Raw genomic sequence first — 56,118 nt, 5'->3', positions numbered from 1 at the left:
TATGGACTATGATCAGACCAAAAAAATGGTTGTTGATATATTAAAAACTGACGATGGAAAGAAAGCAATTAAGGAATTATTAAACGATGATACGATGAATGAAGCGCTGGTGATTGACCAAGATGCGATTAAAGGAACAATAGAAAAAACACTTACCTCTAAAAAAGGTGAAGAATTTTGGAAAAACATCTTTGAAGACACTGATTTTGCTGAAGGCTTTGCCAAAACTCTTCAGACAGAGCATGAAAAAGTAATTAAAAAACTGATGAAGGATCCGGATTACCAGAAGATGCTGATGAGCGTTATGCAGGATCCGGGCATGAATAAAAAGTACAGCGAACTGGCAAAAAGCCAAGAATTCCGCAGTTATTTAGAAGAGGTTATTAACGAAACACTTTCTAGTCCGCTTTACAAAAAACAGTTCGAAGATGAGCTGAAAAAAGCAGCAAAAGACACTGCCAAAGAAAGTGAATAAAGGGAAAGCCGGGATCTAGAATCCCGGTTCACCTTTTTTATACTTGAACTGACATTTTAGAAACTATTTTTTTTGCAATGTCCTGATATATTTCTCCGATTGGATGATTTTCATCATAAACAGACGGCGCAAATTGGTCCTTATCCCAATCAGGCTGTTTCAACGGGATTCTGCCGAGCAAAGGCACGTTTAGTTCCTCAGCTAGTTTATCTCCCCCGCCTTTTCCAAAGACATATTCTCTTTCCCCCGTCTTTGCACTTTCATAATAAGCCATGTTCTCTATGACACCAACGACCTCATGATCGGTTTTAATCGCCATAGAACCCGCTCTCGCTGCGACAAAAGCAGCTGTTGGATGCGGCGTCGATACGATGATTTCTTTACAACTAGGAAGCATAGTATGTACATCGAGAGCAACGTCCCCTGTTCCAGGTGGTAGATCAAGAACGATATAGTCTACTTCTCCCCACTCTACTTCGTGGAAAAAGTTGTTCAGCATTTTGCCAAGCATTGGCCCTCTCCATACGACCGGAGCATTTTCTTCTACGAAGAAGCCCATTGACATCACCTTTACCCCAAAGCGTTCAACAGGAAGCAGTTTCTCTCCTTCAATAGTAGGACGCACAGTGATACCCATCATATCCGGTACACTGAAGCCATAAATATCCGCATCAATTAAACCAACCTTTTTCCCGAGACGAGCCAGAGAAATAGCAAGGTTTACTGACACAGTTGATTTGCCTACACCGCCTTTTCCGCTTGCTACAGCAAGAAAGACTGGAGGGTTATCCATATTTAACAATGTTTTTTTCTCAGCTGACGGCGCCCGGAATTTTGCAACCGTTTCTTCAGGCAGCTCTTCAAATCGAAGGCCGACCGTTTCAGCACCTGCCCCTTTTAATGCGTTTACGATCGCTTGCTGAATCTGCATTTGTTCTGCAGTTCCGGTTTTTGCAAGAGCGATTTTTACACTGACATGCCGTTTTTCAGGCTTTATTTTAATTTCCTTAACGGCATCCAATTCTCCCAGAGGTCTTTGAAGAAAAGGTTCGCGCATTTCACCGACTAGTTTTCTTACTTCATCTTCTCTTATCATCGAACCTCACCCTTTTGTGTATTCGTTTACAAGCGTTATTATAACATACATAAATGGCGGGTGTCTTATGCTTAGAACCATAAGAAAACCCTCCTTTACTCTGGAGGGTCTCCTTTTTCTGTAAAATACCGCAGGATACCTTTATATATGGAAGATGCCACCTTGTCCTGATATTTCGACTTCCCGAGTAGCCTAGCTTCATTTGGGTTGGATAAAAATCCGACTTCTACAAGCGCCCCCGGTTTGGTGACGTTTTGCATTAAGTAGATACCATGAATCCGCTTTGCTTTCCGGGTTGTGTTTTCCAGGTTCCTTCTCAACTCATCCTGAATGTATTTCGCTACTTTCTCATTTTCCGCATATTTTCCGTAGTAAAAGCTTTGGGCTCCGCTCCATTTCTGTGACGGAATTGCATTGAGATGAATGCTGATATAGAGTTCAGCCTCTGAATGGTTTATTAATTTAACTCGCTGTCTTAAATCTTCAGCTTTTCGTCTGCTGTAGCCCTTCGTTCCTTCTGGAGCGAGATCAGTATCACTTTCCCTGGTCATGATGACTAGCGCTCCTTGTTCCTGAAGGTAATCCCTGACTCTAAAGGCCACTTCCAGGGTTACATCCTTCTCTAACAGTTTTCCGCCGACTGCTCCGCCATCGGGCCCGCCATGACCTGGATCCAGATAAATAATTTTCCCGCTCAAGGGCATACTCCACGGCTTCCAAGAATCGTTATTGCTGAACTGATACTTGAATAGAAATAGTAATACGATGAAGCCTAGCAAAAAACTGAGCCATTTAAGCTTTTTCCTCATCCCTTCCCCTCCCGCTTGTCCGTTACTACATAACTATGGGACAGGGCCGGGAAATATGATTAACGCATGCGAAGCTTACACTGTTTTTCTCTTTGGACAAACCCCTCTGTCCACCAGTCTTTAATGAACTGGCGTGCTGCTTCATAAACCGTGTTTTTATCAAAAGTTGCATATTGCTCGTGTGTCCAATTATAGAGATAATCAAAAAACTCCATACGAAGCTCTTCTTCTTCTCTTGCAGAGCGGGCACTGATGCTCTGCATCGATTCTCCGTAATAGCCGAATATCCCAAAACGCCCGCCTAACAAATAAGCTTCTATAGCAAAATCAATACATCCTTCGGTAATAATATCTCTTTCATCATGAAAAAATGGGAATAATGGTTCCAAACAGCTCTTAACAGACTGGATAATTTGTCTCAGAGAGAGTTCTTTGAGCAAGTTCTTTTCTAATTCAAAATCCTTTTGGCGTTTCACATCCATAAAAGACAGTACTTCTGCCATACAAATTCACTCTCCTTTTACCGGTTATTTTGAGGATTGGATGGTGAAACAATGCCAGAATTCGATTGGAAATTCGCCCAAATGAAGGTGCAGGATCGATAAAAAGAAGAGGGTGTAGCACTTTCTGCAGGGTGCAGGAACAAGCGTTCTATAAGTGATTATTAAAAAAGCAGCCCCTTTAATAGGTCGCTGCTTTTCATACTTTCACGCTTCTTGTTGCAGAATATGTATGAATATATTGGTCCAATACAAACCCGCCTTTATCTTCATAAAATCCAGTGACGATAAAACCGGCATCAATCTGGCCCTTGATTTGGTCTTCTAATGAATGGCCGAATTCCAGAGCCTCATTTTTTTCAATCAGTTTTTTCACTTTATGTTTTGGAAGATCTTCTGAGTCGGCATATGGAATGGAGTGTTTTACTTTTAAAATCCCTTGCTGTTCTAATTCAACATCGAACAGAAATACGACTGGATTTACAAAGCCGGAGATTAGAACCCCGTTTCTTTTCAGCACACGGTGCGCTTCCTTCCAGACTGGGAGGACATTCTCAACAAAAACATTGGCAACAGGATGTACAATGACATCAAATGATTCATCCTTAAATTGACTGAGGTCGTCCATGCTCCCTTTGACAGTATGTATCTTGAGATCATCGCGCTCAGCAACCATTCTATCCTGATCCAGCTGTTTTTCCGAGTTATCTAATACAGTGACATCCGCTCCTGCAGCTGCCAAAATCGGGCCTTGCTGGCCTCCACCTGATGCTAAACAGAGCACTTTCAGCCCGTTGACAGGGGGAAACCAATCCCTCGGTACATCTTTCATTGGTGTTACCCTTATATCCCAATTGCCTGTTTTCGCTTGTTCGATGACGTGCTGCTCTGCAGCAACAGTCCATTCATTGCCTGTTTCTACTTTTTGATCCCAGGCTTTGCTATTATGGTCTACTAACGCATTCATGAATCGTTCTCCTTACTTTAATGTATAGAGTATAACAAATATTTCTAGGTTGTTATCGCTTTCCCTTTGTATATTTAGAAAAAAGTTCATAAAAACGCAAAAAAACCACAAAGGAGATATGTGATTTACGTCATCAAATTTACACTTATTTCGTCAAATGGTGTCATTAGCAAAGAGCTATGAAACAGATGAAGAATCAGCAGGGAGATGTAACAAATGGATGAACTGGACTGACGACATAACCTTTAAAAAACTTTGATCAGCTTTCCAAACGAATTAACTGGAGTGACACGAAAGCTATCATGATTATTACAGTGAGACTGTTTATAGGCAAGATTTTTGCTTAGCTCCAACAAGCGTTTATTTAGTTATTTTTATGCGGAGGTACCAAGATATTGTATATGAGCGTTTTATTAAAATAAAAAAGCTCCCAACACAAGGTCGAGAGCTTTGAAAACGTAAAATTAACGTTTTGAGAACTGAGGTGCACGACGAGCGCCTTTAAGACCGTATTTCTTACGTTCCTTCATACGAGCGTCACGAGTCAGAAGACCTGCACGTTTAAGTGTTGCACGGTATTCTGGATCTGCTTCAAGCAAAGCACGAGCGATACCATGACGGATTGCTCCAGCTTGACCAGATAAGCCGCCTCCATGTACGTTTACTAAAACATCATAAGTACCAGCTGTTTCAGTCAAAGTTAATGGTTGTTTGATATCTTCGATTAGAGCTGGAGATGGGATGTGCTCGCTGATTTCACGATTATTAACGACGATACGACCTTCTCCTGGAACTAAGCGCACACGCGCTACAGAACTTTTACGACGGCCAGTACCGTAATATTGAACCTGTGCCAAATTGGTAACCTCCTTTTTAATTAACCGCGAAGTTCGTAAACTTCAGGTTTTTGTGCTTCATGTGGATGCTCAGAACCACGGTATACGTTCAATTTTTTGAACATTTGACGACCTAGAGAACCTTTTGGAAGCATGCCTTTGATAGCAAGCTCAAGCATTTTCTCAGGGTAGTTTGTACGCATTTCAAGAGCAGTTCTTGATTTTAATCCGCCTGGATGTTGAGTGTGACGGTAGTAGATTTTGTCAGTTAACTTTTTACCAGTTAACTCGATTTTTTCCGCGTTGATGATGATCACATGATCTCCTGTATCAACGTGCGGTGTATAAGTTGGTTTGTGTTTTCCGCGAAGGATAGCTGCAACTTCTGAAGAAAGACGACCTAAAGTCTTCCCAGCAGCATCAACAACTAACCACTTGCGTTCAATAGTACTTGCGTTAGCCATAGGTGTTGTACGCATTGAATTTCCCTCCTAAATGATCTGTCATTTTCAATAAACTTCGATTACGTTCTATTTCACAACACAATAAGTTCCGGGGCTTATCGTGGGGTTGAAATACATACCATATGATATCTTATAACTTTATGCAGACTCTGTCAAGAAAATATTATACACCTGGTTTAGTTGTCATAGTAAACGTTCCATAAATATAGCCCATGCCCCGGTGCTGTGCGCCCTGCCGCTTCACGATCCTTCGCTTCCAGCATGGATTTCACATCAGCGGGAGAAATTTTACCAATACCTGCATCAAGCAAAGTACCAACAATAATTCTGACCATATTATATAAGAAACCGCTGCCTGTGATCCGCATTTGCAGACCGTCATCCGTCTCAGTCCAATAAAGTTCGTAGATCGTTCTTACCTTGTCCTGTACTTCTGTTTTAGTCGCGCAAAAGCTCGTAAAATCATGTGTCCCTATAAGATGCTTTGCGGCTTCTCTCATGTTCTGCACATTAAGGTGATATGAAAAATGGTAAGCGTAATGCCGTTTAAATACGTCCGGGTATTTCTCCGTGTATACAAAGTAGCGATATTCCTTTTTGACTGCGCTAAATCGTGCATGGAACCCATCATCCGCAATTTCTGCCTGTTTGACTGCGATATCGTCCGGAAGCAGTGCATTTAAGGCATACGGCCATCTCTCCGCCGGGATAGACAGCGAAGTATCAAAATGAATCACCTGTCCGGCTGCGTGAACCCCGCTGTCTGTTCTTCCTGACGAAACGACCGGAATTCTGTCTTTCGACTTATGCAGGACAGCCAAAGCTTTCTCAAGTTCATCCTGAACCGTTCTTTTGCCCGGCTGTACCTGATATCCATTGAACAAATGTCCGTCATAAGAAATCGTGCACTTCAGTCTCATACAGCACCTCTAAGTCCTTAAGAAAAATAACAAAGCAGCCAAAATCATCAAGCTGACAATGACAGAAGTATCTTTTCCTGTCCATACAAGCTTTCTGTATTTCGTACGTCCCTCTCCGCCTTGATAGCCCCTGGCTTCCATTGCAACAGCAAGCTCTTCAGCGCGTTTGAATGCACTGACGAAGAGAGGGACAAGAAGCGGGACAATAGCCTTCACCCTGTCTTTGACAGGTCCGCTTGTAAAATCAACGCCTCGCGCCATCTGAGCCTTCATGATCTTATCTGTCTCCTCCATCAATGTCGGAATAAACCGCAAAGAAATTGACATCATAAGAGCAAGCTCGTGAACAGGAAGCTTTATTTTTTTCAATGGATTCAGCAGCTGCTCCATTCCATCGGTAATCTCAATCGGTGTTGTCGTTAGCGTTAATAGGGTTGTGATTAAAATAAGATAAACGAATCTAAGAGAAATGAATATCCCTTGAACCAAACCGCCCTCATAGATTTTGAAAACGCCTAATTGAAAAATAACCGGTCCTTCATGTGTCATTAAAATGTGAAGAAGGAACGTAAAGAGGACAATCCAGATGATAGGCTTTAGCCCTTTCATCAAAAAAGAGAAAGGAACTCTTGTTAACGAAACAACGCCCACTGTAAATAATCCAAGCAGCGCATATGTCTGCACATTATTGGCTAGGAATACGATACAGACAAATAAAAAGATCGTGATAAGTTTTGTTCTGGGGTCAAGCCGGTGTACAAGTGAAGCGCCCGGTACATACTTGCCGATAATCATGCTGTCCATCATAAGGTCTTCTCCCCCTGAAAAAGAGCACGAATTTCAGCAGCGGCATCTTCAATTGTGAGCATAGGCTCTTTAAATTTGACACCTAGTTTATCTTCCAGCTGTCTTTGGAATTTGATCGTTTCCGGAAGATCCAGCCCCCAGCCAGCCATCTCTTCACCTTTTAAAAATAAATCACGCGGACTGCCTGATGCTTGGATCGTGCCTCTATGCATAACAATCATTTCATCAGCGTATGCGGCTGCATCCTCCATACTGTGTGTCACAAGGATTGTCGTCAGGTTTCCTCGTTGATGAAGCTCATAAAACATGTCCATTATCTCTTTTCGCCCTCTTGGATCCAATCCTGCAGTCGGTTCATCTAAAACAAGCACTTCAGGATTCATTGCAAGTACGCCGGCAATTGCAACTCTGCGCATTTGCCCCCCGCTTAATTCAAAAGGCGATCTGTCCAAAAGTTCTTCTGATAAACCTACAAGCTTCAGCATCTCTCTCGCTTTTTGTTCAGCATCTTCTTTTTTCACACCAAAGTTCATTGGTCCGAATGAAATATCTTTGAGAACTGTTTCTTCGAATAATTGATGCTCAGGAAATTGGAAAACGATTCCGACTTTTTTACGGAGGGTTTTCAGCTCTTTATTCTTTTTCCCTGCCTGAATGACAGTACTGCCTAGTGATATCTGTCCCTTTGTCGGCTTCAGGAGACCATTCAAGTGCTGAAGAAGAGTGGACTTGCCAGAGCCTGTATGTCCAATAACTGCTACGTAGCTGCCTTCTTTAATCGATGCATTGATATCATACAGTGCAAGGCGCTCAAACGGCGTCTTTATCTGATAACGATGCTCTACATCTTTGATTGTAATGTCCATAGCTCTTTCACCAGCCCTTCCTGAGTCAAATGATTTTCTTCCAAAGCCAGTCCATTTTCTCTTAAAAGCTGGCTAAGCTGGAATGAGAAGGGTAAATCAAGCCCAATTCGAACAAGTTCTTTATTCAATTTAAAAATCTCTTCAGGCAGCCCCTCGGCATATTTCTTACCGCCATTCATCACAATGATCCTGTCTGCTTTTGCTGCCTCATCCAGATCATGTGTGATGGAAATGACAGTCGCCATGCCCTGCTCCTTTAAATGTCTTACCGTATCAAGCACTTCTTCTCGCCCGATCGGGTCAAGCATGGATGTTGCTTCATCTAAGATAATAATATCAGGACGTGCGGCAATAACTCCCGCAATCGCAACTCTCTGCTTTTGGCCTCCGGAGAGATGGTGCGGCTCTTGATCGAGAAAATCTTGCATGTTCACCTGTTTTACAGCCCAGTCTACTCTCTCAATCATCTCTTCCCGCGGTACACCATTGTTTTCTAAACCAAAAGCCACATCATCGCGAACAGTCGTTCCGACAAATTGGTTATCCGGATTTTGAAAGACCATACCTATCTTCTTACGCACTTCCCAAACCGATTCCTCTGTCAATTGAATCCCGGCAACCTCGATGTCGCCTGATTCAGGAAGGATTAAACCATTCAATGCTCGGGCCAGTGTTGATTTCCCTGAACCGTTATGACCTACAATCGCAAGCCATTCACCCTCATACACCTGCAGGGAGACGCCGTCTAGTGCCCGTCTTTCTGCGTCTTTCCGATATCGAAATACGATATCCTCTACCGATATCAACTGATTTTGATTCATGGAAAACCGGCCTCCTCTCAGCTAACGCTCTGCTATTCTCTCTATATAAAAAGTTGCAGTATCTAAAAAAAGGGCATAGATCCAGTTAGAAACTGTCCCGCCCTTCTTTAGACACACAAAAATATGTGATATTAAACCAATTCGATAATTGCCATTGGTGCTCCGTCACCACGGCGAGGACCAAGCTTCATAATACGTGTGTATCCACCTTGGCGCTCCTCGTAACGAGTTGCAATGTCAGAGAATAATTTTTGAAGTGCATCTTGGTTATTTTCTTCGTTAGCAACCTCGTTGCGGATGTATGCAGCAGCTTGACGGCGAGCGTGAAGATCACCGCGTTTGCCAAGCGTGATCATTTTTTCAACTACAGAGCGAAGTTCTTTCGCACGTGTTTCAGTTGTTTCGATTCTTTCGTTGATGATCAAATCAGTTGTAAGATCACGAAGCATAGCTTTACGCTGTGCACTCGTACGTCCTAGTTTTCTGTATGACATGTGATGTCCCCTCCTTTATTGGAATGCTGTATCTGAATAATAAACACACGAAAATCCTAGTTCACAAGGGAAACTAGTCAATCGTCTTTGCGAAGTCCGAGTCCAAGTTCTTCTAGTTTCGCTTTCACTTCTTCAAGTGATTTGCGTCCTAGATTACGAACTTTCATCATATCTTCTTCCGTCTTGTTCGCAAGCTCTTGAACCGTGTTAATACCCGCACGCTTTAAGCAGTTGTAAGAGCGAACAGAAAGATCCAATTCTTCAATTGTCATTTCAAGAACTTTCTCTTTTTGATCTTCTTCTTTTTCAACCATGATTTCAGCATGCTGAGCTTCGTCAGTTAAACCAACGAATATATTAAGGTGTTCAGTTAAAATCTTTGAACCAAGCGCAATGGCTTCTTTCGGTCCAGTGCTTCCATCAGTCCAAACATCAAGTGTAAGTTTATCATAGTTTGCAACTTGGCCTACACGAGTGTTCTCTACCTGATAAGATACACGAGAAACTGGCGTATAGATAGAATCGATCGGAATCACGCCGATTGGCTGATCGTCTCTCTTGTTTGCGTCAGCAGGCGTATACCCACGTCCTCTTTGAGCAGTAAGGCGAACTCGGAAACTCGCATTCTCACCAAGAGTCGCGATATGAAGATCAGGATTTAAGATCTCTACATCACTATCGTGTGTAATATCAGCTGCCGTTACAGTTCCTTCACCCTGTACATCAATTTCTAGCGTCTTCTCTTCATCAGAGTAGATTTTCAATGCAAGCTTTTTAATGTGTAAGATAATCGTTGTAACATCTTCCACAACGCCTTCAATTGTCGAGAATTCGTGCAGTACACCATCTATCTGGATTGATGTTACAGCGGCACCAGGGAGTGAGGATAAGAGGATACGACGTAAGGAGTTACCCAGAGTTGTACCATATCCACGCTCAAGTGGCTCTACGACAAACTTACCAAATTTGGCATCGTCGCTGATTTCAACCGTTTCGATTTTTGGTTTTTCAATCTCGATCATTACTTAAAACCCTCCTTCAAAACGTCGAAACCTCGAATAGAATCATATGAGATTCCATCCGAAATTCCCCATTGTTTAGTCCCGTATGTGCTCAGGCAACGAGTCGGTGCATTCGTTTCATAAATAACTGTATCATAACCCATTATTGACAGGGACACAAAATCTATACAAACAAATTACACGCGGCGACGTTTTGGTGGACGGCATCCGTTATGAGGAACAGGAGTTACGTCTCTGATAGCAGTGACTTCTAGTCCAGCAGCTTGAAGTGCACGGATTGCAGCTTCACGGCCTGAACCAGGGCCTTTAACAGTAACCTCAAGAGTTTTAAGACCATGTTCGATTGAACCTTTAGCAGCTGTTTCTGCAGCCATTTGCGCAGCAAAAGGAGTAGATTTACGAGAACCTCTGAATCCTAGAGCTCCGGCACTAGACCAAGAAAGAGCATTACCATGAGTGTCAGTGATCGTAACGATCGTGTTATTGAAAGTTGAACGAATATGAGCAATTCCAGACTCAACATTCTTTTTTACGCGACGTTTACGCGTGTTAGATTTACGAGCAGCAGCCATTGTTTAGGTACCTCCCTTACTTATTTTTTCTTATTAGCTACAGTACGACGCGGACCTTTACGAGTACGCGCGTTGTTTTTAGAGTTTTGTCCGCGAACAGGTAATCCTCTGCGATGACGGATTCCGCGGTAGCTTCCGATTTCGATCAGACGCTTAATGTTAAGAGAAACTTCACGGCGAAGGTCACCTTCTACTTTCAGTTTATCAATAACATCACGGATTTTACCAAGTTCTTCTTCAGTAAGATCACGCACACGAGTATCTTCTGAAACACCAGCCTCTTTCAAGACTTGCTGAGCCGTTGTGCGGCCAATTCCGAAGACATATGTTAAAGAAATAACAACACGTTTGTCACGTGGGATATCTACACCAGCAATACGAGCCATTCTCTGGGCACCTCCTTATAAATTATCCTTGTTTTTGTTTATGCTTTGGATTTTCACAGATCACCATTACTTTTCCTTTTCTGCGAATAACTTTACATTTTTCGCAGATTGGTTTAACTGATGGTCTCACTTTCATGTGTTTCCAACCTCCTTCAGTTTCCGGAGTGCTTTATTTGTAACGGTACGTAATCCTGCCACGAGTTAAGTCATATGGAGATAATTCTACCGTAACTTTGTCTCCAGGTAAAATGCGAATGAAGTGCATGCGGATTTTACCAGATACGTGAGCCAAAACAGTGTGGCCATTTTCAAGTTCAACTTTGAACATCGCGTTTGGCAGTGTTTCGACTATCGTACCTTCCACTTCAATTACATCGTCTTTCGCCATTCAAGTGTTCTCCCTTCTTCAAATCAGTAACTTGCTTTCTGACAAATTTCAAAAGAAGTTTGTCACACGCCCTGTTTCGTTTATACTGTTCTGAACTTCCGGAGATACGCAATCATAAAGGGTTAAATGATTGATATTCTTTTTCTTAGGAGAATGTAAAGTACGCTTTTCTCCGTCTGCTGTTAGTACATTGATGATGGTCAACAATCCCAATGACAACGACAAGATGAATTCGGTCCTGCCAATGTTGATCCAAACTTTCTGCCCTATCAAGCCGGAAAAACATCTGTCTTCGGAATTATTATCATCACCTAGACTCTCGTCAGTATATCAAAACCCGTTTCCGTAATCGCAATCGTATGTTCAAAATGAGCACACTTTTTCCCATCTACCGTTACAACCGTCCAGTTATCAGCCAATGTTTTCACGTAGCGGCTGCCAGCGTTCACCATAGGTTCAATAGCGAGAACCATGCCAGGTTTGAGCCGTGGTCCTTTGTTGGGCGGACCGTAATGAGGAATTTGCGGGTCCTCATGCAAGTCTTGACCAACACCATGTCCGACATACTCCCTAACAACTGAAAACTGCTCATTTTCGACATACGTTTGTATTGCGTGGGAAATATTCGACAAACGTTCACCTGGTTTTGCTTCCTGCAAGCCTTTATATAAAGACTCCTCTGTCACTTCCAGAAGTTTTTTGTCATCATCGCTGATGTTTCCTACCGGATATGTCCATGCAGAGTCACCATGATAACCATTTAATTTAGCACCGATATCAATACTGATGATGTCACCGTCCTTCAGCACCCTGCTGCCAGGAATGCCGTGAACGAGTTCTTCATTAACTGATACGCAAATGCTCCCGCGAAACCCATTATACCCCTTAAAAGATGGGATTGCACCCTGCTTCTTAATAAAACGTTCGGCAATTTGATCCAATTCTTTTGTCGAGATTCCTGGTTTAATGTGCTTTTTTAACTCTTCATGAGTTAAAGCCACGATTCGCCCTGCTTCCCGCATGATACCAAGTTCACGTGGGGTTTTACAGATAATCATTTTTTTAATCCTCCAAGAAGTTCCTTCACATCTGCATATACGTCTTGAATGTCCTGTTGGCCATTTACGTTTGCAAGATAACCTTTATCTGAATAGAAATCAAGTAAAGGCTGAGTTTGCTTCATGTTTACCTCAAGCCGTTTAGAGACGGTTTCCTCGTTATCATCTGCCCGTTGATAGAGTTCGCCTCCGTCTTTATCACAAACACCCGGCGTTTTCGGCGGATTAAAGACTAAATGATAGGTTGTGCCGCAAACACTGCAAATTCTGCGTCCAGTCAGACGTTCCATCAGAACATCTTTGTCGACTTCAATGTTAATGACATAATCAATCGGCTTGCCGTATTCCTCAAGAATTTCTTCAAGAGCTTCGGCTTGAGCGACTGTTCGCGGAAATCCGTCCAGAAGAAAACCTCTTTCACAATCGTCTTTGCCAAGTCTTTCTTTTACAATTCCGATTGTGACTTCATCAGGTACGAGCTCGCCCTTATCAATATAAGATTTTGCTTCGAGTCCGAGTGGTGTTTCTTCTTTCATAGCAGCACGGAACATATCTCCTGTTGAGATATGAGGAACCCCATAATCCTCAACAATTCGTTCGCCCTGTGTGCCTTTACCGGCACCAGGAAGCCCCATTAAGACTAAGTTCATTCGGATTTCCCCCGTCCTCTCTTTATTAAGAGGGAATGGATAAATCCATTTCCTCTAGTTTTTCATAAATCCACGGTAGTTTCGTTTCACCAACTGGCTTTCTAGTTGTTTCATTGTCTCCAAGGCTACCCCGACAACAATTAACAAAGATGTTCCGCCAATTTGTGCACTTTGAGGCAATCCAGCGAATTGAATGAAAAAGATAGGAAGAATGGAAATCACGGCTAAGAATATAGAACCCACAAACGTAAGTCGATACAAAATGCTCGTAATTCTATCTTGAGTCATTTTCCCTGGACGAACCCCCGGGATATAGCCACCCTGTTTTTTAAGGTTATCAGCCATTTGTTCAGGATTAACCTGTACAAAAGCATAAAAGTACGTAAAGGCAATAATCAACGCAACATATATCGCCATACCCACCGGATGCGTATTATCAAAGTAGTTTTGAATCCACTTTGTCACATCGTTAGTTCCAAAGAATGACGCGATCGTCCGCGGCGTTATCAAAAACGCAACCGCAAAGATTACCGGAATAACCCCTGCAGGGTTCACTTTCAATGGAAGGTGTGTAGACTGACCTCCGCCAGCAGGTGAACGACCTGTGCCTTTAGCATATTGAATCGCAATTTTCCGTACGGCTTGCTGAATGAAAATAACTCCAACAATAACTGCTAAAATCGCAATCACAAGAAGTGCGACTTTCACAATATGAATAAACAACTGATCGTTGCTGCCGACAAATTGAGTCTCATATATTTGTCCAACCGTTTTTGGAATACTAGCCACAATCCCCGCGAAGATAATGATCGATATTCCGTTGCCTACTCCATGAGACGTAATTTGTTCTCCAAGCCACATTAAAAAGGCAGTTCCGCCAGTGAGTACTAAAGCAATGATGAGATATGTCGATATACCGGATTTTTCGATCAGCATACCGTTTGCCAAATTATTGAATCCGTAAGACATACCTAACGCCTGGATAAAACCAAGCACAATCGTAAAGTACCTTGTGAACTGAGCTAATTTACGGCGGCCAACTTCACCTTGCTTAGACCACTCGGTAAACTTCGGAACAACATCCATCTGAAGCAGCTGAATGATGATCGAAGCCGTGATATAAGGAGTAATTCCCATTGCAAAAATGGAAAATTGGTAAAGCGCACCGCCGCCAAATGTATTAAGGAGATCAAAGACACCCATTTGAGACTGTGCCTGTAACACTTCAGCGTTAACATAAGGCACAGGAATAAACGCACCTATGCGAAAGACGATAAGCATGAGTAAAGTGAATATGATTTTATTCCTGATATCACTCACACGCATAAAGTTGGAGATTGTTTTAAACAAGTTAGATCACCTCAGCTGTACCGCCAGCAGCTTCAACAGCTTCTTTCGCAGAAGCAGAGAATTTATTGGCTTTTACAGTTAATTTTTTCTCTAATTTACCGTTGCCAAGAATCTTTACTCCTGCATTAAGTTTGCTTATAACACCAGTCTCAAGAAGAAGTTCAGGAGTGACTTCCGTTCCTTCTGCAAAACCGTTCAATTTGTCTAGGTTGACTACAGCGTATTCCTTGCGGTTGATGTTAGTGAAACCGCGTTTAGGAAGACGTTGGAATAAAGGCATTTGTCCCCCCTCGAATCCAGGGCGTACACCGCCGCCAGAACGAGCGTTTTGACCTTTGTGACCTTTACCAGCTGTTTTACCGTTGCCAGAACCAATACCACGACCTACGCGATTACGCGTTTTGCGTGAACCTTCTGAAGGTTTTAATTCATGAAGTTTCATTAGGACACCTCCTTATCCGATCAATTATTTTTATTGTTCTTTAACAGAAACTAAATGAGATACTTTATTAATCATACCACGAATCGCAGCGTTGTCTTCATGAACAACAGTTTGGTTTGTTTTCTTTAAACCAAGTGTTCTAACAGTAACGCGTTGATCTTCCGGGCGACCGATTACACTTCGTTTGAGGGTAATTTCTAATTTAGCCATTAATATTCCCTCCTTATCCTAACAGTTCTTCTACAGATTTTCCACGAAGCTTCGCAACCTCTTCAGCACGCTTAAGTTCACTTAAGCCTTGAAGTGTTGCACGAATCATGTTGATCGGTGTGTTAGAACCTAAAGACTTAGAAAGGATATCAGCTACACCAGCAAGCTCAAGTACCGCACGTACAGGGCCTCCAGCGATAACTCCAGTACCTTCAGAAGCAGGTTTTAACAAGATGTTACCTGCACCGAAACGTCCGATGATTTCGTGTGGAATTGTAGTTCCAACCATTGGTACTTCAATCAAATTCTTTTTCGCATCTTCAACAGCTTTGCGGATCGCTTCTGGTACTTCTTGTGCTTTACCAGTACCGAATCCTACGTGTCCGTTTTTGTCACCGACAACGACTAGAGCTGCGAAGCGGAAACGACGACCACCTTTAACAACTTTCGCTACGCGGTTAACCGTAACTAAGCGTTCTTCTAACTCTAATTTGCTTGGGTCAATACGACGCATAATCATGTGTCCCTCCTTCTTTTATTAAAATTTAAGTCCAGCTTCACGAGCGGCATCAGCCAAAGCTTTTATACGTCCATGGTATAAGTATCCGCCACGGTCAAATACTACGTCAGAAATGCCTTTTTCAGCAGCGCGTTTTGCAACTAATTCTCCAACTTTAGTAGCAGCAGAAGTATCTCCAGTGCTTTCAACGTTCAAGTCTTTATCGAGAGTAGATGCACTAGCAAGTGTAACACCATTTACATCATCGATGATTTGAGCGTAAATGTGCTTGTTAGAACGGAAAACGTTCAGGCGCGGTCTTTCAGCAGTACCAGAAAGTTTAGCGCGAACACGAGCGTGTCTTTTAAGACGAGCAGCATTTTTGCTAGTTTTCGTAATCATCCAGGTCACTCCTTTCTTCACTTTAAGCGATCTTACTTAGCAGATTTACCTTCTTTGCGGCGAACAACTTCACCTTCGTAGCGGATTCCTTTACCTTTGTAAGGCTCTGGAGAACGGACAGCACGAATGTTAGCAGCGATAGCTCCTACACGTTCTTTGTCTGTACCTTTTACGACTACTTTAGTTTGAGAAGGAACTTCGATTTCGATGCCTTCTTCAGGAACGATCTCAACAGGGTGAGAGTATCCAACGTTTAAAACAAGTTTATTTCCGGATTTAGACGCACGGTAACCGACACCGACTAATTCCAAACCTCTTTCAAATCCTTTAGATACACCTTCAACCATGTTGCCAAGCAGACTGCGAGTCGTACCATGCAGGGCACGGTGCTCTTTTTGATCAGAAGGACGAACGACTGTAAGCACATTGTCCTCTACTTTAATCTCCATATCAGGGTGAAACGTACGAGTTAATTCTCCTTTTGGTCCTTTCACAGCTACAGTATTGTCTTCAGTTAACGTTACTGTAACATCAGAAGGAATCTCAAGTAGCTTCTTACCTACACGAGACATACCAAACACCTCCATTCATGTTAAACTTCTTACCAAACGTATGCTAGAACTTCTCCACCAGCTTGTTTTGCACGGGCTTCTTTGTCCGTTAAAACACCTTGTGATGTAGAAATAATCGCGATTCCAAGACCGTTAAGTACGCGAGGTACTTCATTAGATTTCGCATAAACACGCAAACCAGGTTTGCTGATTCTTTTAAGACCAGTGATAACGCGCTCGTTGTTTTGTCCGTATTTCAAGAAAACGCGGATGATACCTTGTTTGCTGTCTTCTACGAACTCAACGTCACGAATGAAACCTTCACGCTTTAAAATTTCAGCAATTTCTCTTTTCAATTTAGAAGCAGGAATTTCAAGCTTCTCATGACGTACCATGTTTGCATTGCGAATACGAGTTAGCATATCTGCAATTGGATCTGTCATAACCATTATATAATTACCTCCTTCCCTTTCTTGGGGATTACCAGCTGGCTTTTTTCACGCCAGGAATTTGTCCTTTATATGCAAGCTCACGGAAACAAATACGGCAAAGTTTAAATTTACGAATGACTGAATGCGGACGTCCGCAGCGTTCACAGCGTGTGTACTCTTGTACTTTAAACTTTGGTGTACGTTGTTGTTTCGCAATCATAGACTTTTTAGCCACGATTTCGCCTCCCTTTCATTGATTATTTCTGGAACGGCATACCTACTTGAGTTAATAGCTCACGAGCTTCTTCGTCAGTATTAGCAGTTGTTACGATAACGATGTCCATTCCGCGAACCTTTGTTACTTTATCGTAGTCAATTTCAGGGAAGATTAACTGTTCTTTGATACCAAGTGTGTAGTTGCCGCGACCGTCGAAAGATTTTTTAGAAACCCCGCGGAAGTCACGTACACGCGGTAATGAAACAGAAATAAGTTTATCAAGGAAATCATACATGCGCTCTCCGCGAAGAGTTACTTTCGCACCGATAGGCATTCCCTCACGAAGACGGAATCCAGCAATTGATTTCTTCGCACGAGTAACGACAGGTTTTTGACCTGCGATAAACGTTAATTCTTCAACAGCACTGTCGATTGCTTTCGCGTTTTGAACAGCGTCACCAACACCCATGTTGATTACGATTTTTTCGATTTTAGGCACTTGCATGACAGAATCATAGTTGAACTTTGTCATTAAAGCAGGTGCAATTTCTTTATTGTACTTTTCTTTAAGGCGGTTCATGAGATAGACCTCCCTTCCTTTTAATACTATTTATCTAGAACTTGCCCAGATTTTTTTGCTACACGAACTTTTTTGCCATCTTCCACTTTGTATCCTACGCGAGTCACTTCACCTGTTTTAGGATCGAGCGGCATAACGTTTGATACATGAATTGGCGCCTCTTGATTAGAAATACCGCCTTGAGGGTTAGCTTGAGTTGGTTTAGAATGTTTCTTCACCATGTTCACACCTTCAACTAAAACGCGGTCCTTTTTAGGGAAAGCAGCAAGGATTGTACCTTGTTTGCCTTTATCTTTACCAGAGATAACCATTACTTTATCGCCTTTTTTAACATGCATCCTGATCGCACCTCCTTGACTAAGGCATTTATTTCATTAGATAACTTCTGGAGCTAGAGAAACAATTTTCATAAAGTTGTTTTCACGCAATTCACGAGCAACTGGTCCGAAGATACGAGTTCCGCGTGGGCTCTTGTCGTCACGGATGATAACACATGCATTCTCATCGAAGCTGATGTATGAACCATCACTTCTGCGCGCTCCGCTTTTCGTGCGAACTATAACAGCTTTTACGACTTCACCTTTTTTGACAACGCCTCCTGGTGTTGCTTGTTTAACCGTGCAAACAATTACATCACCAATATTAGCTGTCTTACGTCCAGAACCACCAAGAACTTTAATAGTAAGTACTTCACGTGCGCCAGAGTTGTCAGCTACTTTTAAACGAGTCTCTTGTTGAATCATTATTTGTTACCTCCCTTCGGAAAAAGAATTCCGAACTTTATTAGATAATAACAGCTTCTTCGACAACTTCAACTAGACGGAAACGCTTAGTTGCAGACAATGGACGAGTTTCCATGATCTTTACGATGTCGCCAATTTTAGCTTGATTATTTTCATCATGTGCTTTGAATTTTTTTGAGTATTTTACGCGTTTACCGTAAAGTGTATGTTTTTTGTATGTTTCAACAACAACAGTGATGGTTTTATCCATTTTGTCAGAAACTACACGGCCTTGGTAAACTTTGCGCTGGTTACGTTCGCTCATGCTCACGACCTCCCCTCAGTGATTATTTATTAGCAGCAATTTCTCTTTCACGAATCACAGTTTTCATGCGCGCGATAGCTTTGCGCACTTCACGAATGCGAGCAGTATTTTCAAGTTGTCCTGTCGCTAATTGAAAGCGAAGATTGAAAAGTTCTTCTTTAAGAGACTTTACTTTTTGTTCAATTTCAGCAGTGGTAAGGTCACGAATTTCATTAGCTTTCATTTGATTCACCACCAATTTCTTCACGTTTTACGAACTTCGTTTTAATTGGCAATTTGTGAGATGCAAGACGAAGCGCTTCACGAGCAACCTCTTCAGACACACCAGAAATTTCAAATAAAACTTTGCCCGGTTTTACAACAGCTACCCAACCTTCTGGAGCCCCTTTACCGGATCCCATACGTACCTCAAGTGGTTTAGCAGTGTAAGGTTTAGAAGGGAAAATTTTGATCCAAACTTTACCGCCACGTTTCATGTAACGAGTCATCGCAATACGTGCAGCTTCGATTTGACGGTTAGTGATCCAAGAAGCCTCAAGAGCTTGAATACCGAATTCACCGAAATGTACTTCAGTACCGCCTTTCGCACGGCCACGCATTTTTCCACGATGCTCTCTGCGATATTTAACGCGTTTTGGTAATAACATATTATTTTCCTCCTTCCTCAGTTTTCTTCTTAGTAGGAAGAACCTCTCCACGATAGATCCAGACTTTTACACCAAGCTTACCGTAAGTAGTGTCAGCTTCAGATGTTGCATAGTCAATGTCCGCACGTAATGTGTGCAATGGAACAGTTCCTTCACTGTAGTATTCAGAACGAGCGATATCTGCACCGCCAAGACGACCAGAAACCATTGTTTTCACACCTTGTGCTCCAGCACGCATAGTACGTTGGATTTGTTGTTTCTGTGCACGGCGGAAAGAAACACGGTTTTCTAATTGACGAGCGATGTTGTCAGCAACTAGCTGTGCATCAAGATCTGCTCTTTTGATTTCAAGAATGTTAATGTGTACACGCTTGCCAGTAAGGCTGTTAAGGGCTTTACGAAGTGCTTCAACTTCAGAACCGCCTTTACCGATAACCATACCAGGCTTAGCTGTGTGGATCGTAATGTTAACGCGATTTGCTGCACGCTCGATTTCCACTTTAGAAACAGAAGCGTCAGAAAGGCGTTTGCTAATGTATTCACGAATTTTTAAATCTTCGTGCAGGAAGTCAGCGTAATCTTTACCAGCGTACCACTTAGATTCCCAATCACGAATGACTCCGATACGAAGACCGACTGGATTTACCTTTTGACCCACTACTTATCCCTCCTTCTTTTCTGATACAACGATTGTAATGTGGCTCGTACGTTTGTTGATTTGGCTCGCACGTCCCATAGCACGTGGGCGGAATCTTTTTAACGTAGGGCCTTCGTCAACGAATGCTTGAGAAATAACCAGGTTGTTAGCGTCCATTTCATAGTTATGCTCAGCATTTGCAATAGCGGATTTTAATACTTTCTCGATAATTGGAGAAGCAGCTCTTGGTGTAAGGTTCAAGATTGATACTGCCTCACCTACTTGCTTGCCTCGAATCAGGTCCATTACTAGACGTGCTTTACGAGGAGCAATACGGACTGTTCTTGCAACAGCTTTAGCTTGCATTTAAAAGCCTCCTCTCTTAGCGTCTTGTTTTTTTGTCATCACTAGCATGACCTTTGTACGTACGAGTTGGAGCGAATTCACCCAACTTGTGCCCTACCATATCTTCAGAGATGAATACAGGCACGTGTTTACGTCCGTCATAGACTGCGATTGTGTGACCAATAAACTGTGGGAAAATAGTAGAACGACGAGACCAAGTTTTTACGACTTGTTTCTTGTCTGTTTCATTTAATTTCTCGATTTTTGTCATCAAGTGTCCATCGACAAATGGTCCTTTTTTCAAGCTGCGAGCCATTTTGGAACCTCCCTTCGTGATTGCACTACGGTCCGAAGTGAACCGTAGACAACCCCGTTATTTATTTTTACGACGACGTACGATAAATTTATCGGATTTGTTCTTTTTCTTACGAGTCTTGAATCCAAGAGTCGGTTTGCCCCATGGAGACATTGGTGATTTACGTCCGATTGGCGCACGTCCTTCACCACCACCGTGTGGGTGATCGTTAGGGTTCATTACAGAACCACGAACTGTAGGACGGATGCCTTTCCAGCGAGAACGTCCAGCTTTACCGATGTTGATAAGTTCGTGCTGTTCGTTACCTACTTGACCGATAGAAGCACGGCAAGCAGAAAGAATCATGCGAACTTCTCCAGAATTAAGACGTACAAGAACGTATTTACCTTCTTTACCAAGAACCTGAGCAGATGTACCAGCTGAACGTACAAGCTGTCCGCCTTTACCAGGTTTTAATTCAATGTTATGCACAACTGTACCAACAGGGATGTTGATAAGTGGAAGTGCATTACCTACTTTAATATCAGCTTCAGGACCTGACATAATTTCAGTACCCACTTGAATTCCTTTAGGAGCAAGAATGTAACGTTTTTCTCCGTCTGCATAGTTGATTAGAGCGATGTTAGCTGAACGGTTTGGATCGTATTCAACTGTAGCAACGCGTCCAGGTATACCATCTTTATCGCGTTTGAAGTCGATAACACGGTATTGGCGTTTATGTCCGCCACCTTGGTGACGTACAGTCAGTTTACCTTGGTTGTTACGTCCGCCTTTTTTGTGAAGGGGAGCAAGCAAGGATTTTTCCGGCTTGTCAGTCGTGATTTCAGCAAAATCTGAAGTTGTCATGCCACGACGTCCATTAGAGGTCGGTTTATACTTTTTAATCGCCATTTTGAATTTCCCTCCTTCTTTTTACAGATAATTAAGCTTCAAAAATTTCGATTTCTTTGCTGTCTGCAGTAAGTTTTACGATCGCTTTTCTGCGACGGCTAGTCATACCAGTGTAGCGTCCAACACGTTTTGATTTACCTTTGTAGTTCATGATGTTGACTTTGTCAACTTTCACTCCAAAGATGCTTTCAACCGCGTCTTTCACTTCTGTTTTGTTAGCTCTTACATCAACTTCAAAAGTATATTTCTTTTCAGCCATTAAATCAGCAGAACGTTCAGTAATGACGGGGCGCTTTAGAACATCACGAGGATCTTTCATTATGCAAGCACCTCCTCTACTTTTTCAACCGCTGCTTTTGTAATCAGAAGCTTCTCGTGGTTGACAACGTCTAAAACGTTGATTCCGTTAGCTTCAACTACAGTAACTCCAGGAATGTTGCGAGCAGATAAAGCCACTGCTTCGTTAGCATCCGCAGTTACGATTAAAGCTTTTTTCTCAACAGATAACCCTTTAAGGATAGCTGCCATTTCTTTTGTTTTAGCCGTATCAAGAGTAAGATCTTCAAGAACGATGATGTTGTTGTCGTTCACTTTAGAAGACAATACTGATTTGATTGCCAAGCGGCGAACTTTTTTAGGTAATTTATAAGAATAGCTGCGTGGTGTTGGGCCGAATACGACACCACCTCCGCGCCATTGCGGTGAACGGATAGAACCTTGACGGGCACGTCCAGTACCTTTTTGACGCCATGGTTTACGACCTCCGCCGCGTACTTCAGAACGATTTTTTACTTTATGAGATCCTTGACGTAAGGAAGCTCTTTGCATAAGAATAGCGTCGAATACAACACTCTCATTTGGCTCGATACCAAATACAGAAGCGTTTAATTCGATGTCACCAGCAGTAGAACCGTTTTGGTTGTATAATGCTACTTTTGGCATGATCAATTTCCTCCTTTCCTAAGAGAGTTATTTAGATTTAACAGCACTTTTAACAGTGATTAAAGATTTCTTCGCACCAGGTACGTTACCTTTGATCAAAAGAAGATTGCGTTCCGCATCAACTTTTACGATTTCAAGGTTTTGAACAGTGATTTGCTCTCCGCCCATACGTCCAGGTAATAATTTACCTTTGAATACACGGTTAGGATCTACAGGTCCCATTGAACCAGGACGACGGTGGTAGCGTGAACCGTGAGACATAGGTCCGCGAGATTGTCCGTGGCGCTTGATCGCACCTTGGAAACCTTTACCTTTAGATACTCCTGTTACATCTACGATTTCTCCAGCAGAGAAAATTTCAACCTTGACTTCCTGACCAACTTCATACGCATCCATTTCCACTCCGCGTAATTCTTTAACGAAGCGCTTAGGAGCAGTTTCCGCTTTTGCAACGTGCCCTTTTTCAGGTTTGTTAGAAAGCTTTTCACGCTTGTCGTCAAAACCAAGCTGGATTGCTTCATAACCGTCGTTTTCAGTTGATTTCTTTTGAAGAACAACGTTTGGAGCAGCCTCGATAACAGTTACCGGAATAAGATCACCATTTTCAGCGAATACTTGCGTCATACCAATTTTTCTTCCTAAGATTCCTTTGGTCATTCGTCACACCTCCTATTAAGATCATTCTATATTTTAGAATTAAAGTTTGATTTCGATATCGACACCAGATGGTAAGTCTAATCGCATGAGAGCATCAACAGTTTGTGGTGTTGGGTTCACAATATCGATTAAACGTTTATGTGTACGCATTTCAAATTGCTCACGAGAATCTTTGTATTTGTGCACCGCACGAAGGATTGTGTAAACTGATTTTTCAGTTGGTAACGGGATCGGACCAGATACGCTAGCACCTGAACGTTTTGCCGTTTCAACAATCTTCTCTGCAGATTGATCAAGGATTCTATGATCATATGCTTTCAAACGAATACGAATTTTTTGTTTTGCCATTATTTTCCCTCCTTTTCGCCTACATCAAGTTAGACAGTTCTCCGTGAGAAAAACCTGAACACCTTGCCATGGCAAAGCGGCCGGGTGTGTCAGCAACCTCTCACTTCATCGCAGTCAAAGACCAACATACACCATTATACAGAAAATAGACGCATGTTGCAAGACTTATTTAAAATATGCATGGTTTGCACACTTTTTTTATTATACAGGTGTTTTTCTTATTTTTCAAGGACCTATCATATATGGTACAGTGCGTGGCGACTCAGTGTATTCGCGAATAATGACGACTCCTCGATATGCGGGGAGTGAGCGGAGTTCTCAAATTGAAACCAGCGCTTTTCAGGTGCTTCAAGCTCACAATAATACTGTTTCGATATTTCAGCAGGAACAATTAAATCATGTCTCCCCGAAATGAAAAAGCACGGTACTTTAATAGAAGGAACTGATCTAAATGCATTAAAACGGTACAACTCATCAGTTAAATGTTTTTTGCTGTAGCGCAATCCATTGAGAAAACTGTGCATGTTTCTTATTCCATACTCCTTACCGGTAAGCATTTGAAATAATATAGCAACGGATTGGCGGCGATGCTGAGTGAACCCTCCCCTACTCATCTCGACACATAACCGTAAGATAAAATGCTGGATATCCTTCTTCCAAGGCGGAGCGCCAATGAAACGTATGAGAGGGAATACTATACTGTCTCTTTTTCCATCAGAGATTTCACGAATATATTGATAAGCAGCTGATTCTTCATAGTGATGGTTAACAACCTGACTGATTCCAAAATACGCGTAAAACAAATCCGGATGCTGCTGCAGTACCTGAAGTGCAAGCAGTGAGCCCCACGAATGACCGGCAAGATATATTTTTGTTTTTGAAAAATGATTTAGAAGCCATTGAGTGACTTGAATTGTGTCTTTAATGAACTGACTTATTGTCATGGAGTGATGAGGAATTCGTTTTGAATACGAAAGCCCGGATCCCCTTTGATCCCAATGTACTACCGTAAAATGCTGTTCCAGGTCTTTTTGATAATGTCTAACATATCCGATTTGCGGCGTCCCCGGACCGCCATGTAAAAAAAGCAGCAATGGATTTTTTACATCTGACCCATTAATCATCAGCATTTGCTTTGTATTTTCAATGCTCAGTTCTTTCATGATAGCGATTGATCTCTCTTCAGGAATCATAAAAAATTAGCCCCTCGAATATGATAGATCCTATTATACAAGAAAAAGATAAGCAAACAAAAAACGAGACCCACAATGGGTCTCGTTTATAATCATACTATTACTCAGTGATTGTAGAAACAACGCCTGAACCAACAGTACGTCCGCCTTCACGAATAGAGAAACGAGTTCCTTCTTCGATAGCGATTGTAGAGATAAGTTCAACGTTCATTTCAGTGTTATCTCCAGGCATAACCATTTCTACGCCTTCTGGAAGATGGATGATACCAGTTACGTCAGTTGTACGGAAGTAGAACTGAGGACGGTAGTTAGAGAAGAATGGAGTATGACGTCCACCCTCTTCTTTAGAAAGAACGTAAACTTCAGCTTTGAATTTGCTGTGTGGAGTGATTGTACCTGGTTTAGCAAGTACTTGACCACGTTGGATATCTTCACGAGCTACACCACGAAGAAGGGCTCCAATGTTGTCTCCAGCTTCAGCGTAATCAAGAAGCTTACGGAACATTTCAACACCTGTAACAGTTGTTTTCTTGTTCTCTTCTTGAAGACCGATGATTTCAACTTCGTCACCGACTTTAACTTGTCCGCGTTCTACACGGCCAGTTGCAACTGTACCACGACCAGTGATTGAGAATACGTCCTCAACTGGCATCATGAATGGTTTTTCAGTGTCACGTTCTGGAGTTGGGATGTACTCATCAACCGCATCCATAAGTTCGAAGATTTTCGCTTCGTAATCAGCGTCACCTTCAAGAGCTTTAAGAGCAGAACCTTTGATTACTGGTACATCATCACCAGGGAAGTCGTATTCGCTAAGAAGATCGCGAACTTCCATTTCAACTAGTTCAAGAAGCTCTTCGTCGTCTACCATGTCGCATTTGTTTAAGAATACAACGATGTATGGTACACCAACGTTTTTAGAAAGAAGGATGTGCTCACGAGTTTGTGGCATTGGGCCATCAGCAGCAGATACTACAAGGATAGCTCCGTCCATTTGCGCAGCACCAGTGATCATGTTTTTAACATAGTCAGCGTGTCCTGGGCAGTCAACGTGTGCATAGTGACGAGTTTCAGTTTCGTACTCAACGTGTGCAGTAGAGATTGTGATACCGCGCTCGCGTTCTTCTGGTGCACCATCAATTTGATCGTACGCCATAGCTGTACCTTTACCAGATTTCTTATGAAGTACTGTTGTGATAGCAGCAGTTAAAGTTGTTTTACCATGGTCAACGTGTCCAATTGTACCAATATTGGCATGTGATTTGGAACGGTCGAATTTTTCTTTAGCCATTCTAAAATCCTCCTTAAGAGCTTTTAATTAGTAATGTATAGAGTGATAGGAAGTGAAAGAAAGCTTTCACTTCCTCATCTTACAATAGTAGTTATACTTGAGTTAAGAGGCAAAATCAATTATTCGCCTCTATTTTTTTTGATAATTTCTTCTGAAACGCTCTTCGGCACTTCTTCGTAGTGATCCATGAACATAGTGAACGTACCGCGACCTTGCGTATTAGAACGAAGTGCAGTAGCGTAACCGAACATTTCAGCAAGAGGAACCATAGCGCGAACAACTTGAGCGTTACCACGCGCTTCCATACCTTCTACGCGTCCGCGACGTGAAGTAATATCACCCATGATATCTCCCATGTATTCTTCTGGAATAACCACTTCTACTTTCATGATTGGTTCAAGAAGAACTGGGTTACATTTGCTGACTGCATTTTTCAATGCCATAGAAGCAGCAACTTTAAATGCCATTTCGTTTGAGTCAACATCATGGTAAGAACCATCGAAAAGTTTTGCTTTAATGTCGATAAGCGGGAAGCCTGCTAGTACACCATTTTCAAGTGCATCTTCCAGACCTGCTTGAACAGCTGGGATGTATTCACGTGGAACAACCCCACCGACAATCGCATTTTCAAATTCAAAGCCAGCGCCTTCTTCGTTTGGTTCGAATTCGATCCAAACGTGTCCGAACTGACCGCGTCCACCAGACTGACGTACGAATTTACCTTCAACTTTTGCACCGGTACGGAATGTTTCACGGTACGCAACCTGAGGGGCACCAACATTGGCTTCCACTTTAAATTCGCGTTTCATACGGTCAACAATGATATCAAGGTGAAGTTCACCCATACCAGAGATAATCGTTTGGCCAGTTTCTGGGTTTGTTTGTGTACGGAATGTAGGATCTTCTTCAGCAAGTTTCGCTAAAGCGATACCCATTTTATCTTGGTCAGCTTTTGATTTAGGCTCAATAGCCACGTCGATAACTGGTTCTGGGAATTCCATTGATTCAAGGATAACAAGGTCCTTCTCATCACATAGAGTATCTCCAGTTGTTGTATCTTTTAGACCTACAGCAGCTGCGATATCTCCTGCGTATACAGTAGCGATTTCTTCACGGCTGTTAGCGTGCATTTGAAGGATACGTCCAACACGCTCACGTTTGCCTTTAGTAGAGTTTTTCACGTAAGAACCGGAATCAAGTGTTCCAGAGTAAACACGGAAGAACGTCAACTTACCAACGTAAGGGTCAGTCATAACTTTAAATGCTAATGCAGAGAATGGCTCTTCATCAGAAGAATGGCGCTCAATCTCTTCATTTGTATCAGGGCGAGTACCTTTGATTGCAGCAACGTCAGTTGGTGCAGGAAGGTAGTCAAGCACAGCATCAAGTACTAGTTGAACACCTTTGTTTTTGAAGGCAGAACCAACAAGAACAGGGTAGAATTCAACATTCAATGTACCTTTACGAATACCTGCTTTTAACTCGTCAATCGTAATTTCTTCACCCTCAAGGTATTTATCCATAAGCTCTTCATCAAGCTCACAAACAGCTTCAATGAGGCTGTTGCGAAGCTCTTCAGCTTGCTCTTTGTACTCTTCAGGGATTTCTTTTGCATCAGAACGAGTTCCGAGGTCATCTTCGTAGTAATACGCAACGTTTTCTACAAGGTCGATGATACCTTCGAAGTTGTCTTCAGCACCGATCGGCAATTGAATTGCATGAGCGTTTGCTTGAAGACGGTCTCTTAAAGTTCCTACAGAATAAAGGAAGTCTGCACCGATTTTGTCCATTTTGTTAACAAAAACGATACGCGGTACTCCGTAAGTTGTTGCCTGACGCCAAACAGTTTCTGTTTGAGGCTCAACGCCTGATTGCGCGTCAAGTACAGCAACAGCACCATCAAGTACACGGAGAGAACGTTCAACTTCAACTGTGAAGTCTACGTGTCCTGGAGTATCGATGATGTTTACGCGGTATCCTTTCCACTGTGCAGTTGTCGCAGCGGAAGTGATTGTGATACCACGTTCTTGTTCCTGCTCCATCCAGTCCATTTGTGAAGCTCCTTCATGAGTTTCACCAATTTTGTGGATACGACCAGTATAGAACAAGATACGTTCTGTAGTAGTCGTTTTACCGGCATCAATGTGAGCCATGATACCGATATTACGAGTTTTGTCTAAGGAGAACTCTCTTGCCATTGGGTAATTTCTCCTTCCTTATTGGGAAATTGTGTTTTTTAGTATATAAATCCTACCAACGATAGTGTGCAAATGCTTTGTTTGCTTCAGCCATCTTATGAGTATCTTCACGTTTCTTAACAGCAGCACCAGTGTTGTTAGCTGCGTCAAGGATTTCGTTAGCTAAACGCTCTTCCATCGTTTTTTCTCCGCGAAGACGAGCGTAGTTAACTAACCAGCGAAGTCCAAGAGTCGTACGACGTTCAGGACGAACTTCTACAGGAACTTGGTAGTTCGCACCACCTACACGGCGTGCTTTTACTTCAAGTACAGGCATGATGTTTTTCAATGCTTGTTCGAAAACCTCCATTGCATCATTGCCAGTACGTTCTTTAATGATATCGAATGACTTGTATAGGATTGTTTGAGACTTACCTTTTTTACCATCGATCATCATTTTGTTGATTAGACGAGATACAAGCTTAGAGTTGTAAATCGGATCAGGTAAAACATCTCTTTTTGCTACAGGACCTTTACGTGGCATCTGAATATCCTCCCTTCATTATTTTTACGTTTTTGTGTTTATTATTTTGCTTTAGGACGTTTAGTTCCGTATTTAGAGCGGCCTTGCGCACGGTTTTCTACGCCAGCAGTGTCAAGCGCACCACGAACGATGTGGTAACGTACCCCTGGTAAGTCTTTTACACGTCCGCCACGGATAAGTACAACACTGTGCTCTTGCAGGTTGTGACCGATACCAGGAATGTAAGCCGTAACCTCGATTCCGTTAGTCAAACGAACACGAGCATATTTACGAAGTGCTGAGTTCGGTTTTTTCGGTGTCATTGTACCAACACGAGTACATACCCCGCGTTTTTGTGGAGAAGATACGTTAGTGTGCTCTTTTTTAAAGCTGTTGTATCCTTTGTTAAGTGCAGGAGACTTTGAGTTTTCTACTTTACTCACGCGTCCTTTGCGAATTAGCTGATTAATTGTAGGCATTATATTTTCCTCCCTTCATTACGTTTTATAACCCACATACCCAGGTGGTTCATCAAAAGGCAAAAAACAATGTCTTTACACAAGATGAAATCTTACGCAAAAACAAAAGTACGTTATAAAATAATGGCAACAGCGGCTGCTCCTACCTCAATTCCGCAGGCTTTGCCGAGCTTTTTCATGGATTCAACCATTGAGACAGAGATACCTTGATCTTCCGCAAGTGAAACAACACTTGACGTGAGTATCGGATCTGCGTCTTTTGCAACGACTACTTCCTTTACTGAACCTCGTTTTAGAGCTTTCACTGTTTGCTTCGTACCAATAATAATTGATTTGGCCTGTGATACTTTATCATAAGACATAAACATATCCTCCAAAGTAACAGGTTTATTTCGAGCACCTTGGTTATATTATCATTCTAGGAGACGAATGTCAACAAGGTATGACATTTTTTAGTTTCGTTCTTCTCATTGAGTGACTTTTATTAAATATATCTGCTGAAAGACTGTTTTGGCAGTCTTTCAGCAGCATTAAATCAATTATTCAACCGGAACCATGTCTTCAGTTGGCTGAACATTTGAAACTGGTTTTACTTTACGGTATTTCATCATTCCTGTACCAGCTGGAACAAGCTTACCGATGATAACATTCTCTTTCAAGCCGAGAAGCTCATCACGCTTACCTTTGATCGCTGCGTCTGTAAGGACACGTGTTGTTTCCTGGAAGGAAGCAGCAGATAAGAATGAATCAGTTTCAAGAGATGCTTTTGTAATACCGAGCAAGACAGGACGGCCTGTAGCAGGACGATTGCCTTCAAGCAATACTTTTTTGTTCGCTTCAGTAAATTGGTGAATATCAAGCAATGTACCTGGAAGCACATCAGTGTCACCGGCGTCAATTACGCGGACTTTGCGAAGCATCTGGCGAACCATTACTTCTACGTGTTTATCACCGATTTCAACACCCTGCATACGGTAAACCTTTTGGACCTCGTGGAGAAGGTACTCTTGAACAGTAGTCAGGTCAGTCACTTTAAGAAGCTCTTTCGGATCGATTGAACCTTCTGTCAGTACTTGGCCTCGAGTAATTTTATCTCCTTCCGCTACTTTCAGGCGGGAGTTATAAGGTGCTGTATAAGAGCGTGTTTCCACTGCGCCTTGAACCACAATTTCCTGTTGCTTATCACGAACTTCATTGATCTCAACGACTGTACCGTCGATTTCTGTAATTGTTGCCTGACCTTTCGGATTACGCGCTTCGAAAAGCTCTTGGATACGCGGAAGACCCTGTGTGATATCGTCTCCGGCAACCCCGCCTGTATGGAATGTACGCATTGTTAACTGTGTACCAGGCTCACCGATTGATTGGGCAGCAATGATACCGACAGCTTCACCGACTTCAACATCGGAGCCAGTTGCAAGATTTCGGCCATAGCATCGTTTACATACACCATGAGGCGTATTACATGTGAAGGCAGAACGGATCCACACTTCTTCAATACCGGCTTCTACAATTTCCAGTGCTTTATCTTCATCAATCAGTTCGTTTTCATTTACAAGCACTTCACCTGTTTCAGGATGCTTCACTTGTTTTCGTGCAAAACGGCCGATTAAGCGTTCTTCTAAGCGCTCAATTGTTTCAGTTCCTTCTTTAAGAGGCTGAGCAAGGATGCCTCGGTCAGTTCCGCAATCAGTCTCACGAATGATAACATCCTGCGCAACGTCAACGAGACGGCGTGTAAGGTAACCTGAGTCAGCAGTTTTAAGGGCGGTATCGGCAAGACCTTTACGCGCACCGTGAGTGGAGATAAAGTACTCCAATACTGTCAGACCTTCACGGAAACTTGATTTGATCGGTAATTCAATGATACGTCCAGCCGGGTTGGCCATCAGGCCGCGCATTCCGGCAAGCTGCGTAAAGTTAGACGCGTTACCACGGGCACCAGAGTCACTCATCATGTAGATCGGGTTGAGCTCATCAAGTGACTTCATCAGTTTGCCTTGGATAACATCTTTGGCAGCACTCCAGATAGAGATAACTCTCTCATAGCGTTCTTCTTCAGTGATTAGACCACGTCGGAATTGCTTCATGACGTTATCTACTTTGCTTTGCGCTTCCTCAAGAATTTCTTGTTTATCATCGAGTACGACGATGTCAGAAACCCCAACTGTAATACCAGCTTTTGTTGAATATTTGAAACCTAGGTTTTTCATGCGGTCAAGCATTTTAGACGTTTCCGTGATATGGAATCGTTTAAAGATTTCCGCGATGATTTTACCCAAAATACCTTTTTTAAACGGTGCATTGATTGGCTGCTGTTCAATGACAGCTTTCACATCGGCACCTTTTTCTAAGAAGAAACGGTCAGGTGTTTTCTCTTCAATGTTGCTCTTCGTCGGTTCATTCATGTAAGGGAATGATTCTGGAAGAATTTCATTGAAGACAAGCTTACCGACAGTTGTAATTAACAATTTTGAGCGCTGTTCTTCGGTAAATGTCACATTCTTAAGGGAGTTAGCTGCAACAGCTACTCTCGTATGAAGGTGAACATATCCGTTTTGATAAGCAAGAAGCGCTTCGTCTGTATTCTTGAAGACCATACCTTCACCGACAGCACCGGCACGCTCAAGTGTCAGGTAATAGTTACCCAGTACCATATCCTGAGACGGTGTTACAACCGGTTTACCATCTTTAGGGTTCAAGATGTTTTGAGCAGCAAGCATCAAGATGCGTGCTTCAGCTTGAGCTTCAGCAGATAATGGTACGTGAACTGCCATTTGGTCACCGTCAAAGTCAGCGTTGTAAGCTGTACATACGAGCGGGTGAAGGCGAATTGCGCGTCCTTCAACAAGCGTTGGTTCAAACGCTTGGATACCTAATCTGTGAAGTGTAGGGGCACGGTTCAGAAGTACCGGATGCTCCTTAATAACTGATTCGAGTACATCCCATACTTCAGGCTGTACGCGCTCAATTTTACGTTTCGCACTCTTAATGTTGTGAGCAAGACCTTTTTCAACAAGCTCTTTCATAACGAAAGGTTTGAAAAGTTCAAGCGCCATTTCCTTCGGCAATCCGCATTGGTACATTTTCAAATGAGGACCAACAACGATTACAGAACGTCCGGAGTAATCGACACGTTTACCAAGAAGGTTTTGACGGAAACGGCCTTGCTTCCCTTTCAGCATGTGCGAAAGAGATTTTAACGGTCTGTTACCAGGACCTGTTACAGGACGTCCGCGGCGGCCGTTATCAATTAAAGCATCAACAGCCTCTTGAAGCATACGCTTTTCGTTTTGAACAATGATGCTAGGCGCACCAAGGTCCAAAAGGCGTTTCAAACGATTGTTACGGTTGATGACACGACGATAAAGGTCATTCAAATCAGAAGTCGCAAAACGTCCGCCATCTAGCTGTACCATCGGTCTAAGCTCAGGAGGAATAACAGGAAGCACATCAAGGATCATCCAAGAAGGCTTGTTTCCTGAGTTACGGAAGGCTTCTAAAACTTCAAGGCGTTTGATCGCACGAGTACGGCGCTGTCCTTGTGAAGTTTTTAGCTCTTCTTTTAACATATCAACTTCTTTTACAAGATCGATATCTTGTAGAAGTTTATGAATCGCTTCTGCACCCATAGACGCTTGGAATTTATTACCGTATTTATCAAGATAAGCACGGTATTCTTTCTCAGACAGAAGCTGTTTCTTTTCAAGCGGTGTGTTTGCCGGATCAGTTACAACGTAAGAAGCAAAGTAAATGACTTCTTCTAAAGCACGAGGTGACATATCCAGCACAAGACCCATACGGCTTGGAATACCTTTGAAATACCAAATGTGGGAAACTGGGGCAGCCAGTTCAATGTGCCCCATTCTCTCACGACGGACTTTAGCCCGTGTTACTTCGACTCCGCAGCGGTCACAAACTACGCCTTTATAACGAACTCGCTTGTACTTCCCGCAATGACATTCCCAGTCCTTAGTCGGTCCGAAAATGCGTTCGCAGAATAGACCGTCCTTTTCAGGTTTTAACGTACGATAGTTTATCGTTTCAGGCTTTTTCACTTCACCAAAAGACCATGAACGGATTTTATCCGGTGAAGCAAGACCGATGTTCATATACTCAAAATTGTTCACATCTAGCAAGGGGCCTACCTCCCTTTTTATCTTCGGATTAACCGATGTCACTTGCCTTTATAACTAGAGATTATTCTTTTGTTACTACATCTCGTTCAACGTCTGCAGATGCTGTTTCTTCCGGCTCTTCATCACCTGATAATGCCAGGCCGTCAGCTTGCTTCGCATCTTCTTCGTCTTCTAAATCTCTCATTTCTATTTCTTCTTCATCACCAGAAAGAATTTTGACATCCATACCTAAGCTTTGAAGTTCTTTGATTAATACTTTGAATGATTCCGGAACACCTGGTTCAGGAACATTATCGCCTTTAACGATGGCTTCGTATGTTTTCACACGTCCAACCACGTCATCAGACTTAACAGTTAGAATTTCTTGAAGAGTGTAAGCCGCACCGTAAGCTTCAAGTGCCCATACCTCCATCTCACCGAAACGCTGTCCGCCAAATTGTGCTTTACCGCCAAGAGGCTGCTGCGTAACAAGTGAGTAAGGACCTGTAGAGCGTGCATGAAGTTTATCGTCAACCATGTGAGCCAGTTTGATCATGTACATGATACCGACAGATACGCGGTTATCAAATGGCTCTCCAGTACGTCCATCGTAAAGCACTGTTTTGGCATCACGAGACATACCGGCTTCTTCAAGTGTTTCCCAAACATCCTCTTCTCGCGCTCCATCAAATACAGGAGATGCAATGTGAATGCCGAGGTAACGAGCGGCCATACCCATATGAAGTTCCAATACCTGCCCGATGTTCATACGTGATGGTACGCCCAACGGGTTAAGCATGATATCAATTGGTGTGCCGTCAGGAAGGTAAGGCATATCCTCTTCAGGAAGAATCTTAGAGATAACACCTTTGTTACCGTGACGACCGGCCATTTTATCCCCTTCAGAAATCTTACGCTTCTGAACGATATATACGCGAACCAACTGGTTAACACCTGGAGGAAGTTCGTCTCCATCTTCACGGTTAAAGACTTTAACGTCGTGGATAATTCCGCCGCCGCCGTGAGGCACACGAAGAGAAGTATCACGAACCTCGCGGGCTTTTTCACCAAAGATGGCGTGAAGCAGGCGTTCTTCAGCAGTCAGTTCAGTTACGCCTTTAGGCGTTACTTTACCAACAAGAAGATCTCCGTCTTTTACTTCTGCCCCAATACGGATGATTCCACGGTCATCAAGATTGCGAAGCGCATCTTCACCGACGTTTGGAATATCGCGAGTGATTTCTTCAGGTCCAAGTTTAGTATCACGTGCTTCTGATTCGTATTCTTCGATGTGGATAGATGTATAAACATCATCCTTCACAAGGCGTTCACTCATGATGATGGCATCCTCATAGTTGTAGCCATCCCATGTCATGAAGCCGACCATTACGTTACGGCCAAGTGCAAGTTCACCAAGCTCCATAGAAGGACCGTCAGCAAGGATTTCTCCTTTTACTACTTCATCGCCGACACTTACGATCGGACGCTGATTGTAGCACGTACCTTGGTTAGAGCGGACAAATTTCAGCAGGCTGTATTTATCCAGGTTTCCTTTTACTTTTTGACCGTCTACTTCTTCATAACGGCGAACCCAAACGTTTTTCGCTTCTACGCGTTCAACGATACCAGGGTGTTTACAAATAACAGCGGCACCAGAGTCTTTACCTGATACGTATTCCATACCAGTTCCAACGAATGGCGCTTCTGGCTGCATCAAAGGCACAGCCTGACGCTGCATGTTCGCTCCCATGAGAGCACGGTTGGAGTCATCGTTTTCTAGGAACGGGATACATGCTGTCGCAGCAGAAACAACCTGCTTAGGCGATACATCCATGTAGTCTACACGGTTTCTGGAAACAACGGTGTTCTCCCCGCGGAAACGGGCAACGATGCTGTCATCAATAAATGCGCCTTCGTCATCAAGACGAGCGTTCGCTTGAGCGACAACATAGTTATCCTCTTCATCAGCAGTTAAGTAATCGATTCTGCCCGTTACCTTCCCTGTTTCAGGGTCAACGCGGCGATAAGGTGTTTCGATAAAGCCAAAACGGTTTACTTTTGCATATGATGAAAGTGAGTTGATCAAACCGATGTTCGGACCCTCAGGCGTTTCAATCGGACACATACGGCCATAGTGGGAGTAGTGAACGTCACGTACTTCCATTCCGGCACGCTCACGTGTCAATCCGCCCGGTCCTAATGCTGACAGACGGCGCTTATGCGTTAATTCAGCAAGCGGGTTCGTCTGGTCCATGAATTGAGAAAGCTGAGAGCTTCCAAAGAACTCTTTAATGGACGCAATAACAGGACGAATATTGATCAGCTGCTGAGGAGTAATTGTATTCGTATCTTGAATTGACATTCTCTCACGAACCACACGCTCCATACGGCTTAAACCGATACGGAATTGGTTCTGGAGAAGCTCACCTACAGAACGCAAACGACGGTTTCCAAGATGATCGATATCATCTGTGTCGCCTACTCCGTGCAGCAAGTTGAAGAAGTAGCTGATAGAAGAAATAATATCAGCAGGCGTAATGTTTTTAATCTCTTCTTCAATGTAAGCATTGCCGATTACATTAATAACCTGTTCTCCTTCTTGATCAGTCGGAGCAAAGATTTTAATTGATTGAAGAGTTACTTCATCTTCAACAACGCCGCCATTCGGATACAGCTTTCTGAAACCGATTCCGTTTTCTAAGTATGGCAGTACTTTATCAAGTGTTCTTCTATCAAGAATCTGACCTTTTTCAGCCAGGATTTCTCCTGTTTCAGGGTCAACAAGCGTTTCAGCAAGTCTCTGATTAAAGAGGCGATTCTTAATATGAAGTTTTTTGTTAATTTTATAGCGTCCTACATTGGCAAGATCGTATCGTTTCGGATCAAAGAAACGAGAATCAAGCAAGCTTTTCGCATTTTCAACTGTAGGCGGCTCTCCTGGACGGAGACGTTCGTAAATTTCAAGCAGCGCTTTGTCGCTGTTTTCTGTGTTATCTTTATCAAGCGTATTTCGCAGGTATTCGTTCTCTCCTACGAGATCAAGAATCTCTTGATCGGAACCGAAGCCGAGAGCACGCAAAAGAACCGTAACCGGCAACTTACGTGTGCGATCAATGCGGACATAAACAACATCTTTCGCATCAGTTTCGTATTCTAACCATGCGCCACGGTTTGGAATGACAGTCGCGGTAAAACCTTTTTTACCGTTTTTGTCTACTTTACCACTGAAATATACACTTGGAGACCGAACAAGCTGGGAAACGATAACGCGTTCCGCACCGTTAATGATAAAAGTACCTGTATCTGTCATAATAGGGAAATCACCCATGAAGACATCTTGGTCTTTTACCTCTCCAGTTTCTTTGTTAATTAAACGAACCTTCACTCTTAGCGGAGCTGAGTAAGTCACATCACGTTCTTTTGATTCCTCTACAGGATATTTAGGCTCACCTAAACTATAATCAATGAACTCAAGAGAGAGGTTACCAGTGAAATCCTCAATTGGCGATATGTCTTGAAACATCTCTCTAAGACCCTCATCAAGAAACCACTGATAAGAAGAGGTTTGAATTTCAATGAGATTTGGTAATTCTAACACTTCGCTAATGCGAGCATAGCTTCTGCGCTGGCGGTGTCGTCCATACTGAACTAGTTGACCTGTCAACTGATTCACCCCTCAAATCATGCGTATTATATGTGTAATAAGCATTTCTTTCAAAGAAAGAAAATACTTTTACAAGACAAAAGAAAAAAGGGTTTCTAATTAAGAAAACCACATCCAAAAACAAATACCGATTTTATTAGCATTTCCATACTTGTATAATTTATACATAGATATTGACAATTCATCATATCAAGCAAAATATATACATTGGCATTTTATAATATTAACATAGCTAAAATACCGAGTCAAACTTTTTTTGCTTTAATGATATAATAGCCTTTCTTTTTTTGAACGACAGAAACTTCATCGAACAGTTCCTCGAGCTTTTCAATGGCAGAAGGCGCGCCTTGCTTTTTCTGTATGACGATCCACAACTCACCTGAAGCTTTTAAGTGTTCAGCGCTTTTCTCAAAGATAGCATGGACAACTTTTTTTCCGGCTCGGATTGGGGGATTTGTAAGAATAGAAGCAAATGTTTGAGCAGAATCAACGTTTGAAAACATATCACTCTGATAAACCTTAACGTTTGTTATTCCGTTTTGTTCCGCATTTTCATTTGATAGCTCTACAGCTCTCTCATTAACGTCAATCATGTGGATGGTCCGGTCTTTAAAGTCGCTGGCCAATGACAGGCCAATCGGGCCATACCCGCAGCCTACATCCAGAATGCTGCCCTCAACTTCCGGCTCTTCAAAAGAATCAATCAGCAGACGGGATCCGAAATCAACTTCCTTTTTTGAAAAAACCCCGCTGTCGCTTGTAAACTTGAAATCTTTATTACGAAGCCTAAAAGACCAGGTTTGCTTGTTGCTTTTCACTGAAGGTTTTTCTGAATAATAGTGCTCACTCATTATTAGAACCTCCTTTTGTCATGTCTTAAAGAATGGCAAAGAAAAAGCTCGCCTCATAAAAGCGAGCTTCCCCTACAGGTAAGTGAAGATTACTTAACTTCTACAGAAGCGCCAACTTCTTCAAGTTTAGCTTTAAGCTCTTCAGCTTCTTCTTTAGCAATACCTTCTTTAAGTGGTTTTGGAGTGTTGTCAACAAGTTCTTTAGCTTCTTTTAAGCCAAGACCAGTGATTTCACGTACAACTTTGATAACTTTGATTTTTTGAGAACCTGCACCAGCAAGGATAAGGTCGAATTCGCTTTGCTCTTCAGCAGCTCCGCCTGCAGCAGCTCCGCCAGCTACAGCTACAGGAGCAGCAGCAGTTACGCCAAATTCTTCTTCGATTGCTTTTACTAGGTCGTTCAATTCAAGTACAGTTGCTTCTTTAACGGAAGCAATGATTTCTTCGATATTTAAAGCCATTTGTAATTCCTCCATTTTGTTTTAATTTATGAAAAACTGATTAGATTAAGCGCCTTGTTCTTCCTTTTGTTCTGCCACAGCTTTTGTAGCAAGAGCAAAGTTGCGAACTGGAGCTTGAAGTACGCTAAGCAACATAGAAAGCAAGCCTTCGCGTGATGGAAGTTCAGCAAGAGCTTTCACTTCTTCAACAGTAGAAACTTTACCTTCGATAACGCCAGCTTTGATTTCAAGAGCTTCGTGATTTTTAGCGAACTCATTAAGAACTTTAGCCGGAGCGACAACATCTTCAGTGCTGAATGCGATCGCGTTCGGTCCAGTTAAGAAATCATTCAAACCATTAAGCTCAGCTTGTTCAACCGCACGGCGAGTCATCGTATTTTTGTAAACTTTGAACTCAACGTTAGCTTCGCGAAGCTGTTTACGAAGTTCTGTTACTTCAGAAACGTTAAGTCCGCGGTAGTCAACGATGATCGTTGATTTACTTTCTTTCAGTTTAGAAGCAATTTCTTCAACAACAACTTTTTTTGTTTCAATTGCGCTGCTCATGGTTACACCTCCTGTAGATTCTTGTGTAACACTTATACCGTTAGGTGATCACGACTGAGACGACGGATTCCATATAAAAAGCCTCCATGAGACATGGAGGCTGTATATACAAGCATACGTAACGTAATAGCTGTGATAATATACACCTCGGTAGGATAATTAAGCGGTTAGGCCCCTACTGTCTACGGTATAAATGATATTCTATTTTACAACATTTTGAATAATATCAGAATGTTGATGTCATGTCAATATTATTTTACGTTAAAAGTTGAAGAGTCTACTTTGACACCAGGTCCCATAGTAGAAGTTACAGCAACGTTTTTCACGTAAACGCCTTTTGCAGCAGCAGGTTTAGCTTTCAGGATTGTATCGTACATTGTTGTGAAGTTCTCAACAAGTTTTTCATCCTCGAAAGAAACTTTACCGATAGGAACATGAATGTTTCCAGCTTTATCAACGCGGTATTCAACTTTACCAGCTTTGATTTCGCCGATTGCTTTTTCAACTTCGAAAGTAACTGTACCAGTTTTAGGGTTTGGCATTAAACCTTTTGGTCCAAGTACACGACCGATTTTACCAACTTCACCCATCATGTCAGGTGTAGCTACGATTACATCGAAATCGAACCAGCCTTGTTGAATTTTGTTGATGTAGTCAGTATCGCCAACGAAATCTGCACCAGCAGCTTCAGCTTCTTTCGCTTTTTCGCCTTTTGCGAAAACGAGAACGCGCTGAGTTTTACCAGTTCCGTTTGGAAGCACAACTGCTCCACGGATTTGCTGATCGTTTTTACGAGGGTCAACCCCTAGACGGAAAGCCACTTCAACTGTAGCGTCGAATTTAGCTGTATTTGTTTTTTTAACGAGAGCTACTGCTTCAGAAACGTCGTAAGCTTTTGAACGATCTACAAGCTTAGCAGCTTCAACGTACTTTTTACCTTTTTTAGCCATTTTAAAATTTCCTCCTTATGTGGTTATAGCGGAATAACCTCCCACGAATAAGGGTTGCGAACTTGTTAAAACTCGCAACCCGACAAGAAACAAATTAATCCTCGATTACAATACCCATACTGCGTGCAGTACCTTCAACCATGCGCATTGCCGCTTCAACGTCTGCTGCGTTTAAGTCAGGCATTTTCGTTTCAGCGATTTCGCGTACTTTATCGCGCTTAACGGTTGCCACTTTATTACGGTTTGGTTCACCAGAACCAGACTCAATTCCAGCTGCTTTTTTAAGCAATACTGCAGCAGGTGGAGTTTTTGTAATAAATGTAAATGAACGGTCTTCGTAAACCGAAATTTCAACAGGAATGATTAAACCAGCTTGGTCAGCTGTACGAGCGTTAAACTCCTTACAGAATCCCATGATGTTAACACCGGCTTGACCAAGTGCAGGTCCAACTGGTGGTGCTGGGTTAGCTTTTCCAGCAGGAATTTGCAATTTTACAACTTTAACTACTTTTTTAGCCACGAGACACACCTCCTTAAGTCCGTGATGTGGTAATAGGGTAAACCCTCCCACTCAAGGTTTCATTCTTTATATGAATGACGAAATATCAAGCTAGTTGCCTTGGATAAGTCCAAGACGTACCTTTGCTATATTATCATTTATATATAGCAATTTCAAGTTTTTTCACATTACAATTTATCGATTTGGGTAAATTCCAGCTCAACAGGCGTTTCACGGCCGAACATATTAACGAAAACTTTGACCTTGCTTTTATCATAATCAATCTCTTCAATTGATCCAGTAAAGTTAGCAAAAGGTCCGTCTATTACTTTCACTGTCTCTTTCAGTTCAAAGTCAATGTCTGTTTTGCGTTCGTCCATACCCATTCTCTTCAGAATGGTTTCCGCTTCGCCCGGAAGCAGCGGCGTCGGTTTTGAACCAGAGCCGGCAGATCCTACGAATCCAGTAACGCCCGGCGTGTTGCGGACAACATACCAAGAGTCGTCTGTCATTACAATTTCAACAAGCACATAACCAGGGAATACTTTCTTTTTCACGACTTTTTTCTTGCCGTTTTTGATATCCGTTTCTTCTTCTTCAGGTACGACTACACGGAAAATTTTATCCTGCATCCCCATTGATTCAACACGTTTTTCCAAGTTGGCTTTTACTTTATTCTCATAACCAGAGTACGTGTGAACAACATACCAATTCTTTTCCATTCTCTTCAGGACTGTCCAGTCCTTCCCTCCCCGCATTTGGTTTTAGTGAATTACCATAACGCTTCAAAAAATAGGCAGAAAACCTATGATAACTTTCATTTTAAGCCACAATAAAAAACCCGCTGAACGGGTTTTGGCAAGTGATATTATGATCTATTATAGCACGTATTGCTGATCATTATTCAACTATTAAACGAATTAATTGAGAAATTCCTGTGTCAAGGAGGGCAAAAAAGATAATAAAAAAGATAACTGTTGAAATCACCGTAATGGTATAACGCGTTAACTCTTTTCCTTTAGGCCAGCTTACCTTTTTCATTTCTTTCCCAACATCTTTAAAGAATCTCATAATACGCATGTAAAAGACCTCCACAATTTAAAAGCGCAAAAACTATTTTGTTTCAAGATGAGCTGTATGTGAATTGCAAGTACTGCAGTATTTCTTTACTTCTAATCGCTCAGCCGCTGATGCAGAGCTCTTCATTGTCGTATAATTACGGTTTCCGCATGTCTTGCATGCTAGCGTAATCTTTTTTCTCATGTCATTACACCTTTTTCTAAATAGACATTAGTTCTTATCCTTAGTAACATATCATAGTCAGAAAAATACTGTCAATATAACATAAATCCCTATTACAAACTGATTTCACGAATTTCCAAGTACTTCTCCAGCTTGCGTTTCACACGCTGAAGGGCATTGTCGATCGATTTCACATGTCGGTTCAGTTCATCGGAAATCTCTTGGTAACTTCTTCCGTCGAGATATAAGACAAGTACTTTTCTCTCTAAATCACTTAATAGTTCTCCCATTTTCATTTCAATATCATCAAATTCTTCCTGATTGATGATCATTTCTTCAGGATTTAAGGTTTTCGCTCCTGAAATGACATCAAGCAGCGTTCGATCTGATTCTTCATCAAAAATCGGTTTATCTAATGAGACGTAGGAATTCAAAGGAATGTGTTTCTGGCGAGTAGCTGTCTTTATTGCGGTAATAATTTGGCGGGTAATACATAATTCTGCGAAAGCTTTGAATGAGGTAAGCTTGTCCTCTTTGAAGTCACGAATAGACTTATAGAGGCCTATCATACCTTCCTGAACAATATCTTCTCTGTCCGCACCTATTAAAAAATAGGATCTTGCTTTTGCCCGAACAAAGTTTCGGTACTTCGTAATCAAGTAATCTAACGCATCACTGTCCCCAACATGAACCTTTTCAATGACCTGCTCGTCCTCCAACTGGCAAAACTGCTCTTTGTTGAATTTTCCCTTGTTGTTCTGTAGATTCACTCCGATCCCCCCGGCGCACGTAGATAGAAATATTATACAGTATTGGGCAAAAAAGCGTCAACTTAATCTAAGTCTCCCCGCCTCCATTTTTCAAACGTTTTCAAAACCTCTTCCGATAAAGCAATTTTACCCGCCGGCTTTTCGGAAGTGATTTTTCTTACCCGTCTCTCTATTCGCCTTTCTATCGCTTCTACCTCTCTCAAAAGCTCCCGGGCCGATTTCCGCAATGCCCCCTGTCCGAAAATCGCCCACTGCTCAGTATAGTCAGAGGTCGCAACATGAATTTGAGTCGCTATATTATTCAAAGCCTGAGCAAGCTTTTCTATCCGCTCATCAGCCGTCTCATTTTCTTTTGTAAAAATCACTTCAACTCTGTGGTTGGTCTGTTTTTTCTCAAGCCCTTTTACGAGATGCGCGTCAAAAACAACAATAACCCTGTTTCCTGTATACGATTGATATTCCGCCATTTTCTGAATCAGTACGTCTCGCGCCTCTTCAAAACTGTTCGCTTTTAAATCCTTCAGCTGCGGCCAGGCTCCAATCATGTTGTATCCGTCTACTAACAGGATATCCATGGGTTTTTATTCTCCCAAAGGGTTTCGTTTCCGGTAGACTTCATACATCAAAAGACCAGCCGCAACAGATGCATTCAGTGAAGTTACCTTCCCGGCCATCGGGAGTTTAATAAGAAAATCACACTTTTCTTTAACAAGGCGGCCCATCCCTTTTCCTTCACTTCCAATGACTAAAGCCAAAGGCATATTGCCGTCCATATTGCGGTAATCCTCACGCGCGGATGCATCCGTTCCGACAACCCAGATACCCCGCTCTTTCATTTCTTCTAACGTCCGCGCCAAATTGGTGACTCTTACTACAGGAATGTGCTCAATTGCCCCTGTTGAGGCTTTTGCTACTGTTGTTGTCAGCCCGACAGCTCTCCGCTTTGGAATCACAATGCCATGGGCACCGACCGCATCAGCTGTTCTCATAATGGAACCAAGATTATGAGGGTCTTCAAGCTCGTCCAGAATGAGGAAGAAAGGCTGTTCATTTCTTTCTTCGGCTGCTTTATATAAATCGTCCAGTTCCGCATATTCATAGGCTGCAACCTGTGCCACTACACCTTGATGCTGCCCTGTCACCATTTGATCGAGTTTTTTTCTCGGGACATATTGAATCGTGATTCCCTGCTTTTTCGCAAGCTCAATCACCTGCTGTGCTTGTCCCTTTATGGTGTTTTCCGCCATCCACAGCTTATACAGCTTACGATCTGATTTTAACGTCTCGATCACTGCATTTTTCCCTATGACGTAATCATGTTGCTGACTCATTTGTTTTCCTCCCTGACGTCCCGAATTGTATAGCTTCGGCAACGAGCTGACTAAGTCGTTCCTCTTTTTTCTCTAGAAAAAGGTAGCCCAGCAGCGCTTCAAATGCTGTACTGTAGCGGTACGTCTGAACATCTGTATTTTTAGGTGTCGTTCCCGACTTGGCATTTCTGCCTCTTTTCAGCACCGCTTCCTCTTCTTCCGTGAAAAATGATTGATCCTGCAGAAAGAATAGGATTTCAGCCTGTGACTTTGCCGAAACGATACGGCTTGATTTCTTATGAAGATCATTTGGTTTGGTAAAGCCCTGCTTAAGCAGGTGATGCCTTACATACACTTCAAAAATGGCATCACCTATATAAGCAAGCGCAAGACCGTTTAACTGCTTTGAATCTTTTATCGTTTCAAATTCAAGCATCCGTTATTCTCCCCGTTTCCAGCGAGTACCCTGAGCTGTATCTTCAAGAATGATATTCATGCTTTTCAGCTGGTCACGGATCTGATCTGACAATGCAAAATCGCGGTTCCGGCGCGCTTCATTTCTTTTTTCAATTAAGTCTTCAATCTCTTGATCAAGCAGTTCCTGCTCACCCAATGAAAAACCGAGGACAGCAACAATACGGTCAAACATCTCAATAAACGCCGTAATCACACGATCAGCCGTATGATCTTTCTGAAGATAATAATTGGCATGCTTCGCTAGGTCGAATAAGACAGAAATTGCATTAGCCGTATTAAAATCATCATCCATCGCTTCTTCGAATGCTTTGCGGTGTTCTTCAACTTTCTCCAGCCATTGATCGTCATCTTCCGTTAAATTCGTACTGCTGTTCAGACGGTGCTGAAGGTTGCTGTACGCTGTTTTTAAACGGTTAAATGCGCTTTTTGTATTCTCCAGAAGCTCTTCTGAATAGTTAATCGGATGACGATAATGAACAGAAAGCATAAAGAATCTCAAAAGCTGCGGATCATGCTGTTTAATGATGTCATGCACAAGTACAAAGTTGCCCAGTGATTTTGACATTTTTTCATTATCAATATTGATATAGCCATTATGGAGCCAGTACTTCGCAAACGTTTTGCCTGTCAGCGCCTCAGATTGCGCAATTTCGTTTTCATGGTGAGGGAAGGTTAAATCCTGTCCGCCCGCATGGATATCAATCTGGTCACCCAGATACTTTTTCACCATCGCTGAGCACTCAATATGCCAGCCCGGACGGCCTTTTCCCCACGGGCTATCCCAAGAGATTTCTCCTTCTTTTGCCGCTTTCCACAATGCGAAATCAAGAGCATCTTCTTTTTTCTCGCCGACACGGATGCGTGCACCTGATCTCAGTTCATCAATAGATTGCGAAGAAAGCTTTCCGTACCCTTCAAATGCTCTTGTTTTGAAATAAACGTCACCTTCTGATTCATAAGCGTAGCCTTTTTTCACGAGCTGATCTACGAATTCGATAATCGCATCCATGTTTTCCATCACTCGCGGATGAAGGTCAGCTTTTCGGCAGCCGAGCGCACCTACATCTTCAAAGTATGCTTTAATAAAACGCTCTGAAATAGTAGGTACATCCTCACCGAGTTCATTTGCCGCTTTAATTAATTTATCGTCTACGTCTGTGAAGTTAGAGACATACTGCACATCATAGCCTTTATACTCCAGATAGTTTCGAACCGTATCGTATACGATAGCCGGACGCGCGTTCCCGATGTGAATGTAATTGTAAACTGTCGGTCCGCACACGTACATTTTCACTTTTCCCTCTTCAAGAGGAACGAATGTTTCCTTCTGTCTAGTCAATGTATTATAAAGAGTGATTGTCATTTTTGATTGATCCTTTCTTTTCTGTCTTCAAGTTCTGCCTTCAGCTCTAAAATCTGCTGTTCCAAAGACTTAAAGCGATCAGCAACCGGATCGGGCAAATCCTGATGGTTTAAATCGCGTCTTACTTTCTTGCCATTTTGTACAACGACCCGTCCAGGGATACCGACAACTGTTGAAAAGTCAGGAACATCGTGCAGCACTACTGAACCAGCGCCAATCTTTGAGCCTTCGCCGACAGTAATTGAACCGAGCACTTTAGCACCAGTGGCTATCAATGCGTCATCTTTAATCGTTGGGTGCCTTTTTCCCTTTTCTTTCCCCGTTCCCCCGAGGGTAACCCCCTGAAAAACGGTTACGTTATTGCCGATTTCACATGTCTCCCCAATGACAACCCCCATACCGTGGTCTATGAAAAATCTTCTCCCAATTGTAGCGCCGGGGTGGATTTCTATCCCGGTAAAAAATCGGCTTACCTGAGATATAAGGCGTGCAAGGAAATAAAATTTTCGTTTATATAAAGCATGTGCAATCCGGTGCGCCCATATAGCATGTAAACCAGAATAAGTTAAAATCACTTCAAAATAGCTTCTTGCTGCAGGATCTTGATCGAACACTGTATCAATGTCTTCTTTGAGCATTCTAAAAAACACATGCTTCCCCCCACTTCTCTATCTGATTTCCTCTTCACCCAATAAAAAAAGCGCCTCTGCATGAAAACATGACAGAGACGCTTTAACCGCGCGGTTCCACTCTGTTTGAAAAGCAGACTTCTGCTCTCCCAACTTCAGCCTTTAACGGCGGCGGCCGCCTTTGAATACTGATTTCGAAAAATGTTCTTCAAAGGTCTTAAGGGCGCACTTCTAAAACCCGGCTCATGGATCTCTCTCAGCCAATGAAGATCCTTTCTGTAATGGCCTAAAGCTTTATACTCTTCCCTGTCAACAATCATTTATTTAGATATTTTTTAAACGCTGAATTGCAGTTTCTTTACCGATCAATTCAATTGATTGCGGCAGTTCCGGACCGTGAGTTTGCCCTGTTACAGCAACACGGATCGGCATAAACAATTTTTTCCCTTTATGGCCAGTTTCTTTCTGCACGGCTTTGATTGATGCTTTGATGTTATCCGGAGTGAACTCCTCAAGCTCTTCAAGCTTCGCAGCGAATGTGCTGAGCACTTCAGGAACCTGTTCCTCTTCCAGAACAGCTTTTGCTTCTTGATTATACTCGATCTTATCCGTAAAGAACAAATCAGTCAGCTCAATAATTTCCGCACCGTAGCTTAATTGCTCATGATACAGGGAAATCAGTTTGCGAACCCATTCTTGTTCTTCAGCAGAAAGCTCAGTGCCAACTTTGCCGGCTTTTTGCAAATGTGGAAGCGTCAGTTCAATAACCTGATCAAGATCCAGCTTCTTCACGTATTGATTGTTAACCCATTTTAGCTTATGCATATCAAACAAAGCTGGTGATTTAGATAAACGGTTTACATCAAAAATGTCAATAAACTGTTCTTTTGTGAATAGTTCTTCTTCTCCAACAGGTGACCAGCCAAGTAGGCCGATAAAGTTGAACAGCGCTTCCGGTAAGTAGCCAAGCTCTTTATACTGCTCGATGAATTGAATAATGGACTCATCTCGTTTGCTGAGCTTTTTACGGCTTTCATTTACGATCAGCGTCATGTGTCCGAACTGAGGAACATCCCATCCGAATGCTTGATAAATCATAATCTGTTTCGGTGTGTTAGAAATATGGTCCTCACCGCGCAGCACGTGTGTCATTTTCATTAAGTAGTCATCAATAGCTACCGCGAAGTTGTAAGTCGGTGTCCCGTCCTTTTTCACAATAACAAAGTCGCCAATGCCATCTGATTCGAAAGAAATTTCGCCTTTTACGATATCGTTGAAGGCAATGATTTTTCCTTCCGGCACACGGAAACGAATACTTGGCTTTCTGCCTTCAGCAATAAATTTCTCTTGTTCTTCCGGAGTTAGATTTCTGTGTTTTCCGGAATAACGCGGCATTTCTCCACGGGCAATCTGTTCTTCACGCTCTTTCTCAAGCTCTTCTTCCGTACAGTAACATTTATAAGCAAGCCCTTTTTCAAGAAGCTCTTCATAGTACACTTTATAGATATCGTTACGCTCTGACTGACGGTATGGGCCGTACTCACCGCCGACATCCACACTCTCATCCCAGTCAATACCAAGCCATTTCAGATAATTCAGCTGGCTTTGTTCTCCGCCCTCAATATTGCGCTTTTTATCAGTGTCCTCAACACGAATAATAAACTTACCGCCTTGATTGCGTGCAAATAAATAATTAAAAAGCGCCGTTCTGGCATTTCCAATATGCAAATGTCCGGTTGGACTCGGTGCATAACGGACGCGTACTTCGTTTCCCATTTTCAAATACTTCCTTTCATGTCATGTATGGCCTCAGGCAAAAATGTATGAATCTATTCTACCACCAAATAGACCCGGCATCAAAGCAAGTTAGCCTTTTTGTATTAGTACTGTCGCTTGAGCCGCTATTCCTTCCGCCCGGCCTGTAAATCCAAGCTTTTCTGTTGTTGTTGCTTTTACATTTACTTGAGATACGTCCGCCTCAAGCCCTTCAGCGATTCTTTTTCTCATATCTTCTATGTACGGCAGCATCTTTGGCTTCTGTGCAATGATGGTGCAGTCAATGTTTCCAAGAACATAACCCTTCTGTTTCACGATCCCCCAGACATGCTGAAGTAATTTGAAAGAATCTGCGTCCTTGAACTCAGGATCAGTATCAGGAAAATGCTTGCCGATGTCGCCTTCTCCCACAGCTCCGAGGCAGGCGTCAGCGACGGTATGCAGCAATACGTCTGCATCAGAATGGCCGAGCAGCCCTTTTTCATACGGGATTTCAATTCCGCCAATAATCAGAGGGCGTCCCTCCACTAATTGGTGCACATCAAATCCTTGTCCAATTCTAAACATGTTTATTCCCACTTTCTGATTCCATAATAACTTCAGCAGACGTTAAATCGTCTGGCGTCGTCAGCTTAATATTTGTATAGCTGCCTTCTACAACACGGACCGAACCGCCTTCCATCTGTTCAACGAGGCTGGCGTCATCCGTCCCTAAAAATCCCTTATATTCCGCCTCGGCGTGGGCCTTCATCAATAAAGAAAGACGAAAAGCTTGTGGCGTTTGGACAGCCCACAAGCTTGAACGTTCAATCGTCTCACTGACTTGTAAATCTTGAACGCGTTTAATCGTATCTTTTACAGGGACAGCGAGGATGGCCGCTCCTGTCTGTTCCGCTTCAGCGATCAGTTCGTCAATTTGTTCATGCTTTATAAAAGGCCGGGCGCCGTCGTGAACAAGGACTATCTTTTCTTGTTTCACGGCTTTCAGCCCTTTATAAACACTGTGCTGGCGCTCATCTCCGCCTGCCACAAGCTCAATAGCGGTTTGAAACGGATAATCGGTCAGCAATTGCTGAAAGTGCTCCCGCTCGCGCTCGTTAATCACCAAAATGATTTTTTCGCACGGCCGGTGGCTGTCAAACACTCTTAACGTGTGAATAATCACCGGGTCTCCTTTCAGCTCGATGAACAGTTTATTTCTCCCTGCCTTCATCCGTTTTCCCTGTCCGGCTGCAGGAATCACCACATCATAACTCATTGTTTTTTCTCCCTTTACAGCGCCTTCTCCAACAGCTTGGGCTTAGCAAAAATCATTCGTCCCGCTGCCGTTTGCAGCACACTTGTAACAAGTACATCAATATGCTTGCCGATATAATTGCGTCCTTCTTCAACGACAATCATCGTACCGTCATCCAAGTAGGCAACTCCCTGATTATGCTCTTTCCCGTCCTTAATGACCTGAACATTCATTTCCTCGCCGGGCAGCACAACAGGCTTGACCGCATTGGCAAGGTCATTGATGTTTAATACTGCTACTTTCTGAAGCTCGCATACTTTATTTAAATTAAAATCATTCGTCACGACGACCCCGGATGTCAGTTTAGCGAGTTTGACGAGCTTGCTGTCAACCTCCTGTATATCTTCAAAGTCGCCTTCATAAATTTCAACTTTAATGTCTAATTCTTTCTGAATGCGGTTCAGGATATCAAGACCGCGGCGTCCTCTGTTTCGTTTTAAAACATCTGAAGAATCAGCAATATGCTGCAATTCCTCAAGAACAAACTGCGGAATCACGATAATCCCCTCTAAAAACCCAGTCTGACAAATATCTGCTATTCTCCCATCAATAATAACACTTGTGTCCAAAATTTTCAGCTTCTTGTCCTGAACCTCATGTTCTTCATCGGCCGTTCCTTTTTTCTTTTGCATTCTGGCAGAAATGGAAAACAGGCTGATCAATTCATCCTTTTTCTTAAAGCCCACCTGGAAACCGAGATAACCGAGGAAGAATGCTAAAAACACAGGGATGATTGTACTGAATATGCGGTAAGGTATATTGTCTAAAGGAATAACATTTACGATAAGATAAGCGATTATAAGTCCAAATACCAGGCCAAGACTTCCAAATAACAAATCTGGAACCGGCGCTTTTAACAATGAATCCTCTATCCACTTCACCCAGTTCACAACGTATTCTGTACCCCATATACTGATGAGAAAAAAGATAATTGCTCCTATTGCCGCAGACGTATATGCGTTTGTTATTAAAGGTATGTCCTGTATACTTAACAGTACAAACAATTCAGGTATTAAAAATATACCAACAACGCCGCCAAAGATAATGAAGAACGCCTGAACTATTCGTTTTAACATACCCCCACCTCCTTTTTTAACTTTTTATTTCACAAAGTTTTATGCATCCTACGAATATCAGAATAAACAAAAACCAACATTAATATACCCGTATTCATAATGTTTTAACCGAAATCACAGCTGTCTGTCTAAATAATGCTTCTCTTGCAGGCGTTTTAATCCTTTTTTGATTTTTTGGGCTCGTACTTCACCGATTCCCTCTACTTCATCTAATTCTTCTGCGCTCGCCTCAATAATCCTCGGGAGGACTCCAAATGCTTCTACAACATTTTCAACAATCGGCATGGGAAGACGCGGTATCTTATTTAACAGCCTGTATCCCCTAGGCAATACATAATCATCAAGATTTGTAGAAGCCGGATAACCAAGCAGCTTATAAACAATGGAATCATCCAGCAGATCATAACTGGACATATCCTGCAGCTCTTTCAAGAGAACAAACGGATCTTTAATCTTTTCTTTCACATAATCCTTAATAAATAAAGCGGCCTCTTCTTCCATATCTGTAATCAGTTCAATGACCTGCAGCTTAATCAAATGACCCTCTGTTCCGAGTTCCCTGATATACATGTTAATTTCATTTTTGATTCTCAATACCATTTCATAACGGTGCATCACAGACAGAACGTCGCTGAATGTAACAAGTTCCTCAAACTCTAAAGCATTCAGTGCATTAATGGTTTTGTCCAGGATCGTTTTATATTTTTCAAGAGTTTGAATGGCTTGATTCGCTTTTGTTAAGATAAATCCTATGTCTTTTAGTGTATACTTCATGCTTTCCTGATATAACGTTATAACATTCCTTCTTTCAGAAATGGCGATCACAAGGCAGCCGGTCTGCTTAGCTACTCTTTCGGCGGTGCGGTGCCGCATTCCTGTTTCTGATGAAGAAATTGTGGCTTCAGGCATCAGCTGTGTATTGGCGTATAGGATCTTTTGACCAGAATCACTTAAAATAATCGCCCCATCCATTTTAGCCAGCTCATATAAATGCGCCGGAGAAAAAGCAGTGTTAATGTGGAAACCGCCATCCACAACTTCTTTTACTTTATCATTATATCCAACAACAATCAGACCGCCTGTATTTGCTCTCAGAACATTTTCGATTCCAGCTCTGAGCGGAGTACCCGGAGCAACAAACTGCAATATAGATGACAGGTCTAACTCGTGTTTCGCCCCTTTTTTCTCTTTTTCCATCTATTATCCTCCTAATGAAGTACGAAGCGCCTCTGCAACATTTGCTACTCCGATAACCTCAATCCCTTTTGGTTTTGTCCACCCATCCAGATTTGCCGCGGGTATAATCATGCGTTTAAAACCAAGCTTAGCCGCTTCTTTCACACGCTGTTCAATTCTTGATACCCGCCGGACTTCTCCGGTTAATCCCACTTCTCCTATAAAACAATCTGCAGGATTTGGAGGTGTGTCTCTAAAGCTGGACGCGATACTGATTGCAATGGCAAGATCAATTGCCGGTTCATCAAGCTTAACGCCACCAGCCACTTTCAAATAGGCATCCTGATTTTGCAACAGCAGCCCAACTCTTTTTTCTAACACAGCCATTAACAGCGAAACCCTGTTATGGTCTATTCCCGTTGCCATACGCCGCGGATTGCCAAAGCTTGTTGGCGAGATTAGCGCCTGTATTTCAACGAGAATCGGCCTTGTGCCCTCCATAGAAGCAGTTATGCTTGAGCCTGCAGATCCCGCTGAACGTTCTTCCAAGAAAATTTCTGAAGGGTTCAAAACCTCAGTGAGCCCCTCTTCGCGCATTTCGAAAATGCCCATTTCATTTGTAGAACCAAAACGGTTTTTTACAGCCCTCAAAATACGGAAAGTATGGTGACGTTCCCCTTCAAAATATAAAACAGTGTCAACCATATGCTCCAGCAGTCTCGGCCCTGCAATAGACCCTTCTTTCGTCACATGCCCTACGATAAAAATCGGAATACCTTTTGTTTTTGCAATCTTCATCAGCTCAGCCGTACATTCTCTGACCTGTGACACACTGCCCGGAGCCGATGTAATATCGCTTTGGTAAACCGTTTGAATAGAGTCAACAACGACAAACGCTGGAGTCATCTCTTGTATAGCAGACGAAATATACTCCATATCGGTTTCAGATAAAACATGCAGTGACGGATTATTAATGCCGAGACGGTCTGCTCTTAGTTTCGTTTGTTTGACCGATTCCTCTCCCGAAATGTACAGCACACTGTTCGATGAGTCTGATAATTGAGCGGAAACCTGCAGTAATAACGTTGACTTTCCGATACCGGGATCGCCGCCGATTAAAACGAGTGAGCCTTTAACGACACCTCCGCCGAGTACTCTGTTAAATTCGCCAAGCTGGGTTTTAACCCGGGGTTCTTCTGATGTTTCGATTGATGTAATAGGTGAGGGTTTCTGTACGGTTTGGACAGAATGAGAAAAAGCCGCTCTCCGATTGGCTGGTGCTTTTTTTATCATTTCTTCCACCATTGTGTTCCAAGCACCGCAGCCCGGACATTTCCCCATCCATTTTGGAGACTCGTAGCCGCAGGATTGGCAGATGAATTTCGATTTTGTTTTAGCCATATATAGTGTAAGACCTCTCCCTTGTTCAATTTCTTGATATGAAAGTGAGGCATACACTTACATGCTGTATGCCTCATTTCCGTCTCTATATTAATTCGTTTTAGCAGTCGTTTTTACGACAAATTCGCCATCTTCTACATCAAGAACAATATGCTGTCCTTTATGAATATTTCCTCTGAGGAGTTCTTCAGATAAACGGTCCTCGACATGTTTTTGGATAGCTCTTCTTAACGGACGGGCACCGTATTCCAGGTCAACACCCTCTTCCGCGACTTTCGCTTTTGCAGCATCGGTCAATTCGATAGAAAGATCCTGTTCTTTTAGGCGTTTCGTTAATTGATCAGACATCAATGACACGATTTCAGTAAGATGTTTTTTCTCAAGTGAATGGAAGACAATGATTTCATCAATCCGGTTGATAAACTCCGGTCTGAACGCGCGCTTCAATTCACCCATTACTTTATCTTTCATGTCTTTATGATTTTGCGTCTCATCCTGAACGTTAAAGCCGACATATTTATTGCGTTTCAGCTCACTTGCTCCGACGTTTGACGTCATAATCAGAATGGTATTGCGGAAATCGACTGTACGCCCTTTAGAATCAGTCAATCTTCCGTCTTCAAGAACTTGCAGAAGGATATTGAAGACATCAGGGTGCGCTTTCTCAATCTCATCAAGAAGCACGACAGAGTAAGGTTTTCTTCTGACTTTCTCTGTTAATTGGCCGCCTTCATCGTATCCCACATATCCCGGAGGTGAACCGACAAGTCTTGAAGTTGAGTGTTTTTCCATGTATTCAGACATATCAATTCTGATCATGGCTTCCTCGTCACCGAAAATAGATTCAGCAAGTGCTCGCGCAAGCTCTGTTTTACCAACACCTGTAGGGCCTAAGAAAATGAATGAGCCAATTGGACGTTTAGGGTCTTTTAACCCTGCTCTTGCACGTCTGACTGCTTTTGCAACAGCTACAACTGCTTCATCCTGGCCGATCACACGGGAGTGAAGAATGCTTTCCATATTGAGAAGCTTATCTGTTTCAGTTTGCGCGATTTTAGATACAGGCACCCCAGTCCAGCTGGATACAACCATCGCAATATCATCAACAGTCACCTCTGAGTTTTCCTGTCCTTGCTTCTCTTTCCATGATTTCTTCGTATCCTCTACTTGTTCGCGCAGGCGCTGCTCAGTATCACGCAAGGAAGCAGCTTTTTCAAACTCTTGGCTTTGCACTGCCGCATCCTTCTCTTTACGAACCTCATCAAGCTTCTGTTCAAGCTCTTTTAAATTAGGAGGCGTTGTAAAGGAGCGCAGTCTCACCTTTGAACCCGCTTCATCGATTAAGTCAATTGCTTTATCCGGAAGGAAACGGTCAGAAATATATCTGTCAGAAAGCTTAACCGCAGCTTCAATGGCATCATCTGTAATTGATACACGGTGGTGAGCTTCATATCGGTCACGCAAGCCTTTTAAAATTTGAATGCTTTCATCTGCAGACGGCTGATCAACCTGAATCGGCTGAAAACGGCGTTCCAACGCTGCATCTTTTTCAATATATTTGCGGTACTCATCAAGAGTCGTCGCCCCAATACATTGAAGTTCGCCGCGAGCAAGTGAAGGTTTTAAAATGTTAGATGCATCAATGGCACCTTCTGCTCCGCCCGCTCCGATTAATGTATGGAGTTCATCGATGAATAGAATGATGTTTCCTGCCTGGCGAATTTCGTCCATGACCTTCTTCAGGCGATCCTCAAATTCTCCGCGATATTTTGTGCCGGCAACTACTGTTCCCATGTCTAATGTCATCACGCGTTTATCGCGCAAGATTTCGGGAACTTCGTTATTGATAATTTGCTGTGCCAAACCTTCTGCGATAGCCGTTTTACCTACACCAGGTTCACCGATGAGAACAGGGTTGTTTTTCGTTCTGCGGCTTAACACTTCGATCACACGCTGGATTTCCTTGCTTCTGCCAATTACAGGATCAAGGCTGTCTTCCTTCGCAATAGCGGTTAAGTCTCTTGCCAAGCTGTCAAGCGTAGGCGTATTCGCATTACTGTTTGTTCCTGTCGCTGATGATCCTGTTTCATTGCTTCCAAGAAGCTGGAGCACCTGCTGTCTTGCTTTATTTAAGCTGACACCGAGGTTATTCAGAACCCTCGCAGCAACACCTTCACCTTCGCGAATCAGACCAAGAAGAATATGTTCTGTTCCGACATAAGAATGACCGAGTTTTCTTGCCTCATCCATTGAAAGTTCAATGACTTTCTTAGCTCTAGGAGTGTAATGAATCGTTTGAGACATTTCCTGCCCGCGACCGATCAAACTCTCAACTTCTTTTTGAATTTTATCTGAACCAAGTCCAAGCGCTTGTAGAGCTTTAGCAGCAATCCCTTCTCCTTCTCGTACCAGTCCTAATAAAATATGCTCAGTGCCAATGTTATTATGACCTAATCGAAGTGCTTCTTCCTGTGCAAGCGCCAGTACTTTTTGAGCTCGTTCTGTAAATCTTCCAAACATCATATCGATTCATCCTCCTGTCTTTTCCCATTCATTTCTAAGTGAAGCCGTTCTCTGATGAGAGCCGCTCTTCGAATGTCCCTTTCGTTCGGACGCAAAGCGCCTCCCGAGTACTGCTGTAAAAATCCTGGCTGCGTCAAAATCATTAGTTCGTTAAGTATGTTGCTTGAAAGTCCTTTAATAATGCCTAGATCTATGCCCAACCGGACATCTGAAAGACACTTTGCAGTTTCTTTCGATTCTATCATCCGGCAATTTGACAAGACCCCATAAGACCGATATACCTTATCCTCAAGTTCAATTTTAGAAGTTTGATAAAGCGCTTCTCTGGCAGATCGTTCTTGTTCAATCAACTGGGCAGCAACACTGTTAAGGTCATCCACAATATCCTGCTCTGACTTACCAAGCGTGATCTGATTTGAAATTTGAAAGATATTTCCTACTGCTTCGCTGCCTTCCCCATAAATTCCTCTAACAACTAAGCCTAATTGATTAATTGCCGGTATAATTCGATTTATTTGCCTAGTTAAAACCAGTGCCGGCAGATGCATCATGACTGAAGCCCTTAAACCCGTACCTACATTTGTAGGACAGCTGGTTAAGTATCCTCTTTGCTCATTAAATGCATAATCAACTTTTTCTTCAATCCAGTCATCTACCTGGTTTGCGGCTTTCATTGCTTCTAA

At 42.6% G+C, this 56,118-nt stretch carries 71 protein-coding genes and 2 other annotated features (2 of these 73 running past the window's edge); of the genes, 1 reads left to right on the top strand and 70 read right to left on the bottom strand.

Features of this window, described 5'->3' with window-relative positions; translation table 11 throughout:
• A protein-coding gene (gene gerD / locus M0696_RS00920) for a spore germination lipoprotein GerD (RefSeq protein WP_248602378.1) crosses the window boundary here: on the top strand, window positions 1-475 show its 3' portion. 83 nt of this gene lie to the left of the window's left edge; 475 of the gene's 558 nt are visible here — the last part of the coding sequence; its start codon lies beyond the left edge, outside the window; it ends in the stop codon at window positions 473-475.
• 37 nt (window positions 476-512) lie between these two features.
• On the opposite strand, the gene salA is transcribed toward gerD, so the two are convergent.
• From salA to mcsB, 70 genes are all read right to left on the bottom strand, one after another.
• Complete coding sequence (gene salA, locus M0696_RS00915) at window positions 513-1,571, bottom strand: iron-sulfur carrier protein/transcriptional regulator SalA (protein WP_222143850.1); 1,059 nt, start codon at window positions 1,569-1,571, stop codon at window positions 513-515.
• A 95-nt stretch (window positions 1,572-1,666) separates the two neighbouring features.
• Window positions 1,667-2,380: an N-acetylmuramoyl-L-alanine amidase CwlD gene (gene cwlD, locus M0696_RS00910; protein WP_166854486.1), complete on the bottom strand. Its 714-nt coding sequence runs from the start codon at window positions 2,378-2,380 to the stop codon at window positions 1,667-1,669.
• 59 nt (window positions 2,381-2,439) lie between these two features.
• Entirely contained in the window at window positions 2,440-2,883 is a 444-nt protein-coding gene (locus M0696_RS00905; RefSeq protein WP_166854487.1) for a YbaK family protein, read from the bottom strand.
• A 196-nt stretch (window positions 2,884-3,079) separates the two neighbouring features.
• Window positions 3,080-3,847, bottom strand: a complete 768-nt coding sequence (locus tag M0696_RS00900) for a class I SAM-dependent methyltransferase (protein WP_222143851.1) — start codon at window positions 3,845-3,847, stop codon at window positions 3,080-3,082.
• A gap of 464 nt (window positions 3,848-4,311) precedes the next feature.
• On the bottom strand, window positions 4,312-4,704 hold the full coding sequence (gene rpsI / locus M0696_RS00895; protein WP_003225846.1) for a 30S ribosomal protein S9: 393 nt from the start codon (window positions 4,702-4,704) through the stop codon (window positions 4,312-4,314).
• A gap of 20 nt (window positions 4,705-4,724) precedes the next feature.
• Window positions 4,725-5,162, bottom strand: coding sequence for a 50S ribosomal protein L13 (gene rplM / locus M0696_RS00890; RefSeq protein WP_003241966.1), 438 nt, complete (start codon window positions 5,160-5,162; stop codon window positions 4,725-4,727).
• A gap of 161 nt (window positions 5,163-5,323) precedes the next feature.
• On the bottom strand, window positions 5,324-6,067 hold the full coding sequence (truA, locus tag M0696_RS00885; protein ID WP_222143852.1) for a tRNA pseudouridine(38-40) synthase TruA: 744 nt from the start codon (window positions 6,065-6,067) through the stop codon (window positions 5,324-5,326).
• 9 nt (window positions 6,068-6,076) lie between these two features.
• Complete coding sequence (locus M0696_RS00880; RefSeq protein WP_166854489.1) at window positions 6,077-6,874, bottom strand: energy-coupling factor transporter transmembrane component T family protein; 798 nt, start codon at window positions 6,872-6,874, stop codon at window positions 6,077-6,079.
• Window positions 6,871-7,740: an energy-coupling factor ABC transporter ATP-binding protein gene (locus M0696_RS00875; RefSeq protein ID WP_222143854.1), complete on the bottom strand. Its 870-nt coding sequence runs from the start codon at window positions 7,738-7,740 to the stop codon at window positions 6,871-6,873. Before M0696_RS00875 ends, M0696_RS00880 begins: the two co-directional genes overlap by 4 nt.
• Window positions 7,716-8,561 (bottom strand): energy-coupling factor ABC transporter ATP-binding protein, encoded by an 846-nt coding sequence (locus M0696_RS00870; RefSeq protein ID WP_166854491.1) that lies wholly within the window; start codon window positions 8,559-8,561, stop codon window positions 7,716-7,718. Before M0696_RS00870 ends, M0696_RS00875 begins: the two co-directional genes overlap by 25 nt.
• 131 nt (window positions 8,562-8,692) lie before the next feature.
• Window positions 8,693-9,055 (bottom strand): 50S ribosomal protein L17, encoded by a 363-nt coding sequence (gene rplQ, locus M0696_RS00865; RefSeq protein ID WP_003225836.1) that lies wholly within the window; start codon window positions 9,053-9,055, stop codon window positions 8,693-8,695.
• A gap of 77 nt (window positions 9,056-9,132) precedes the next feature.
• Window positions 9,133-10,077 carry a DNA-directed RNA polymerase subunit alpha gene (locus M0696_RS00860; RefSeq protein WP_003225835.1) on the bottom strand — a complete coding sequence of 315 codons (945 nt, stop codon included), beginning with the start codon at window positions 10,075-10,077 and terminating at the stop codon, window positions 9,133-9,135.
• 176 nt (window positions 10,078-10,253) lie between these two features.
• Window positions 10,254-10,649, bottom strand: a complete 396-nt coding sequence (gene rpsK, locus M0696_RS00855) for a 30S ribosomal protein S11 (RefSeq protein WP_003225831.1) — start codon at window positions 10,647-10,649, stop codon at window positions 10,254-10,256.
• A gap of 20 nt (window positions 10,650-10,669) precedes the next feature.
• Window positions 10,670-11,035, bottom strand: coding sequence for a 30S ribosomal protein S13 (gene rpsM / locus M0696_RS00850; protein WP_003156545.1), 366 nt, complete (start codon window positions 11,033-11,035; stop codon window positions 10,670-10,672).
• A gap of 22 nt (window positions 11,036-11,057) precedes the next feature.
• Window positions 11,058-11,171 (bottom strand): 50S ribosomal protein L36, encoded by a 114-nt coding sequence (gene rpmJ / locus M0696_RS00845; protein WP_003156543.1) that lies wholly within the window; start codon window positions 11,169-11,171, stop codon window positions 11,058-11,060.
• Window positions 11,172-11,204: 33 nt separating this feature from the next.
• On the bottom strand, window positions 11,205-11,423 hold the full coding sequence (gene infA, locus M0696_RS00840; RefSeq protein ID WP_003156508.1) for a translation initiation factor IF-1: 219 nt from the start codon (window positions 11,421-11,423) through the stop codon (window positions 11,205-11,207).
• Window positions 11,424-11,734: 311 nt separating this feature from the next.
• Window positions 11,735-12,481, bottom strand: coding sequence for a type I methionyl aminopeptidase (map, locus tag M0696_RS00835; protein ID WP_003225828.1), 747 nt, complete (start codon window positions 12,479-12,481; stop codon window positions 11,735-11,737).
• Window positions 12,478-13,131 carry an adenylate kinase gene (locus M0696_RS00830; RefSeq protein WP_248602377.1) on the bottom strand — a complete coding sequence of 218 codons (654 nt, stop codon included), beginning with the start codon at window positions 13,129-13,131 and terminating at the stop codon, window positions 12,478-12,480. The genes map and M0696_RS00830 overlap by 4 nt, the downstream gene beginning before the upstream one ends.
• Window positions 13,132-13,185: 54 nt before the next feature.
• Window positions 13,186-14,481, bottom strand: coding sequence for a preprotein translocase subunit SecY (gene secY / locus M0696_RS00825; protein WP_166854493.1), 1,296 nt, complete (start codon window positions 14,479-14,481; stop codon window positions 13,186-13,188).
• Between the two features lies 1 nt (window position 14,482).
• Window positions 14,483-14,923 (bottom strand): 50S ribosomal protein L15, encoded by a 441-nt coding sequence (gene rplO, locus M0696_RS00820; protein WP_003225819.1) that lies wholly within the window; start codon window positions 14,921-14,923, stop codon window positions 14,483-14,485.
• A gap of 30 nt (window positions 14,924-14,953) precedes the next feature.
• Window positions 14,954-15,133 carry a 50S ribosomal protein L30 gene (gene rpmD / locus M0696_RS00815; RefSeq protein WP_003156497.1) on the bottom strand — a complete coding sequence of 60 codons (180 nt, stop codon included), beginning with the start codon at window positions 15,131-15,133 and terminating at the stop codon, window positions 14,954-14,956.
• A 13-nt stretch (window positions 15,134-15,146) separates the two neighbouring features.
• Entirely contained in the window at window positions 15,147-15,647 is a 501-nt protein-coding gene (gene rpsE / locus M0696_RS00810; protein WP_003156493.1) for a 30S ribosomal protein S5, read from the bottom strand.
• A 24-nt stretch (window positions 15,648-15,671) separates the two neighbouring features.
• Complete coding sequence (rplR, locus tag M0696_RS00805; RefSeq protein ID WP_166854494.1) at window positions 15,672-16,034, bottom strand: 50S ribosomal protein L18; 363 nt, start codon at window positions 16,032-16,034, stop codon at window positions 15,672-15,674.
• A 32-nt stretch (window positions 16,035-16,066) separates the two neighbouring features.
• Window positions 16,067-16,606: a 50S ribosomal protein L6 gene (rplF, locus tag M0696_RS00800; protein ID WP_166854495.1), complete on the bottom strand. Its 540-nt coding sequence runs from the start codon at window positions 16,604-16,606 to the stop codon at window positions 16,067-16,069.
• 29 nt (window positions 16,607-16,635) lie between these two features.
• On the bottom strand, window positions 16,636-17,034 hold the full coding sequence (gene rpsH / locus M0696_RS00795) for a 30S ribosomal protein S8 (protein WP_003241998.1): 399 nt from the start codon (window positions 17,032-17,034) through the stop codon (window positions 16,636-16,638).
• Between the two features lie 31 nt (window positions 17,035-17,065).
• Window positions 17,066-17,251, bottom strand: coding sequence for a 30S ribosomal protein S14 (gene rpsN, locus M0696_RS00790; RefSeq protein ID WP_003156488.1), 186 nt, complete (start codon window positions 17,249-17,251; stop codon window positions 17,066-17,068).
• Window positions 17,252-17,273: 22 nt separating this feature from the next.
• On the bottom strand, window positions 17,274-17,813 hold the full coding sequence (gene rplE / locus M0696_RS00785; protein WP_003225809.1) for a 50S ribosomal protein L5: 540 nt from the start codon (window positions 17,811-17,813) through the stop codon (window positions 17,274-17,276).
• Window positions 17,814-17,839: 26 nt separating this feature from the next.
• A complete protein-coding gene (rplX, locus tag M0696_RS00780) occupies window positions 17,840-18,151 on the bottom strand; it encodes a 50S ribosomal protein L24 (protein ID WP_003156486.1) in 312 nt (103 codons plus the stop codon).
• 36 nt (window positions 18,152-18,187) lie between these two features.
• A complete protein-coding gene (gene rplN / locus M0696_RS00775) occupies window positions 18,188-18,556 on the bottom strand; it encodes a 50S ribosomal protein L14 (RefSeq protein WP_003225805.1) in 369 nt (122 codons plus the stop codon).
• A gap of 40 nt (window positions 18,557-18,596) precedes the next feature.
• On the bottom strand, window positions 18,597-18,860 hold the full coding sequence (gene rpsQ / locus M0696_RS00770) for a 30S ribosomal protein S17 (RefSeq protein WP_003225804.1): 264 nt from the start codon (window positions 18,858-18,860) through the stop codon (window positions 18,597-18,599).
• Window positions 18,861-18,882: 22 nt separating this feature from the next.
• Complete coding sequence (gene rpmC, locus M0696_RS00765) at window positions 18,883-19,083, bottom strand: 50S ribosomal protein L29 (protein WP_003156482.1); 201 nt, start codon at window positions 19,081-19,083, stop codon at window positions 18,883-18,885.
• Window positions 19,073-19,507, bottom strand: a complete 435-nt coding sequence (rplP, locus tag M0696_RS00760) for a 50S ribosomal protein L16 (protein ID WP_003225801.1) — start codon at window positions 19,505-19,507, stop codon at window positions 19,073-19,075. The genes rpmC and rplP overlap by 11 nt, the downstream gene beginning before the upstream one ends.
• Before the next feature lies 1 nt (window position 19,508).
• Window positions 19,509-20,165 (bottom strand): 30S ribosomal protein S3, encoded by a 657-nt coding sequence (gene rpsC / locus M0696_RS00755; RefSeq protein WP_003242001.1) that lies wholly within the window; start codon window positions 20,163-20,165, stop codon window positions 19,509-19,511.
• Between the two features lie 3 nt (window positions 20,166-20,168).
• On the bottom strand, window positions 20,169-20,510 hold the full coding sequence (rplV, locus tag M0696_RS00750) for a 50S ribosomal protein L22 (protein ID WP_003156475.1): 342 nt from the start codon (window positions 20,508-20,510) through the stop codon (window positions 20,169-20,171).
• Window positions 20,511-20,526: 16 nt separating this feature from the next.
• Window positions 20,527-20,805, bottom strand: coding sequence for a 30S ribosomal protein S19 (gene rpsS, locus M0696_RS00745; RefSeq protein ID WP_003156472.1), 279 nt, complete (start codon window positions 20,803-20,805; stop codon window positions 20,527-20,529).
• Between the two features lie 57 nt (window positions 20,806-20,862).
• The gene (rplB, locus tag M0696_RS00740) at window positions 20,863-21,696 is read right to left on the bottom strand and encodes a 50S ribosomal protein L2 (RefSeq protein WP_003225795.1); all 834 of its coding nucleotides are present in this window, start codon (window positions 21,694-21,696) and stop codon (window positions 20,863-20,865) included.
• 31 nt (window positions 21,697-21,727) lie between these two features.
• Window positions 21,728-22,015 (bottom strand): 50S ribosomal protein L23, encoded by a 288-nt coding sequence (gene rplW / locus M0696_RS00735; protein ID WP_003225793.1) that lies wholly within the window; start codon window positions 22,013-22,015, stop codon window positions 21,728-21,730.
• Window positions 22,015-22,638 (bottom strand): 50S ribosomal protein L4, encoded by a 624-nt coding sequence (rplD, locus tag M0696_RS00730; RefSeq protein WP_003242004.1) that lies wholly within the window; start codon window positions 22,636-22,638, stop codon window positions 22,015-22,017. The genes rplW and rplD overlap by 1 nt, the downstream gene beginning before the upstream one ends.
• Window positions 22,639-22,665: 27 nt before the next feature.
• Window positions 22,666-23,295, bottom strand: coding sequence for a 50S ribosomal protein L3 (gene rplC, locus M0696_RS00725; protein WP_003225791.1), 630 nt, complete (start codon window positions 23,293-23,295; stop codon window positions 22,666-22,668).
• Between the two features lie 39 nt (window positions 23,296-23,334).
• Window positions 23,335-23,643 (bottom strand): 30S ribosomal protein S10, encoded by a 309-nt coding sequence (gene rpsJ / locus M0696_RS00720; protein ID WP_003156464.1) that lies wholly within the window; start codon window positions 23,641-23,643, stop codon window positions 23,335-23,337.
• Between the two features lie 236 nt (window positions 23,644-23,879).
• Window positions 23,880-24,836 carry an alpha/beta fold hydrolase gene (locus M0696_RS00715; protein WP_248602376.1) on the bottom strand — a complete coding sequence of 319 codons (957 nt, stop codon included), beginning with the start codon at window positions 24,834-24,836 and terminating at the stop codon, window positions 23,880-23,882.
• Window positions 24,837-24,936: 100 nt separating this feature from the next.
• Entirely contained in the window at window positions 24,937-26,127 is a 1,191-nt protein-coding gene (tuf, locus tag M0696_RS00710) for an elongation factor Tu (RefSeq protein ID WP_024714047.1), read from the bottom strand.
• A gap of 119 nt (window positions 26,128-26,246) precedes the next feature.
• Window positions 26,247-28,325 (bottom strand): elongation factor G, encoded by a 2,079-nt coding sequence (gene fusA / locus M0696_RS00705; protein ID WP_248602375.1) that lies wholly within the window; start codon window positions 28,323-28,325, stop codon window positions 26,247-26,249.
• A 52-nt stretch (window positions 28,326-28,377) separates the two neighbouring features.
• Complete coding sequence (gene rpsG / locus M0696_RS00700; protein ID WP_003225784.1) at window positions 28,378-28,848, bottom strand: 30S ribosomal protein S7; 471 nt, start codon at window positions 28,846-28,848, stop codon at window positions 28,378-28,380.
• 41 nt (window positions 28,849-28,889) lie between these two features.
• Window positions 28,890-29,306: a 30S ribosomal protein S12 gene (gene rpsL, locus M0696_RS00695; RefSeq protein ID WP_003156445.1), complete on the bottom strand. Its 417-nt coding sequence runs from the start codon at window positions 29,304-29,306 to the stop codon at window positions 28,890-28,892.
• Between the two features lie 113 nt (window positions 29,307-29,419).
• The gene (locus M0696_RS00690; RefSeq protein WP_003225778.1) at window positions 29,420-29,668 is read right to left on the bottom strand and encodes a 50S ribosomal protein L7ae-like protein; all 249 of its coding nucleotides are present in this window, start codon (window positions 29,666-29,668) and stop codon (window positions 29,420-29,422) included.
• A 177-nt stretch (window positions 29,669-29,845) separates the two neighbouring features.
• Window positions 29,846-33,445, bottom strand: coding sequence for a DNA-directed RNA polymerase subunit beta' (gene rpoC, locus M0696_RS00685; protein WP_166854498.1), 3,600 nt, complete (start codon window positions 33,443-33,445; stop codon window positions 29,846-29,848).
• Between the two features lie 61 nt (window positions 33,446-33,506).
• Complete coding sequence (gene rpoB / locus M0696_RS00680; protein WP_003225770.1) at window positions 33,507-37,088, bottom strand: DNA-directed RNA polymerase subunit beta; 3,582 nt, start codon at window positions 37,086-37,088, stop codon at window positions 33,507-33,509.
• A gap of 245 nt (window positions 37,089-37,333) precedes the next feature.
• Window positions 37,334-37,939, bottom strand: coding sequence for a class I SAM-dependent methyltransferase (locus M0696_RS00675; protein ID WP_166854499.1), 606 nt, complete (start codon window positions 37,937-37,939; stop codon window positions 37,334-37,336).
• A gap of 89 nt (window positions 37,940-38,028) precedes the next feature.
• Window positions 38,029-38,400 carry a 50S ribosomal protein L7/L12 gene (gene rplL, locus M0696_RS00670; protein WP_003156436.1) on the bottom strand — a complete coding sequence of 124 codons (372 nt, stop codon included), beginning with the start codon at window positions 38,398-38,400 and terminating at the stop codon, window positions 38,029-38,031.
• Window positions 38,401-38,445: 45 nt separating this feature from the next.
• The gene (gene rplJ, locus M0696_RS00665; protein ID WP_166854500.1) at window positions 38,446-38,946 is read right to left on the bottom strand and encodes a 50S ribosomal protein L10; all 501 of its coding nucleotides are present in this window, start codon (window positions 38,944-38,946) and stop codon (window positions 38,446-38,448) included.
• Between the two features lie 65 nt (window positions 38,947-39,011).
• Window positions 39,012-39,152: a sequence feature (ribosomal protein L10 leader region), on the bottom strand.
• Between the two features lie 45 nt (window positions 39,153-39,197).
• Window positions 39,198-39,896 carry a 50S ribosomal protein L1 gene (gene rplA, locus M0696_RS00660; RefSeq protein ID WP_003235040.1) on the bottom strand — a complete coding sequence of 233 codons (699 nt, stop codon included), beginning with the start codon at window positions 39,894-39,896 and terminating at the stop codon, window positions 39,198-39,200.
• Between the two features lie 94 nt (window positions 39,897-39,990).
• Window positions 39,991-40,416, bottom strand: coding sequence for a 50S ribosomal protein L11 (gene rplK, locus M0696_RS00655; RefSeq protein WP_003156430.1), 426 nt, complete (start codon window positions 40,414-40,416; stop codon window positions 39,991-39,993).
• Between the two features lie 167 nt (window positions 40,417-40,583).
• Window positions 40,584-41,117 (bottom strand): transcription termination/antitermination protein NusG, encoded by a 534-nt coding sequence (gene nusG, locus M0696_RS00650; protein ID WP_003225764.1) that lies wholly within the window; start codon window positions 41,115-41,117, stop codon window positions 40,584-40,586.
• 178 nt (window positions 41,118-41,295) lie between these two features.
• Window positions 41,296-41,475, bottom strand: coding sequence for a preprotein translocase subunit SecE (gene secE / locus M0696_RS00645; protein WP_010327716.1), 180 nt, complete (start codon window positions 41,473-41,475; stop codon window positions 41,296-41,298).
• A 33-nt stretch (window positions 41,476-41,508) separates the two neighbouring features.
• Window positions 41,509-41,658 carry a 50S ribosomal protein L33 gene (rpmG, locus tag M0696_RS00640; protein ID WP_003156421.1) on the bottom strand — a complete coding sequence of 50 codons (150 nt, stop codon included), beginning with the start codon at window positions 41,656-41,658 and terminating at the stop codon, window positions 41,509-41,511.
• A gap of 92 nt (window positions 41,659-41,750) precedes the next feature.
• A complete protein-coding gene (gene sigH, locus M0696_RS00635; protein WP_003225758.1) occupies window positions 41,751-42,407 on the bottom strand; it encodes an RNA polymerase sporulation sigma factor SigH in 657 nt (218 codons plus the stop codon).
• 62 nt (window positions 42,408-42,469) lie between these two features.
• Window positions 42,470-42,982, bottom strand: a complete 513-nt coding sequence (gene rae1, locus M0696_RS00630) for a ribosome-dependent mRNA decay endonuclease Rae1/YacP (RefSeq protein WP_003225756.1) — start codon at window positions 42,980-42,982, stop codon at window positions 42,470-42,472.
• Between the two features lie 6 nt (window positions 42,983-42,988).
• Window positions 42,989-43,738 carry a 23S rRNA (guanosine(2251)-2'-O)-methyltransferase RlmB gene (rlmB, locus tag M0696_RS00625; protein ID WP_222143858.1) on the bottom strand — a complete coding sequence of 250 codons (750 nt, stop codon included), beginning with the start codon at window positions 43,736-43,738 and terminating at the stop codon, window positions 42,989-42,991.
• On the bottom strand, window positions 43,722-44,153 hold the full coding sequence (locus tag M0696_RS00620) for a Mini-ribonuclease 3 (RefSeq protein ID WP_222143859.1): 432 nt from the start codon (window positions 44,151-44,153) through the stop codon (window positions 43,722-43,724). The genes rlmB and M0696_RS00620 overlap by 17 nt, the downstream gene beginning before the upstream one ends.
• Window positions 44,154-44,156: 3 nt before the next feature.
• On the bottom strand, window positions 44,157-45,557 hold the full coding sequence (cysS, locus tag M0696_RS00615) for a cysteine--tRNA ligase (protein ID WP_166854501.1): 1,401 nt from the start codon (window positions 45,555-45,557) through the stop codon (window positions 44,157-44,159).
• Window positions 45,554-46,207, bottom strand: coding sequence for a serine O-acetyltransferase (cysE, locus tag M0696_RS00610; RefSeq protein ID WP_003225749.1), 654 nt, complete (start codon window positions 46,205-46,207; stop codon window positions 45,554-45,556). Before cysE ends, cysS begins: the two co-directional genes overlap by 4 nt.
• A gap of 70 nt (window positions 46,208-46,277) precedes the next feature.
• Window positions 46,278-46,508: a binding site (T-box leader), on the bottom strand.
• A gap of 2 nt (window positions 46,509-46,510) precedes the next feature.
• Complete coding sequence (gltX, locus tag M0696_RS00605) at window positions 46,511-47,962, bottom strand: glutamate--tRNA ligase (RefSeq protein ID WP_166854502.1); 1,452 nt, start codon at window positions 47,960-47,962, stop codon at window positions 46,511-46,513.
• Window positions 47,963-48,052: 90 nt separating this feature from the next.
• The gene (gene ispF, locus M0696_RS00600) at window positions 48,053-48,529 is read right to left on the bottom strand and encodes a 2-C-methyl-D-erythritol 2,4-cyclodiphosphate synthase (RefSeq protein ID WP_003225745.1); all 477 of its coding nucleotides are present in this window, start codon (window positions 48,527-48,529) and stop codon (window positions 48,053-48,055) included.
• Window positions 48,522-49,220 (bottom strand): 2-C-methyl-D-erythritol 4-phosphate cytidylyltransferase, encoded by a 699-nt coding sequence (ispD, locus tag M0696_RS00595; protein ID WP_166854503.1) that lies wholly within the window; start codon window positions 49,218-49,220, stop codon window positions 48,522-48,524. Before ispD ends, ispF begins: the two co-directional genes overlap by 8 nt.
• Window positions 49,221-49,234: 14 nt before the next feature.
• Window positions 49,235-50,335 carry a PIN/TRAM domain-containing protein gene (locus M0696_RS00590; RefSeq protein ID WP_166854504.1) on the bottom strand — a complete coding sequence of 367 codons (1,101 nt, stop codon included), beginning with the start codon at window positions 50,333-50,335 and terminating at the stop codon, window positions 49,235-49,237.
• 114 nt (window positions 50,336-50,449) lie between these two features.
• Complete coding sequence (gene disA / locus M0696_RS00585) at window positions 50,450-51,532, bottom strand: DNA integrity scanning diadenylate cyclase DisA (protein ID WP_003242042.1); 1,083 nt, start codon at window positions 51,530-51,532, stop codon at window positions 50,450-50,452.
• 3 nt (window positions 51,533-51,535) lie between these two features.
• Complete coding sequence (gene radA, locus M0696_RS00580; protein WP_166854505.1) at window positions 51,536-52,912, bottom strand: DNA repair protein RadA; 1,377 nt, start codon at window positions 52,910-52,912, stop codon at window positions 51,536-51,538.
• 90 nt (window positions 52,913-53,002) lie between these two features.
• Window positions 53,003-55,435 (bottom strand): ATP-dependent protease ATP-binding subunit ClpC, encoded by a 2,433-nt coding sequence (gene clpC, locus M0696_RS00575; RefSeq protein ID WP_003225731.1) that lies wholly within the window; start codon window positions 55,433-55,435, stop codon window positions 53,003-53,005.
• A protein-coding gene (gene mcsB, locus M0696_RS00570; protein ID WP_166854506.1) for a protein-arginine kinase McsB crosses the window boundary here: on the bottom strand, window positions 55,432-56,118 show its 3' portion. 405 nt of this gene lie beyond the right edge of the window; 687 of the gene's 1,092 nt are visible here — the last part of the coding sequence; the start codon falls outside the window, past its right edge; it ends in the stop codon at window positions 55,432-55,434. Before mcsB ends, clpC begins: the two co-directional genes overlap by 4 nt.

This window comes from Bacillus rugosus (assembly GCF_023238245.1).
GTDB classification, from domain to species: Bacteria; Bacillota; Bacilli; order Bacillales; family Bacillaceae; genus Bacillus; species Bacillus rugosus.
Note: the sequence above shows the minus strand (reverse complement) of the source record. Positions and strands in the feature narration are given on the sequence as shown.

Coding starts and splice junctions, on each gene's coding strand:
- salA (WP_222143850.1), bottom strand. CDS start 1,571: ATGATAAGAGAAGATGAAGTAAGAAAACTAGTCGGTGAAATGCGCGAA.
- cwlD (WP_166854486.1), bottom strand. CDS start 2,380: ATGAGGAAAAAGCTTAAATGGCTCAGTTTTTTGCTAGGCTTCATCGTA.
- M0696_RS00905 (WP_166854487.1), bottom strand. CDS start 2,883: ATGGCAGAAGTACTGTCTTTTATGGATGTGAAACGCCAAAAGGATTTT.
- M0696_RS00900 (WP_222143851.1), bottom strand. CDS start 3,847: ATGAATGCGTTAGTAGACCATAATAGCAAAGCCTGGGATCAAAAAGTA.
- rplM (WP_003241966.1), bottom strand. CDS start 5,162: ATGCGTACAACACCTATGGCTAACGCAAGTACTATTGAACGCAAGTGG.
- truA (WP_222143852.1), bottom strand. CDS start 6,067: ATGAGACTGAAGTGCACGATTTCTTATGACGGACATTTGTTCAATGGA.
- M0696_RS00880 (WP_166854489.1), bottom strand. CDS start 6,874: ATGATGGACAGCATGATTATCGGCAAGTATGTACCGGGCGCTTCACTT.
- M0696_RS00875 (WP_222143854.1), bottom strand. CDS start 7,740: ATGGACATTACAATCAAAGATGTAGAGCATCGTTATCAGATAAAGACG.
- M0696_RS00870 (WP_166854491.1), bottom strand. CDS start 8,561: ATGAATCAAAATCAGTTGATATCGGTAGAGGATATCGTATTTCGATAT.
- rplQ (WP_003225836.1), bottom strand. CDS start 9,055: ATGTCATACAGAAAACTAGGACGTACGAGTGCACAGCGTAAAGCTATG.
- M0696_RS00860 (WP_003225835.1), bottom strand. CDS start 10,077: ATGATCGAGATTGAAAAACCAAAAATCGAAACGGTTGAAATCAGCGAC.
- rpsK (WP_003225831.1), bottom strand. CDS start 10,649: ATGGCTGCTGCTCGTAAATCTAACACGCGTAAACGTCGCGTAAAAAAG.
- rpsM (WP_003156545.1), bottom strand. CDS start 11,035: ATGGCTCGTATTGCTGGTGTAGATATCCCACGTGACAAACGTGTTGTT.
- rpmJ (WP_003156543.1), bottom strand. CDS start 11,171: ATGAAAGTGAGACCATCAGTTAAACCAATCTGCGAAAAATGTAAAGTT.
- infA (WP_003156508.1), bottom strand. CDS start 11,423: ATGGCGAAAGACGATGTAATTGAAGTGGAAGGTACGATAGTCGAAACA.
- map (WP_003225828.1), bottom strand. CDS start 12,481: ATGATTATCTGTAAAACCCCACGTGAACTTGGTATCATGCGGGAAGCA.
- M0696_RS00830 (WP_248602377.1), bottom strand. CDS start 13,131: ATGAACTTAGTCTTAATGGGGCTTCCTGGTGCCGGTAAAGGCACACAG.
- rplO (WP_003225819.1), bottom strand. CDS start 14,923: ATGAAACTTCATGAATTAAAACCTTCAGAAGGTTCACGCAAAACGCGT.
- rpmD (WP_003156497.1), bottom strand. CDS start 15,133: ATGGCTAAATTAGAAATTACCCTCAAACGAAGTGTAATCGGTCGCCCG.
- rpsE (WP_003156493.1), bottom strand. CDS start 15,647: ATGCGTCGTATTGACCCAAGCAAATTAGAGTTAGAAGAACGCTTAGTT.
- rplR (WP_166854494.1), bottom strand. CDS start 16,034: ATGATTACGAAAACTAGCAAAAATGCTGCTCGTCTTAAAAGACACGCT.
- rplF (WP_166854495.1), bottom strand. CDS start 16,606: ATGTCTCGTGTAGGTAAGAAGCTACTTGAGATTCCTTCTGATGTTACA.
- rpsH (WP_003241998.1), bottom strand. CDS start 17,034: ATGGTTATGACAGATCCAATTGCAGATATGCTAACTCGTATTCGCAAT.
- rplE (WP_003225809.1), bottom strand. CDS start 17,813: ATGAACCGCCTTAAAGAAAAGTACAATAAAGAAATTGCACCTGCTTTA.
- rplX (WP_003156486.1), bottom strand. CDS start 18,151: ATGCATGTTAAAAAAGGCGATAAAGTAATGGTTATCTCTGGTAAAGAT.
- rplN (WP_003225805.1), bottom strand. CDS start 18,556: ATGATTCAACAAGAGACTCGTTTAAAAGTAGCTGACAACTCTGGCGCA.
- rpsQ (WP_003225804.1), bottom strand. CDS start 18,860: ATGAGCGAACGTAACCAGCGCAAAGTTTACCAAGGCCGTGTAGTTTCT.
- rpmC (WP_003156482.1), bottom strand. CDS start 19,083: ATGAAAGCTAATGAAATTCGTGACCTTACCACTGCTGAAATTGAACAA.
- rplP (WP_003225801.1), bottom strand. CDS start 19,507: ATGTTATTACCAAAACGCGTTAAATATCGCAGAGAGCATCGTGGAAAA.
- rplV (WP_003156475.1), bottom strand. CDS start 20,510: ATGCAAGCTAAAGCTGTTGCAAGAACAGTCCGTATTGCTCCTCGTAAA.
- rpsS (WP_003156472.1), bottom strand. CDS start 20,805: ATGGCTCGCAGCTTGAAAAAAGGACCATTTGTCGATGGACACTTGATG.
- rplB (WP_003225795.1), bottom strand. CDS start 21,696: ATGGCGATTAAAAAGTATAAACCGACCTCTAATGGACGTCGTGGCATG.
- rplW (WP_003225793.1), bottom strand. CDS start 22,015: ATGAAAGATCCTCGTGATGTTCTAAAGCGCCCCGTCATTACTGAACGT.
- rplD (WP_003242004.1), bottom strand. CDS start 22,638: ATGCCAAAAGTAGCATTATACAACCAAAACGGTTCTACTGCTGGTGAC.
- rplC (WP_003225791.1), bottom strand. CDS start 23,295: ATGACCAAAGGAATCTTAGGAAGAAAAATTGGTATGACGCAAGTATTC.
- rpsJ (WP_003156464.1), bottom strand. CDS start 23,643: ATGGCAAAACAAAAAATTCGTATTCGTTTGAAAGCATATGATCATAGA.
- M0696_RS00715 (WP_248602376.1), bottom strand. CDS start 24,836: ATGATTCCTGAAGAGAGATCAATCGCTATCATGAAAGAACTGAGCATT.
- tuf (WP_024714047.1), bottom strand. CDS start 26,127: ATGGCTAAAGAAAAATTCGACCGTTCCAAATCACATGCCAATATTGGT.
- fusA (WP_248602375.1), bottom strand. CDS start 28,325: ATGGCAAGAGAGTTCTCCTTAGACAAAACTCGTAATATCGGTATCATG.
- rpsG (WP_003225784.1), bottom strand. CDS start 28,848: ATGCCACGTAAAGGTCCTGTAGCAAAAAGAGATGTTTTACCTGATCCG.
- rpsL (WP_003156445.1), bottom strand. CDS start 29,306: ATGCCTACAATTAATCAGCTAATTCGCAAAGGACGCGTGAGTAAAGTA.
- M0696_RS00690 (WP_003225778.1), bottom strand. CDS start 29,668: ATGTCTTATGATAAAGTATCACAGGCCAAATCAATTATTATTGGTACG.
- M0696_RS00675 (WP_166854499.1), bottom strand. CDS start 37,939: ATGAGTGAGCACTATTATTCAGAAAAACCTTCAGTGAAAAGCAACAAG.
- rplL (WP_003156436.1), bottom strand. CDS start 38,400: ATGGCTTTAAATATCGAAGAAATCATTGCTTCCGTTAAAGAAGCAACT.
- rplJ (WP_166854500.1), bottom strand. CDS start 38,946: ATGAGCAGCGCAATTGAAACAAAAAAAGTTGTTGTTGAAGAAATTGCT.
- rplA (WP_003235040.1), bottom strand. CDS start 39,896: ATGGCTAAAAAAGGTAAAAAGTACGTTGAAGCTGCTAAGCTTGTAGAT.
- nusG (WP_003225764.1), bottom strand. CDS start 41,117: ATGGAAAAGAATTGGTATGTTGTTCACACGTACTCTGGTTATGAGAAT.
- secE (WP_010327716.1), bottom strand. CDS start 41,475: ATGCGTATTATGAGATTCTTTAAAGATGTTGGGAAAGAAATGAAAAAG.
- rpmG (WP_003156421.1), bottom strand. CDS start 41,658: ATGAGAAAAAAGATTACGCTAGCATGCAAGACATGCGGAAACCGTAAT.
- rae1 (WP_003225756.1), bottom strand. CDS start 42,982: ATGGATATCCTGTTAGTAGACGGATACAACATGATTGGAGCCTGGCCG.
- rlmB (WP_222143858.1), bottom strand. CDS start 43,738: ATGAGTCAGCAACATGATTACGTCATAGGGAAAAATGCAGTGATCGAG.
- M0696_RS00620 (WP_222143859.1), bottom strand. CDS start 44,153: ATGCTTGAATTTGAAACGATAAAAGATTCAAAGCAGTTAAACGGTCTT.
- cysS (WP_166854501.1), bottom strand. CDS start 45,557: ATGACAATCACTCTTTATAATACATTGACTAGACAGAAGGAAACATTC.
- gltX (WP_166854502.1), bottom strand. CDS start 47,962: ATGGGAAACGAAGTACGCGTCCGTTATGCACCGAGTCCAACCGGACAT.
- ispF (WP_003225745.1), bottom strand. CDS start 48,529: ATGTTTAGAATTGGACAAGGATTTGATGTGCACCAATTAGTGGAGGGA.
- ispD (WP_166854503.1), bottom strand. CDS start 49,220: ATGAGTTATGATGTGGTGATTCCTGCAGCCGGACAGGGAAAACGGATG.
- M0696_RS00590 (WP_166854504.1), bottom strand. CDS start 50,335: ATGTTAAAACGAATAGTTCAGGCGTTCTTCATTATCTTTGGCGGCGTT.
- disA (WP_003242042.1), bottom strand. CDS start 51,532: ATGGAAAAAGAGAAAAAAGGGGCGAAACACGAGTTAGACCTGTCATCT.
- radA (WP_166854505.1), bottom strand. CDS start 52,912: ATGGCTAAAACAAAATCGAAATTCATCTGCCAATCCTGCGGCTACGAG.
- clpC (WP_003225731.1), bottom strand. CDS start 55,435: ATGATGTTTGGAAGATTTACAGAACGAGCTCAAAAAGTACTGGCGCTT.